The sequence below is a fragment of the Janthinobacterium sp. LPB2021202312-11-4 genome, assembly GCF_037049705.1.
GTDB lineage: Bacteria > Pseudomonadota > Gammaproteobacteria > Pseudomonadales > Pseudomonadaceae > Aquipseudomonas.
Genome location: NZ_JBAGKV010000008.1, coordinates 56,885 through 112,741, shown reverse-complemented (window position 1 = coordinate 112,741; position 55,857 = coordinate 56,885). Strand labels below are relative to the sequence as shown.

Annotated in this window: 54 protein-coding genes (2 of these 54 only partly in view); 29 read left to right on the top strand and 25 right to left on the bottom strand. The window is 60.9% G+C overall.

Translation table 11 applies throughout. The features are described 5' to 3' along the window. A protein-coding gene (eat, locus tag V5E99_RS11200; RefSeq protein WP_499802517.1) for an ethanolamine permease crosses the window boundary here: on the bottom strand, positions 1-972 show its 5' portion. 399 nt of this gene lie to the left of the window's left edge; only the first 972 of its 1,371 coding nucleotides appear in the window; the start codon lies at positions 970-972; its stop codon lies beyond the left edge, outside the window. Positions 973-1,181: 209 nt separating this feature from the next. Then, positions 1,182-2,702: an acetaldehyde dehydrogenase ExaC gene (gene exaC / locus V5E99_RS11195; protein WP_054052388.1), complete on the bottom strand. Its 1,521-nt coding sequence runs from the start codon at positions 2,700-2,702 to the stop codon at positions 1,182-1,184. 427 nt (positions 2,703-3,129) lie between these two features. On the opposite strand from exaC, the gene V5E99_RS11190 reads away from it, so the two are divergent. The 4 genes from V5E99_RS11190 (at position 3,130) to V5E99_RS11175 (ending at position 7,480) form a co-directional block, all read left to right on the top strand. Beyond that, positions 3,130-5,043, top strand: coding sequence for a sigma-54-dependent Fis family transcriptional regulator (locus tag V5E99_RS11190; protein ID WP_499802516.1), 1,914 nt, complete (start codon positions 3,130-3,132; stop codon positions 5,041-5,043). Between the two features lie 181 nt (positions 5,044-5,224). Next, positions 5,225-6,574 (top strand): UDP-N-acetylmuramate:L-alanyl-gamma-D-glutamyl-meso-diaminopimelate ligase, encoded by a 1,350-nt coding sequence (gene mpl, locus V5E99_RS11185; RefSeq protein WP_499802515.1) that lies wholly within the window; start codon positions 5,225-5,227, stop codon positions 6,572-6,574. Further along, positions 6,571-7,203, top strand: a complete 633-nt coding sequence (gene ubiX, locus V5E99_RS11180; protein ID WP_169372913.1) for a flavin prenyltransferase UbiX — start codon at positions 6,571-6,573, stop codon at positions 7,201-7,203. The genes mpl and ubiX overlap by 4 nt, the downstream gene beginning before the upstream one ends. Further along, positions 7,196-7,480, top strand: coding sequence for a YceK/YidQ family lipoprotein (locus tag V5E99_RS11175; RefSeq protein ID WP_499802514.1), 285 nt, complete (start codon positions 7,196-7,198; stop codon positions 7,478-7,480). The genes ubiX and V5E99_RS11175 overlap by 8 nt, the downstream gene beginning before the upstream one ends. Positions 7,481-7,589: 109 nt before the next feature. Here the strand turns inward: V5E99_RS11175 and V5E99_RS11170 are convergent, their stop codons facing one another. The 3 genes from V5E99_RS11170 to V5E99_RS11160 all read right to left on the bottom strand — a co-directional run bounded on the left by V5E99_RS11170 (position 7,590) and on the right by V5E99_RS11160 (position 10,535). Further along, the gene (locus V5E99_RS11170; protein ID WP_499802513.1) at positions 7,590-8,231 is read right to left on the bottom strand and encodes an oxidoreductase; all 642 of its coding nucleotides are present in this window, start codon (positions 8,229-8,231) and stop codon (positions 7,590-7,592) included. A 27-nt stretch (positions 8,232-8,258) separates the two neighbouring features. Beyond that, positions 8,259-9,977: a C13 family peptidase gene (locus V5E99_RS11165; RefSeq protein ID WP_499802512.1), complete on the bottom strand. Its 1,719-nt coding sequence runs from the start codon at positions 9,975-9,977 to the stop codon at positions 8,259-8,261. A gap of 102 nt (positions 9,978-10,079) precedes the next feature. After that, positions 10,080-10,535, bottom strand: a complete 456-nt coding sequence (locus tag V5E99_RS11160) for a MaoC family dehydratase (protein ID WP_499802511.1) — start codon at positions 10,533-10,535, stop codon at positions 10,080-10,082. A 195-nt stretch (positions 10,536-10,730) separates the two neighbouring features. Here V5E99_RS11160 and V5E99_RS11155 point away from each other — a divergent pair, with 195 nt between their 5' ends. The 3 genes from V5E99_RS11155 to V5E99_RS11145 are packed head-to-tail and all read left to right on the top strand — an operon-like array spanning position 10,731 to position 12,407. Then, positions 10,731-11,093, top strand: a complete 363-nt coding sequence (locus tag V5E99_RS11155) for a CidA/LrgA family protein (protein ID WP_499802510.1) — start codon at positions 10,731-10,733, stop codon at positions 11,091-11,093. Further along, positions 11,090-11,806 (top strand): LrgB family protein, encoded by a 717-nt coding sequence (locus tag V5E99_RS11150; protein ID WP_499802509.1) that lies wholly within the window; start codon positions 11,090-11,092, stop codon positions 11,804-11,806. The genes V5E99_RS11155 and V5E99_RS11150 overlap by 4 nt, the downstream gene beginning before the upstream one ends. Positions 11,807-11,816: 10 nt before the next feature. Next, entirely contained in the window at positions 11,817-12,407 is a 591-nt protein-coding gene (locus V5E99_RS11145) for an LON peptidase substrate-binding domain-containing protein (RefSeq protein WP_499802508.1), read from the top strand. Between the two features lie 76 nt (positions 12,408-12,483). Here V5E99_RS11145 and V5E99_RS11140 read toward each other — a convergent pair whose 3' ends face one another. Together V5E99_RS11140 and V5E99_RS11135 are read right to left on the bottom strand one after the other, a co-directional pair. Next, entirely contained in the window at positions 12,484-13,800 is a 1,317-nt protein-coding gene (locus V5E99_RS11140; protein WP_499802507.1) for a bifunctional DedA family/phosphatase PAP2 family protein, read from the bottom strand. 139 nt (positions 13,801-13,939) lie between these two features. Beyond that, a complete protein-coding gene (locus V5E99_RS11135; protein WP_499802506.1) occupies positions 13,940-14,635 on the bottom strand; it encodes a DNA-3-methyladenine glycosylase in 696 nt (231 codons plus the stop codon). Between the two features lie 176 nt (positions 14,636-14,811). Between V5E99_RS11135 and V5E99_RS11130 the strand changes: the two genes are divergently transcribed. The 13 genes from V5E99_RS11130 to V5E99_RS11070 all read left to right on the top strand — a co-directional run bounded on the left by V5E99_RS11130 (position 14,812) and on the right by V5E99_RS11070 (position 27,400). Continuing rightward, on the top strand, positions 14,812-16,083 hold the full coding sequence (locus V5E99_RS11130) for a glutamate-5-semialdehyde dehydrogenase (protein ID WP_499802505.1): 1,272 nt from the start codon (positions 14,812-14,814) through the stop codon (positions 16,081-16,083). Position 16,084: 1 nt separating this feature from the next. Next, on the top strand, positions 16,085-16,774 hold the full coding sequence (gene nadD, locus V5E99_RS11125) for a nicotinate-nucleotide adenylyltransferase (RefSeq protein WP_499802504.1): 690 nt from the start codon (positions 16,085-16,087) through the stop codon (positions 16,772-16,774). 73 nt (positions 16,775-16,847) lie between these two features. After that, complete coding sequence (gene rsfS / locus V5E99_RS11120; protein ID WP_131063098.1) at positions 16,848-17,342, top strand: ribosome silencing factor; 495 nt, start codon at positions 16,848-16,850, stop codon at positions 17,340-17,342. Between the two features lie 9 nt (positions 17,343-17,351). Next, entirely contained in the window at positions 17,352-17,819 is a 468-nt protein-coding gene (rlmH, locus tag V5E99_RS11115; protein WP_003185785.1) for a 23S rRNA (pseudouridine(1915)-N(3))-methyltransferase RlmH, read from the top strand. A 10-nt stretch (positions 17,820-17,829) separates the two neighbouring features. After that, positions 17,830-19,725: a penicillin-binding protein 2 gene (mrdA, locus tag V5E99_RS11110; RefSeq protein ID WP_499802503.1), complete on the top strand. Its 1,896-nt coding sequence runs from the start codon at positions 17,830-17,832 to the stop codon at positions 19,723-19,725. Continuing rightward, positions 19,715-20,860: a rod shape-determining protein RodA gene (gene rodA, locus V5E99_RS11105; protein WP_499802502.1), complete on the top strand. Its 1,146-nt coding sequence runs from the start codon at positions 19,715-19,717 to the stop codon at positions 20,858-20,860. The genes mrdA and rodA overlap by 11 nt, the downstream gene beginning before the upstream one ends. 17 nt (positions 20,861-20,877) lie before the next feature. Further along, positions 20,878-21,888 (top strand): lytic murein transglycosylase B, encoded by a 1,011-nt coding sequence (gene mltB / locus V5E99_RS11100; RefSeq protein WP_499802501.1) that lies wholly within the window; start codon positions 20,878-20,880, stop codon positions 21,886-21,888. A 14-nt stretch (positions 21,889-21,902) separates the two neighbouring features. Further along, positions 21,903-22,901: a septal ring lytic transglycosylase RlpA family protein gene (locus V5E99_RS11095; RefSeq protein ID WP_499802500.1), complete on the top strand. Its 999-nt coding sequence runs from the start codon at positions 21,903-21,905 to the stop codon at positions 22,899-22,901. 183 nt (positions 22,902-23,084) lie between these two features. Next, positions 23,085-24,242: a D-alanyl-D-alanine carboxypeptidase family protein gene (locus V5E99_RS11090; RefSeq protein ID WP_499802499.1), complete on the top strand. Its 1,158-nt coding sequence runs from the start codon at positions 23,085-23,087 to the stop codon at positions 24,240-24,242. An 86-nt stretch (positions 24,243-24,328) separates the two neighbouring features. Beyond that, positions 24,329-24,604, top strand: coding sequence for a DUF493 domain-containing protein (locus tag V5E99_RS11085; RefSeq protein ID WP_054052426.1), 276 nt, complete (start codon positions 24,329-24,331; stop codon positions 24,602-24,604). After that, positions 24,604-25,251: a lipoyl(octanoyl) transferase LipB gene (gene lipB, locus V5E99_RS11080; RefSeq protein WP_499802498.1), complete on the top strand. Its 648-nt coding sequence runs from the start codon at positions 24,604-24,606 to the stop codon at positions 25,249-25,251. The genes V5E99_RS11085 and lipB overlap by 1 nt, the downstream gene beginning before the upstream one ends. Before the next feature lies 1 nt (position 25,252). Next, positions 25,253-26,278: a lipoyl synthase gene (gene lipA, locus V5E99_RS11075; protein WP_123509883.1), complete on the top strand. Its 1,026-nt coding sequence runs from the start codon at positions 25,253-25,255 to the stop codon at positions 26,276-26,278. Between the two features lie 174 nt (positions 26,279-26,452). Beyond that, positions 26,453-27,400 (top strand): S66 peptidase family protein, encoded by a 948-nt coding sequence (locus V5E99_RS11070; protein WP_499802497.1) that lies wholly within the window; start codon positions 26,453-26,455, stop codon positions 27,398-27,400. A 93-nt stretch (positions 27,401-27,493) separates the two neighbouring features. Here V5E99_RS11070 and V5E99_RS11065 read toward each other — a convergent pair whose 3' ends face one another. The 5 genes from V5E99_RS11065 to leuS form a co-directional block, all read right to left on the bottom strand. Continuing rightward, entirely contained in the window at positions 27,494-28,816 is a 1,323-nt protein-coding gene (locus tag V5E99_RS11065; protein ID WP_499802496.1) for a lytic murein transglycosylase, read from the bottom strand. Positions 28,817-28,877: 61 nt separating this feature from the next. Further along, on the bottom strand, positions 28,878-29,042 hold the full coding sequence (gene arfA, locus V5E99_RS11060; protein ID WP_283189191.1) for an alternative ribosome rescue factor ArfA: 165 nt from the start codon (positions 29,040-29,042) through the stop codon (positions 28,878-28,880). Between the two features lie 196 nt (positions 29,043-29,238). Next, the gene (gene holA / locus V5E99_RS11055) at positions 29,239-30,276 is read right to left on the bottom strand and encodes a DNA polymerase III subunit delta (RefSeq protein ID WP_499802495.1); all 1,038 of its coding nucleotides are present in this window, start codon (positions 30,274-30,276) and stop codon (positions 29,239-29,241) included. A 39-nt stretch (positions 30,277-30,315) separates the two neighbouring features. Continuing rightward, on the bottom strand, positions 30,316-30,921 hold the full coding sequence (locus tag V5E99_RS11050) for an LPS-assembly lipoprotein LptE (RefSeq protein WP_499802494.1): 606 nt from the start codon (positions 30,919-30,921) through the stop codon (positions 30,316-30,318). An 88-nt stretch (positions 30,922-31,009) separates the two neighbouring features. Beyond that, the gene (gene leuS, locus V5E99_RS11045; RefSeq protein WP_499802493.1) at positions 31,010-33,616 is read right to left on the bottom strand and encodes a leucine--tRNA ligase; all 2,607 of its coding nucleotides are present in this window, start codon (positions 33,614-33,616) and stop codon (positions 31,010-31,012) included. A gap of 281 nt (positions 33,617-33,897) precedes the next feature. Here leuS and V5E99_RS11040 point away from each other — a divergent pair, with 281 nt between their 5' ends. Both V5E99_RS11040 and V5E99_RS11035 read left to right on the top strand, forming a co-directional pair. Beyond that, positions 33,898-34,218, top strand: coding sequence for a hypothetical protein (locus tag V5E99_RS11040; RefSeq protein WP_499802492.1), 321 nt, complete (start codon positions 33,898-33,900; stop codon positions 34,216-34,218). Positions 34,219-34,324: 106 nt separating this feature from the next. Beyond that, positions 34,325-35,086 (top strand): YdcF family protein, encoded by a 762-nt coding sequence (locus V5E99_RS11035; RefSeq protein WP_499802491.1) that lies wholly within the window; start codon positions 34,325-34,327, stop codon positions 35,084-35,086. A gap of 109 nt (positions 35,087-35,195) precedes the next feature. Here V5E99_RS11035 and lnt read toward each other — a convergent pair whose 3' ends face one another. The 5 genes from lnt to miaB form a co-directional block, all read right to left on the bottom strand. After that, on the bottom strand, positions 35,196-36,719 hold the full coding sequence (gene lnt / locus V5E99_RS11030) for an apolipoprotein N-acyltransferase (protein ID WP_499802490.1): 1,524 nt from the start codon (positions 36,717-36,719) through the stop codon (positions 35,196-35,198). Between the two features lie 15 nt (positions 36,720-36,734). Further along, complete coding sequence (locus V5E99_RS11025) at positions 36,735-37,574, bottom strand: CorC family transporter (protein WP_027924283.1); 840 nt, start codon at positions 37,572-37,574, stop codon at positions 36,735-36,737. A gap of 5 nt (positions 37,575-37,579) precedes the next feature. Next, positions 37,580-38,074 (bottom strand): rRNA maturation RNase YbeY, encoded by a 495-nt coding sequence (ybeY, locus tag V5E99_RS11020; RefSeq protein WP_201198143.1) that lies wholly within the window; start codon positions 38,072-38,074, stop codon positions 37,580-37,582. Next, the gene (locus V5E99_RS11015; RefSeq protein WP_499802489.1) at positions 38,067-39,071 is read right to left on the bottom strand and encodes a PhoH family protein; all 1,005 of its coding nucleotides are present in this window, start codon (positions 39,069-39,071) and stop codon (positions 38,067-38,069) included. Before V5E99_RS11015 ends, ybeY begins: the two co-directional genes overlap by 8 nt. 205 nt (positions 39,072-39,276) lie before the next feature. Next, a complete protein-coding gene (miaB, locus tag V5E99_RS11010; RefSeq protein ID WP_499802488.1) occupies positions 39,277-40,605 on the bottom strand; it encodes a tRNA (N6-isopentenyl adenosine(37)-C2)-methylthiotransferase MiaB in 1,329 nt (442 codons plus the stop codon). 135 nt (positions 40,606-40,740) lie between these two features. Between miaB and V5E99_RS11005 the strand changes: the two genes are divergently transcribed. After that, positions 40,741-41,070, top strand: a complete 330-nt coding sequence (locus V5E99_RS11005) for a DUF1820 family protein (protein ID WP_007894425.1) — start codon at positions 40,741-40,743, stop codon at positions 41,068-41,070. A gap of 121 nt (positions 41,071-41,191) precedes the next feature. On the opposite strand, the gene V5E99_RS11000 is transcribed toward V5E99_RS11005, so the two are convergent. From V5E99_RS11000 to V5E99_RS10985, 4 genes are all read right to left on the bottom strand, one after another. After that, on the bottom strand, positions 41,192-41,746 hold the full coding sequence (locus V5E99_RS11000; protein WP_499802487.1) for a tetratricopeptide repeat protein: 555 nt from the start codon (positions 41,744-41,746) through the stop codon (positions 41,192-41,194). A gap of 224 nt (positions 41,747-41,970) precedes the next feature. After that, a complete protein-coding gene (gene hemL, locus V5E99_RS10995; protein WP_499802486.1) occupies positions 41,971-43,254 on the bottom strand; it encodes a glutamate-1-semialdehyde 2,1-aminomutase in 1,284 nt (427 codons plus the stop codon). A 17-nt stretch (positions 43,255-43,271) separates the two neighbouring features. Then, positions 43,272-43,895, bottom strand: a complete 624-nt coding sequence (thiE, locus tag V5E99_RS10990) for a thiamine phosphate synthase (protein WP_499802485.1) — start codon at positions 43,893-43,895, stop codon at positions 43,272-43,274. A 32-nt stretch (positions 43,896-43,927) separates the two neighbouring features. Then, positions 43,928-44,725 (bottom strand): hydroxymethylpyrimidine/phosphomethylpyrimidine kinase, encoded by a 798-nt coding sequence (locus tag V5E99_RS10985; protein ID WP_415771602.1) that lies wholly within the window; start codon positions 44,723-44,725, stop codon positions 43,928-43,930. Between the two features lie 350 nt (positions 44,726-45,075). On the opposite strand from V5E99_RS10985, the gene V5E99_RS10980 reads away from it, so the two are divergent. The 4 genes from V5E99_RS10980 to V5E99_RS10965 all read left to right on the top strand — a co-directional run bounded on the left by V5E99_RS10980 (position 45,076) and on the right by V5E99_RS10965 (position 51,549). Then, the gene (locus V5E99_RS10980) at positions 45,076-47,460 is read left to right on the top strand and encodes a 7TM diverse intracellular signaling domain-containing protein (protein WP_499802484.1); all 2,385 of its coding nucleotides are present in this window, start codon (positions 45,076-45,078) and stop codon (positions 47,458-47,460) included. Between the two features lie 72 nt (positions 47,461-47,532). After that, the gene (locus tag V5E99_RS10975; RefSeq protein WP_499802483.1) at positions 47,533-49,179 is read left to right on the top strand and encodes an acyl-CoA dehydrogenase family protein; all 1,647 of its coding nucleotides are present in this window, start codon (positions 47,533-47,535) and stop codon (positions 49,177-49,179) included. 198 nt (positions 49,180-49,377) lie between these two features. Beyond that, a complete protein-coding gene (gene amn / locus V5E99_RS10970; protein ID WP_499802482.1) occupies positions 49,378-50,841 on the top strand; it encodes an AMP nucleosidase in 1,464 nt (487 codons plus the stop codon). A 66-nt stretch (positions 50,842-50,907) separates the two neighbouring features. Continuing rightward, positions 50,908-51,549 carry a pseudouridine synthase gene (locus tag V5E99_RS10965; RefSeq protein WP_499802481.1) on the top strand — a complete coding sequence of 214 codons (642 nt, stop codon included), beginning with the start codon at positions 50,908-50,910 and terminating at the stop codon, positions 51,547-51,549. Here V5E99_RS10965 and V5E99_RS10960 read toward each other — a convergent pair. Both V5E99_RS10960 and V5E99_RS10955 read right to left on the bottom strand, forming a co-directional pair. Next, complete coding sequence (locus V5E99_RS10960) at positions 51,544-51,750, bottom strand: DUF2788 domain-containing protein (protein WP_499802480.1); 207 nt, start codon at positions 51,748-51,750, stop codon at positions 51,544-51,546. The genes V5E99_RS10965 and V5E99_RS10960 overlap by 6 nt on opposite strands. 228 nt (positions 51,751-51,978) lie before the next feature. Further along, the gene (locus V5E99_RS10955) at positions 51,979-52,458 is read right to left on the bottom strand and encodes an Lrp/AsnC family transcriptional regulator (RefSeq protein ID WP_042934386.1); all 480 of its coding nucleotides are present in this window, start codon (positions 52,456-52,458) and stop codon (positions 51,979-51,981) included. Positions 52,459-52,906: 448 nt separating this feature from the next. Here V5E99_RS10955 and V5E99_RS10950 point away from each other — a divergent pair, with 448 nt between their 5' ends. Beyond that, entirely contained in the window at positions 52,907-53,998 is a 1,092-nt protein-coding gene (locus V5E99_RS10950; protein ID WP_499802479.1) for a DUF6515 family protein, read from the top strand. Here the strand turns inward: V5E99_RS10950 and V5E99_RS10945 are convergent. Both V5E99_RS10945 and pmcY read right to left on the bottom strand, forming a co-directional pair. Continuing rightward, positions 53,995-54,888 carry a cation diffusion facilitator family transporter gene (locus tag V5E99_RS10945; protein ID WP_499802478.1) on the bottom strand — a complete coding sequence of 298 codons (894 nt, stop codon included), beginning with the start codon at positions 54,886-54,888 and terminating at the stop codon, positions 53,995-53,997. The two genes, V5E99_RS10950 and V5E99_RS10945, sit on opposite strands and share 4 nt — an antisense overlap. Before the next feature lie 29 nt (positions 54,889-54,917). Further along, the gene (pmcY, locus tag V5E99_RS10940) at positions 54,918-55,337 is read right to left on the bottom strand and encodes a periplasmic Zn2+ metallochaperone PmcY (protein ID WP_499802477.1); all 420 of its coding nucleotides are present in this window, start codon (positions 55,335-55,337) and stop codon (positions 54,918-54,920) included. 253 nt (positions 55,338-55,590) lie between these two features. Between pmcY and V5E99_RS10935 the strand changes: the two genes are divergently transcribed. Then, positions 55,591-55,857, top strand: the start of a protein-coding gene (locus V5E99_RS10935) for a hypothetical protein (protein ID WP_499802476.1). The gene runs 735 nt beyond the window's last position; only the first 267 of its 1,002 coding nucleotides appear in the window; it begins with the start codon at positions 55,591-55,593; the stop codon falls past the right edge of the window.

The window sequence follows — 55,857 nt, the reverse complement described above, 5'->3', positions numbered from 1 at the left end:
GAAACGCGAGAGTTTGGCCAGGCCTTTAGGCAGGTATCCGGCCCGAGCGAGGGCGAAGAACTGCCGCGAGTAGCCGAGGATGATCCCGTGGAAACTCGCCACCAGACCGAACAGACCGATCCAGACCAGCATGTGCATCCAGCTCGAATTGTTGCCGACCACCGCTTTCATCGCCTGAGGCAGCGGGTCGTTGATGTTCGACAGTTGACGCCAGTCGCCAACACCGCCGGCCATCACCATCACGCCAATAGCCAGGAACACCAGGGTCAGAATGCCGCTGACGTAGGCCTTGGGAATCGTGCGTTTCGGGTCCTTGGCTTCTTCGGCGGCCATGGCTGCACCTTCAATCGCCAGGAAAAACCAGATTGCAAACGGGATCGCCGCAAAAATGCCGGGGATCGAGGCCAGGCTGAACTCGTTGGAGCCCGACCAGCCGTTGAGCACGAAGTTACTGAAGCTGAAGCCCGGCGCCACCACGCCCATGAACACCAGCAATTCGGCGACCGCGAGCACGGTGACCACCAGTTCAAAGGTCGCGGCGATGCTGACGCCGAGGATGTTCAGGGTCATGAACACGAAGTAGGCGCCGACCGCCGCAATCTTCGGGTCAAGGTCCGGGTATTGCACGTTGAGATAGGCGCCGATGGCCATGGCAATCGCCGGGGGCGCAAAGACGAATTCGATCAGGGTGGCGATGCCGGCGATCAATCCACCTTTCTCGCCAAACGCCCGCCGGCTGTAGGCAAACGGCCCGCCAGCGTGGGGAATTGCCGTGGTTAATTCAGTGAAGCTGAAGATGAAGCAGGTGTACATCGTCGCCACCATCAGCGCGGTGACGAGAAAACCCAAGGTGCCGGCGGTGCCCCAGCCGTAACTCCAGCCGAAGTACTCGCCGGAAATCACCAGGCCGACGGCGATGCCCCATAAATGCAGGGTGCCGAGTGTGGGTTTGAGCTGTGTCGTAGAAGTCATAAGTCCTCTCTGTTTTTTATTGTTTGATCTGTTGGACTTTCGGGTGTTGCGGTTACAGCGGGCACGCAAAGCCCGTGCCAGAGCGGCAGGGCAATGATTTTCAGTGTTTTTGAGGGCGCCTTCGCTGGCAGGCCATGCTCCTACAGGTATTGCACGATCTGTAGGAGCAAGGCTTGCCCGCGATGGCCGTTACGCGATATCGCGCAGGATCAGAAGAAGCCCAACGGATTGATGTCGTAGCTCACCAGCAGGTTTTTGGTCTGCTGGTAGTGATCGAGCATCATTTTGTGGGTTTCACGACCAACGCCGGACTTCTTGTAGCCACCGAACGCGGCATGCGCCGGGTACAGGTGATAGCAGTTGGTCCACACACGACCGGCCTTGATGGCGCGGCCCATGCGATAGGCGCGGTTGATGTCGCGGGTCCAGAGGCCGGCACCGAGGCCGAACTCGGTGTCGTTGGCGATGGCCAGGGCTTCGGCTTCGTCCTTGAAGGTGGTGATGCTCACCACCGGGCCAAAGATTTCTTCCTGGAACACGCGCATTTTGTTGGTGCCCTTGAGCAGGGTCGGCTGGATGTAATACCCGGTCGCCAGGTTGCCCTCGAGTTTTTCCACCTTGCCGCCAGTCAGCAGTTCGGCGCCTTCGCCCTTGGCGATTTCCAGGTACGAAAGGATTTTGTCGAATTGCTGCTCGGACGCCTGGGCGCCGACCATGGTGTCGGTGTCCAGTGGGTCGCCACGTTTGATCGACAGGACTTTCTTCATCACCACTTTCATGAAGTCGTCGTAGATCGATTCCTGCACCAGCGCGCGGGACGGGCAGGTGCAGACTTCGCCCTGGTTGAAGAACGCCAGCACCAGGCCTTCGGCGGCTTTTTCGATGAAGGTTTCTTCGGCTTGCATGATGTCGGCGAAGAAGATGTTCGGCGACTTGCCACCCAGCTCCACGGTGGACGGAATAATGTTTTCGGCGGCGGCGTGCATGATGTGCGAGCCGACCGGGGTCGAACCGGTGAAGGCGATTTTGGCGATGCGTTTGCTGGTGGCCAGGGCTTCGCCGGCTTCTTTGCCGAAGCCTTGCACGACGTTGAGCACGCCGGGTGGCAGCAGGTCGCCGATCAGTTCCATCAGCACGGTGATGCCCAGCGGGGTTTGTTCGGCAGGCTTGAGCACCACGCAGTTACCGGCGGCCAGGGCCGGGGCGAGTTTCCACGCGGCCATCAGGATCGGGAAGTTCCACGGGATGATCTGGCCGACCACGCCTAGGGGTTCATGGATGTGGTACGCCACGGTGTTGCCGTCGATCTCGGCAGCGCTGCCTTCCTGGGCGCGGATGCAACCGGCGAAGTAGCGGAAGTGGTCCGCCGCCAGCGGGATGTCGGCGTTGAGGGTTTCGCGCACGGCTTTGCCGTTGTCCCAGGATTCGGTGATGGCCAGCAGTTCCAGGTTCTGCTCGATGCGGTCGGCGATTTTCAGCAGCACCAGCGAGCGCGCCTGGGCGGACGTGGCGCCCCAGGCATCGGCGGCGGCGTGGGCAGCGTCCAGGGCTTTGTCGATGTCTTCGGCGGTGGAGCGCGGGAATTCGGCAATCGGTTGGCCATTCACTGGCGAAGTATTGGTGAAGTACTGACCTTTAACAGGCGCGACGAACTCGCCGCCGATGTAGTTACCGTATTTGCTCTTGAACGAAACGATAGCGCCTTCAGTACCGGGGTGAGCGTAACGCATGGTGATTTCTCCTTGGCTTGTTGTACTTATAAGAGAGACGCGCATGAGCGCTTGCTATAAGCGTAGAGCAAAGGTTGGGCCACTGCCTTGCAGGTCAGGCAAATCAAGGCCTTGCGCGGTTTTTGTCGGACAAGCGGATGGCGCCTGTGACGGTTCCGGTACAGCTGGGGTGACAGTTTGTACCGCTTGTGGCACAGCCTGTGACCGGGCGGTCTTGCCAGCATTGCAATGACGGCTAGGCTGGAGGATGCTCCGTGTTCCACACCTTTGATGGCTGCTGCAAAACCCTGTGTAGGAGCTGCCGAGTGAAACGAGGCTGCGATCTTTTGACTTTGATTGTTAAAAACAAGATCAAAAGATCGCAGCCTCGTTTTACTCGACAGCTCCTACGCGGGTGGTGCAAGCGGCTCGGGGAGAATAATAAGAAATGCACGACAATCATTTGAGTCGCCATGCCCAGCAAGTCCTGACGGTTACCCAGGGCAAGTCGCACCTGCACGGCCCCGGCAGTGATCCGTCGATTGCCCGTTCCTGGCTGCGTTGTCTTGAGGACTATCACCTCGACCCGGCCCTGACCATGGCGCCCACGGTGCTGGAGCACGGCCGCGTCCTCGAAAGCCGCGAACGCTTGCAGCAAGTGCTGCAGATCGCCGGCAACGAAATGACCAGCCTGCATCAGCAGCTCTCCGGCGCCGGCCACGCGGTGCTGCTGACCGACGCCCGTGGGGTGATCCTCAATTGCGTCACCGCCCCCGCCGAACGGAAGATTTTCGAGCGCGCCGGGCTCTGGCTCGGCGCCGACTGGAGCGAAGCGTGCGAAGGCACCAACGGCATCGGCACCTGCCTGGTGGAGCGCCAATCCCTGACCATTCATCAGGACGAACACTTTCGTGGCCGCCACACCGGCCTGACCTGCTCCGCGAGCCCGGTGTTCGACCCCCATGGCGAACTGCTGGCGGTGCTCGACGTATCCTCGGCGCGGCATGAAGTCTCGCGCCAGAGCCAGTTCCACACCATGGCCCTGGTCAATCTCTCGGCGAAGATGATCGAGAGCTGCTATTTCCTGCGCTACTTCGATAATCAATGGCTGCTGCGTTTTCACTTGCAGGCCGAATCCGTCGGGCTGTTCAGCGAGGGGTTGCTGGCGTTTGACGGGGAAGGGCGGATCAGTGCGGTCAATCAGAGCGCGCTGAACCTGCTGGGGCACATTCGTGGCGGGCTGCTCGGGCAACCGGTGGAGGCGTTTTTCGATTGCTCGCTGGATGAGTTGCTCGGCCGCGCCAGCGTGAACGCCAGTGCCAGTTGGCCGTTGCGCACCCGTGACGGTCGCAGCCTGTTTGCCGTGTTGCGCGGTCAGCCGCGCAGCATTCCGGTGCCAGTGGCGCCAAGTCCGGCGATTGCCGAGCGTCCGCGTTTGTCCGGCATTTGCCTGGGCGATGCCGCGTTACAGGAAGACTTCCGCAAGGCCTTGCGGGTGTTCGAGCGAGACGTGCCGCTGCTGATCAACGGCGAAACCGGCTCCGGCAAGGAAGCCTTCGCCAAAGCCGTGCACCAGGCCAGTCAACGGGCCGAAAAGTCCTTCGTCGCGCTCAACTGCGCGGCCATCCCCGAAAGCTTGATCGAAAGCGAATTGTTCGGCTATCGCGGCGGCAGCTTCACTGGTGCGCGCAAGGAAGGCATGCGCGGCAAGTTGCAGCAGGCCGATGGCGGCACGTTGTTTCTCGATGAAATCGGCGACATGCCCCTGGCCTTGCAAACCCGACTATTAAGGGTGCTGGAAGATCGGCAAGTGGTGCCGATTGGCGGTGAACCGGAGTCGGTCAACGTCAGAATTATCAGTGCCACTCACCGGAACTTGCTGGATCGGGTGCAGGACGGCAGCTTCCGCGAGGATTTGTATTACCGGCTCAATGGCCTGGAAGTGGCGTTGCCGGCATTGCGTGATCGCAGCGATAAATCCCAGTTGCTGGATTTCTTGCTGGCCGAAGAGGCGGGCGAGGAAACGGTGTTGATTGATCAACCGGCGCGCCAGGCCTTGCTCGGTTTCGCCTGGCCGGGGAACGTGCGGCAGTTGCGCAATGTGCTGCGTACCTTGGCGGCGCTGTGTGATGGCGGGCGGATCGGGCTGGAGGACTTGCCGGCGATGATTCGTCAGGCCCGACCGGTGGCGGCGTTGGTGGTTGAGGCACCGTCCGAACATCCGCTGGATGATGCCGAGCGGCTGGCGCTGTTGAATGCGCTGGAACAGCAGCGCTGGCATATGACGCACACGGCTGAGCAACTGGGTGTCAGCCGCAATACCCTTTATAGAAAACTACGCAAACACGGTATCGAGCGGTAGGCATAACCCTCTGTAGGAGCGAGGCTTGCCCGCGAAGAACGATAACGCGGTGTATCAGACGTACCGCGTCACGGCCTTCGCGGGCAAGCCTCGCTCCTACAGGTTACGTAGCCAACCCGAAACAAAGGTGCGAATTTCCCCTCCCTACGCTAACCTGCGGCCATGTTTTACGAGGTCGACTATGCACATTCATATTCTGGGTATCTGCGGCACTTTCATGGGTTCGATGGCGGTTCTGGCCAAAGAACTGGGGCATCACGTGACCGGCTCCGATGCCAACGTCTATCCGCCGATGAGCACTCAGCTTGAGGCTCAGGGCATTCAGTTGACCCAAGGCTACGATCCCGCTCAACTCGATCCGGCACCGGATCTGGTGGTGATTGGCAACGCCATGTCCCGTGGTAACCCAGCCGTCGAGTACGTCCTGAACAAAGGCCTGCCTTACGTTTCCGGCCCGCAATGGCTGGCGGATCACGTGTTGCAAGGTCGCTGGGTGCTGGCCGTCGCCGGTACCCACGGCAAGACCACCACCAGCAGCATGCTCGCCTGGGTGCTGGAACACGCGGGCATGAGCCCGGGCTTCCTGATCGGCGGCGTGCCGCAGAATTTCTCGGTGTCCGCTCGCCTGGGCGACACGCCGTTCTTTGTGATCGAGGCCGACGAGTACGACAGCGCGTTCTTCGACAAACGCTCCAAGTTCGTTCACTACCGCCCGCGCACCGCGATCCTGAACAACCTTGAGTTCGATCACGCCGACATCTTCCCCGATCTGCCGGCCATCGAGCGGCAATTCCACCATTTGGTGCGAACCATTCCGAGCGAAGGTCTGGTGATCCATCCGACCACCGAGCCTGCCTTGCAGCGCGTGATCGAGATGGGCTGCTGGACCCCGGTGCAAACTACCGGTGCCGGCGGTCAATGGCAGGTCAAATTGCTGAGCGAGGACGGTTCGAAGTTCGAAGTGATGTTCGAAGGCGTCGCCCAAGGCGTGGTCGAGTGGGACATGACCGGCCAGCACAACGTCGCCAACGCTTTGGCCACGTTGGCGGCGGCGCGGCATGTTGGTGTGGTGCCATCGATGGGCATTGCTGCGTTGAGCGCGTTTAAAAGCGTGAAACGACGGATGGAAGTGGTGGCGCAGGTCAATGGCATCACCATTTACGACGACTTTGCCCATCACCCGACCGCTATCGCCACCACCCTCGACGGCTTGCGCAAGAAGATCGGTGATGCGCCGTTGATCGCGATCATCGAGCCACGCTCCAACTCCATGAAGCTCGGCGCGCACCGTGACGGTTTGCCGGAAAGCGTGGTCGATGCCGATCAAGTGATCTGGTACGCGCCGGCCAACCTCGGCTGGGATCTGGCCGGCACGGCGGCGTTGTGCACCGTGCCGTCGATCGTCAGCGATTCCCTGGAAGGCATCATTGAGCGCGTGAAGAGCCAGGCCCAGCCCGGTACTCACGTGGTGATCATGAGCAACGGCGGCTTCGGTGGCCTGCACGGTAAACTCGCCGAGGCGCTGAAATGAACAACGGCCCGGAACGCATCACCCTGGCGATGACCGGTGCGTCCGGCGCCCAGTACGGTTTGCGCCTGCTCGATTGCCTGGTGCGCGAGGACCGCGAGGTGCACTTCCTGATCTCCAAGGCTGCGCAACTGGTGATGGCCACCGAGACCGACGTGACGTTGCCGCCCAAGCCACAGACCATGCAGGCGTTCCTCACCGAATACACCGGCGCTGCCGCCGGGCAAATCAAGGTGTACGGCAAGGAAGACTGGATGTCGCCGGTGGCCTCGGGCTCCGGCGCGCCAGCGGCGATGGTGGTGGTGCCGTGTTCGACCGGGACCTTGTCGGCCATCGCCACCGGGGCCTGTAACAACCTGATCGAACGGGCCGCCGATGTCACTTTGAAGGAGCGTCGCCAGTTGATTCTGGTGCCCCGTGAGGCGCCGTATTCGAGCATTCATCTGGAGCACATGCTCAAGCTGTCGAACATGGGCGTGACGATTCTGCCGGCCTCGCCGGGCTTCTATCACCAGCCACAGACCATCGACGACCTGATTGACTTCGTCGTCGCGCGGATTCTCAATCTGTTGAACATTCCTCAGGACATGCTGCCGCGTTGGGGCGAGCACCATTTGAGCAGCGATGAATAAGCTGCTGATGGTCTTGCTGGCGTTGCAACTGACGGGCTGCGCCACCGCCCGAACCCTCGACGCCGCGCAACCGGGGGCGCCCATCGTGTATTCCGGGACGCGCCTGGATTTGTATGCGATCAATGGCGGGTGCTGCGCCAAGGATCATTTTGGAGCCGAGGCCCCGAGTTATCCCCAGATCGACCTGCCGGCCAGCGCGTTGCTCGACACGCTGTTGTTGCCGTTGTCGGTGTTGACGGTGATCGGGGTGAGTTTTCAGGCGACGGGTGGGTTGTAGCGTTCGGCTTTGGATCGGTGTTGTGCCCTTCGCGAGCAAGCCCGCTCCCACACAGATCCAATGTGGGAGCGGGCTTGCTCGCGAAAGCGTCCTCCAAGACACCGCAGAATTATTTACCTAACTTACGCAACTCATCCGACTCAACCACCCGCACGCCGTCCTGCTCTTCCAGCGCCAGGCGCCACATGGCGCGGGCCAGTTGGCAGGCTTCGATGCCACGGTATTTGCCTGGAATCAAGCGCGACAACGGCCCGGCGAATTGCTCGGCCAGGCGCGGTTCGACCCGGTCGCCCAGCAGCAGGGAGGGGCGGCAAATGGTCAGCTGCGGCCAATCCTGTTCGCGCAATGCGTGTTCCATCTCGCCTTTGACCCGATTGTAGAAAATCGAGGATCTGCGATCGGCCCCCAAGGCACTGATCACGATCAGGTGCCGTGCACCCATTTCCCGTGCGCGTTTGGCGAAGGCCACGACCATGTCCAGGTCCACCGCACGAAACGCCTCCTCGGAACCGGCCTGTTTGATGGTGGTGCCGAGGCAGCAGTAAGCGATATCGACGCGGCCGTTCAGTTGGGGCAGGAACACCGATGGGTCGCCTACCGGGTTTTCCAGATGGGGATGCTCGGCCAGTGCCCGGCGTGAAGGGGCCAGGACCCGCGTAATCGTTGGCTCGTTGAGCAGGCGATCAAGCAAATGTTCGCCGGTTAATCCGGTCGCTCCGGCAAGCAGTACATGCTGAGGCGTCAAGTACATAGTGTTTCCCCCTTGATACTAATCAGCTTAGTTGCTCTTGGCGTCCTTGCTGCTGACAGCAGCACTTTGTAATGCTTTTCGCGCTTGCTGTTTGCGCAGCAATTGCCAGTGGGCGAGCACGGTTTTCGGTGCCCAGATCTGTGGCTCGGAGGCTTCGAAGTTGTCCGCCAGTTCGCGCTCGGCCACGGTGGCCTTGGCCAGTTTGAAGGCTTGCTCCAGATCGTCGGTCTGGTTCAGTGCCTGGGCGAACAGCGCGTCGCCGAAGTAGGTGAAGTTGGCTTCTTCCGAGCAACCGAAGGACACCCGGTCGGCCCGCGAGGCGGTCATGATCAGGGTGCGTTCGTCTTTCAATGCCGGGATGAAACCGCCGGAATAGCAGGACGAAATCACAACGATCTTGTCGCGATTCTTCAGCGGCGCCAGGACCGCGGCCAGTTCGTCGGCCGGCAGGTCGGCCAGCTCCATGCGCGGCTGGTCGAGCACCAGTTCGTGTTCGCTGGTGCCGTGGCTGGTGAGGTAGATGAACAGCAAGTCTTCCGGGCCGCTGCGTTCGGCCAGGGTCTGGGCGGCGCGGCGCAGGTTTTCCCGAGTGGCCATTGGCCGGTCGGCGAGGTGGTCGCGATGGTTGACCAGGCGGATTTGGCCATAAGCACCGAAGCGGCTGGCGAGCATGTTGGCGACGTAGTCGGACTCGCGCAGGAACACGCTCTGCTTGCCGTCGCCACCGAGGGTCAGGGTGTACAACTCGACCGCCGGGGTCGAGGCGGGGACGGCGGCCAGCGCTTCGTCGAGCAAGCGGCCCTGGGCCAGCAAGCCGAGTTCAAGGGTGTCGGGCAGCAACTTGCCGTCGGCGTCGCGCACGCGCTGGCCGTTGATCCAGGTGCCGCTGAGGACGCTGCCATCGGTCAGCACCAGAGTGCCGCGCCCCGAATAGCTGTCACCGTCAAACCCACCGACGTAGAAACTGCCGTCGGCCAGGTTCAACCGACCCTGGCCGGTAAAGCGCCAGTCGCTGAATTGACCGACGTAGTGGCTGCCGTCGGTGCCGATCAGTTCGCCCTTGCCGCTGAGCGCGCCTTCCTTGAACTGGCCGATCCAGACGTCGCCGTCGGCGTTCTCGTAGCGGCCCTTGCCGTTGAGCTGGTTGTCCTTGAAGCTGCCGACGTAAATATCGCCGTCGGCGCTGTTGAAGGTGCCGTTGCCTTCCAGTTGGCCATCAACGAAATGCCCGCTGAACTGGTTGCCGCTGGAGTCGCCGCGCTGCCCTTCGCCGTTGGGTTTGCCGTGGGCGAACTGGCCTTGATAGGAGCTGCCGTCTTCGAGTTCTAGACGCCCGAGCCCGGAATACTGGTCGGCCTTGAACTCGCCACGGTACGTCATGCCGTTTTCTTTGAGGGTGCCTTCACCGTCACGCCGGCCGAGCTTGAAACCGCCGGTGTAGCTGCTGCCATTGGTGGTCAGCGTGCCCTGGCCGTCGAACAGACCTTGCTGGAACTGCCCGCGATAGACTTCGCCGTTGCTGCCGTGCCACTCACCCTGGCCATGCCACTGGCCTTTGTCGAACTGGCCGGCGTACCAACTGCCGTTGGGGTAGTCGATGCGACCCTGGCCTTGCAGCAGTCCGTTGACCAAATCCCCGCGATAGCGTCCGCCGTCCGGCAGGCGGGCGTCAGGGGACAACAGCGATTCGCCATCGCCGCAAGCGGTGAGCAACAGGGTCAAAGCGAGGGGTGCAAGTGAGCGCATAGCGGGTTCCGGGCAATTAGGCGACCGAGTATGCCGCAGCTACGCATCGTATATATAGAGAAGGTCGCGAAACAGCGTGCGCTGCTTCGCATCCGGGATGGTTTACACGAAACAGAGGGACAGCGGTTCAGCGATGTACGCCGGTTTATCCGAGCCTTCTATCTCCAGTGTCGCGGTGGCTTTGAGCAGCCATTGGCCGGGTTTTTTCTCGGTGACTTCGTTCATGTCGACCTTGAGCCGGACCCGTGAATTGACTTTCACCGGCTGGATGAAACGCACACTGTCCAGGCCGTAGTTGACCACCATCTTCACGCCTTCGGGCAGGATCAGGATGTCTTCCATCAGTTTGGGCATCAGCGACAGCGACAGGAAACCGTGGGCAATGGTGCTGCCAAATGGCGTTTGCGCGGCTTTGACCGGGTCGACGTGAATGAACTGAAAATCCCCGGTGGCTTCGGCGAACAGGTTGATGCGCTCCTGATCGATAGTGAGCCATTCGGAACGTCCAAGTTCCTTGCCGACATAATCTTTGAGCTCTGCAACGGGAACATAGGGCATTGAGACTCTCCTTGGGTTCATCGGTTTTATAGTTTTGAGGTGGGGGGATTTGACCTCCCGGATTACCACTTTAGATCAACATGGCAAATTGCTCCGGTCAACTGACCATGCTTTTGGCGAATGCCGGTGTATAGCGTCGGCGTGCTTATAATGCCGGGCCCCTTTTTTGTGGGGAGTGCGCACGGGAGATGCCGGATGTTGTTACGTGGCCTGACCTGGCTGGTGCTGTTCCAATTGCTGGGCACAGCCATCAACCACCTGTTGTTGCCGGTGCTGCCGGGGCCGATTATCGGTCTGCTGCTGTTGCTGGTTTACCTGATCATGCGTGGCGAGGTCGGCGAACCGCTGAGTCTGGCCGCCAGCAGTCTGTTGCGTTATCTGCCGCTGCTGCTGGTGCCGCCCGCTGTGGGCGTGATGGTCTACGCCAAGGACATCGCCGCCGACTTCTGGGCCATCGCCGGCGCGCTGGTGTTGTCGCTGGTGCTGTCCATGGCCTTCGTCGGTGTGCTGATGCAGCGCCTGATCAAGCGTCACGCCCATCGCGGGGAAGGCCAATGATCCTCGACTGGCACGGCGCGCTGGATGCGGTGATTCACCACCCGCTGTTCGGCATCGGCATTACCTTGGGCGCCTATCAACTGGTGCTCGCGGCGTTCGAGAAAACCCGCTGGATCTTCCTGCAACCGGTGCTGGTGTCGATGGTGCTGGTGATTGGTGTATTGGTGAGCTGCGGCCTGACCTACGCCGAGTACCGCAAGAGCACCGAGATCCTCAGCATCCTGCTGGGGCCTGCCACCGTTGCCCTGGCGGTGCCGCTGTACCTGAACCTGCGACGGATTCGGCAGTTGTTCTGGCCGATATTTACTACGCTGGTGATAGGCGGCGTGGTCGCCACGGGCATGGGCGTGTTGCTGGGCTGGTGGTTCGGGGCCGAGCACATGATCCTGATGACCATGGCGCCGAAATCCGTGACCTCGCCGATTGCGATGCTGGTGGCCGAGCAGATCGGTGGCGTCGCGGCGCTGGCGGCGGTGTTCGTGTTGATTACCGGCGTGATCGGCGCGATTTTTGGTCCGAGCCTGTTGACCAGGCTGGGTGTCCACAGCCCTGAGGCCCGAGGCATGGCTTTAGGGATGACCGCCCACGCGGTCGGCACCTCGGTGGCGTTGCAGGAAAGTGAAGAGTGCGGCGCCTTCGCGGCGCTGGCGATGAGTCTGATGGGCGTGGCCACGGCGGTGTTCCTGCCGTTGGCGGTGTCGATGGTGGTGTAAGGAAATGTCTATGAGCTTGCCGTTATTCCCGCTGAACACGGTGCTGTTTCCGGGGTGCATCCTCGATTTGCAGATTTTCGAGGCGCGCTACCTGGACATGATCAGCCGCTGCATGAAACAGGGCGGCGGCTTTGGCGTGGTGTGCATCCTTGACGGCGAAGAAGTCGGCATCGCCCCGGCGGGTTATGCGCTGGTGGGGTGTGAAGCCTTGATCACCGATTTCAAACAGCAGGACAACGGCCTGCTGGGGATTCGGGTGCAGGGCGGGCGCCGCTTCCACGTGTTGCGCGCCGAGGTCCAGCGCGATCACCTGACCGTCGCCGACGTCGAGTGGCTGGAAGACGAACCGGAACAACCGTTACAGGATGAAGACGCCGACCTGGTCGCGCTGCTCAAGGCCCTGGCCGAGCACCCGATGGTCGAGGCGCTGAACATGGGCACAGAAGCGACCGGGCAACAGTCCTTGGCCAATCAATTGGCGTATCTGCTGCCATTTGCCGAAGTGGACAAGATCGACCTGCTGCAACTCGATGATCCGCAGCAACGGCTGGATGCGATTCAGGCGTTGCTGGATGAGTTGCAGGGCGAATTGTTTGCGTGATCGCTAAAAGATCGCAGCCTGCGGATCGTACGCCGATCCTGTGTAGGAGCTGCCGAAGGCTGCGATCTTTTGATCTTCAATAAGCGTATCGCAACATCGTATGTGGCAAATGCCGCAACACGAAGAAGGTAAACAAGACCAGCAGCGCCGGCAGCACCAGCCACCAGACCTTGGGCGGCATCGGGTTGAGCGGCGTCTGCCGCTGGCTCAACCACAGACTCGCCGCACAAACGCACGCCGCCAGCATTGCGCCGGCCAGCACGTCAGTCGGCCAATGCGCGCCGAGATAAACCCGCGACATTGCAATCGCCAGCGCTGGCAAGCACCCCAACAGCAGCCAGGTCAGGCGCATGCGTGGCGGTTGCCCGCGTCCGGCGAGAACGGCGATGGCCAGGAACAGCGCGAAAGAGCCCGAGGCGTGACCACTGGGCATGCTGTAGCTGGTCAGCGGGTCGGTCAGCACTTCCGGGCGCAGGCGGGCGAAAAAGTGTTTGGTCACGGTGTTGCCCAGCGCTGTAAACAGCAACGCGCCGCCGGCGAAAATCGCCTGGCGCCATTGCCGGGTGAGCAGCAGCAAACCGGTCAGTAGGGCGCTGAACACCAGCATGTTGCGGAATTCGCCGATCAGCGTGAAGGTCACCGCCACCTCGTCGAGCATTGGGCTGCGGTGTTCTTGCACCAGGGTCATCACGCCTTGATCAAGAGCGGTCAGGTGCGGATAACCGATAAACAGCCCCAGCAGAATCAGCAAACCCAGGCCGGCGATATAGGCCGTGGCGTGGCGATGGCGACGCAAACTGCTGGTGACGCTCAAACCGATCATCGCCGCGATGCTGCCCGCGACAATCCCTGCTTGCGGCCAGAACCCTTCCGGCAACGGCAAACGAATCGCCGCCCCCGTGGCCCAGCCGGGCAGCAAGTACGCCACGCTCCAGCCAGCGGCGGCCAACAGGCTGACGGCGGCGAAACGCGGGAAAGGCATGTCGAACATCCCGGCCACCATCGGCAGCATCGGCCTTAACGGCCCGATAAAACGCCCGACCAACAGGCTGGCGATGCCATAGCGCTGGAAATAGGACTCGGCCCCGGCAATCCATTCAGGGTGATGGCGCAAGCCGGGCAGGCGCCGGATGTTCTGATGGAAATGCCGCCCCAGGAAGTACGACACCACATCGCCCAGCAAGCCACCGAGAAAACCCAGCAACAGGGTTTCACCCAGGGGCAGCGCGCCACTACCGGCCAGCACCGCCACGGCGAACAGCAAAACGGTGCCGGGCACGATCAACCCGGCAATCGCCAGGCATTCGACACAGGCCACGATAAACACGGCGGCGGCCAGCCATTGCGGATTGACCGTCAACCAGCCAGTGATGCTATCGAGCCATGGGCCCATACCTACAACTCCATTTATGAATTGAGCCCGGCGTAGGAGCTGCCGAAGGCTGCGATCTTTTGATCTTGATTTTCAGCGATACCGGAAAGATCAAGGTCAAAAGATCGCAGCCTTCGGCAGCTCCTACGGGGAGATGTGTTTACAGCAAAAAATAATCGCGATCTTCGACCTGTCCCCGTCGCAGCGGGTTCCGTGTGCAGTACGGCGCGTAAGCCGCATCAACGAAGCGGTACATCAGGTGTTCGTCACGCCCGTGGGGGATGCCCAGGCGTGTGGTTTGAATAATGTGTGCCGGCGCCGGGCCGACGTCTTCCACCAGCAGCACCTCGTGATCAAAACGCTTGGCGTCCCAGACGGGCACCTTCAAACCCAGTGCCTTGCACAGCAGCGTCTGGCCGGCGCAGAGTTTTTGCGAGGGCCGAGGACGACCTTGAGCGTCGGGGTTGTTCAGCAGCATTTGCGCCAGGCTCGCCGGCCCGCTTAATTCATCGACCCATGGGTAGGCGGATTTGATCAGTACCGCGTTGCCCGGCCCTTGGGCGCTGAAGTTCAGGGAATCGCCGCCCCGGGCGTAATACATATAGATGTGGCCGCCATCCAGAAACAAAGCCTTACGCTTTTCTGTGTAGCCGAGGGAGGCATGACTGCCTTTTTCTTCGCAGTAATAGGCTTCGGTTTCAATAATCCGGGCGCTGAGCCACAAATCGCCAACCCGGTGGCGGATGACTTTACCGAGTAAATCCCGGGCCAGCACTTGTGCGTCGCGGTCGAAAAAAGCGTCGGGCAGCGCCGCGGGCAGGGCTGAAAGGGCGGCGCGAACAGTCAGGTTGGACATGATGAACGGCGTTTATCAGGGCTGATTGAGCCGCGATGATAACAATTTGCAGCTTAATCACGGCTGAACGTCGGCTAATTGCCCTCCATTTCGACCATCCGCCCGTCACCGCTGTTAGTCCCAGGGCGCGACAGCTATAATCTGCCGCTTTCATCTTTGCCAAGACCCCATCAGACATGACTGAGTCCGTCCTCGACTACATGACCCGCCTGGGTCGCGCTGCCCGCGAAGCGTCGCGCATCATCGGCCGTGCCAGCACTGCGCAGAAAAACCGCGCCTTGCAGGCCGCTGCCAATGCGCTGGACGCTGCTCGTGGCGAGCTGACGGCAGCCAATGAACGGGATCTGGCCGCCGGTCGGGCCAATGGTCTTGAGCCCGCATTGCTGGAGCGCCTGGCACTGACCCCGGCGCGCATCGACGGCATGATCGTCGGTCTGCGTCAGGTCGCGGCCCTGCCGGACCCGGTCGGCGCGATTCGTGACATGAGCTTTCGCCCGTCCGGTATCCAGGTGGGCAAGATGCGCGTGCCGCTGGGCGTGATCGGGATCATCTACGAGTCCCGTCCGAACGTGACCATCGATGCCGCCAGCCTGTGCCTGAAGTCCGGTAACGCGACTATCCTGCGTGGCGGTTCCGAGGCGATTCATTCCAACCGTGCCATCGCCGCCTGCATCCAGCGCGGTCTGGCCGAGGCCGACCTGCCGGCCGCCGTGGTGCAAGTGGTCGAAACCACCGACCGTGCGGCTGTCGGCGCGCTGATCACCATGCCGGAATACGTCGACGTCATCGTGCCGCGCGGTGGCAAAGGCCTGATCGAGCGCGTCAGCCGCGACGCCCGCGTGCCGGTGATCAAGCACCTGGACGGCATCTGCCACGTCTACGTCAGTGCCCACGCCGACCTGCCGAAAGCCCAGCGCATCGCCTTCAACGCCAAAACCTACCGTTATGGCATCTGCGGCGCGATGGAAACCTTGCTGGTCGATCAAAGCGTTGCCAAAGATTTCCTGCCATCGATGGCTGCCCAGTTCCGCGAAAAAGGCGTCGAGCTGCGTGGCTGCGAACGCACCCGGGCGATCATCGAGGCCGTTGCGGCCACTGAAGATGACTGGAACACCGAATACCTGGCGCCGATTCTGTCGATCCGTGTGGTCGACGGGCTGGACCAGGCCATCGAGCACATTAATAAGCACGGCTCCCACCACACCGATTCGATCGTCAGCGAAAACCTCGCGGACACCCGGCGTTTTGTGGCTGAAGTCGACTCGTCGTCGGTGATGATCAACACGCCGACCTGCTTCGCCGATGGCTTTGAATACGGATTGGGTGCCGAGATTGGCATTTCTACTGATAAGCTGCACGCCCGCGGCCCGGTGGGCCTCGAAGGTCTGACCTGCGAGAAGTACATCGTGGTCGGTGATGGCCAGTTGCGCGGACAGGAGTCGGTCTGACTTGGGCGACCTCGACCCGTCAGCCCCGGACACTGCCGGCAAGGCTGAGCCTCGACGCATTGGCGTGCTGGGCGGAACGTTTGACCCGGTGCACATCGGCCATTTGCGCGGTGCACTGGAAGTCGCCGAATCCCTGGGCCTCGATGAGCTGCGCCTGACACCCAGTGCCAGGCCGCCCCATCGGGACACGCCGCAGGTGTCGGCGCAGGACCGCTTGGCGATGGTCGAGTGCGCGGTGGCCGGTGTGGCGCCGTTGGTGGTGGACGCCCGCGAATTGCAGCGGGACAAACCGTCCTACACTATCGATACCCTGGAATTGATGCGTGCCGAAATGGCCGCTGAAACCCAGGTTTTTCTACTTTTGGGCTGGGACGCATTTTGCGGCCTGCCCACTTGGCACCGCTGGGAAGAGTTGCTCCAGCATTGCCACATCCTGGTGCTGCAACGCCCGGATGCCGACAGCGAACCGCCGGATGCCTTGCGCAATCTGTTGGCGGCACGCTCGGTGAGCGACCCGCTGGCCCTTAAAGGGCCGAGCGGACAGATTGCATTCGTCTGGCAGACACCGCTCGCGGTATCCGCCACCCAGATCCGTCAACTGCTGGCCAGCGGTAAGTCGGTACGTTTCCTGGTGCCCGACGCGGTCCTGGCCTACATCGATGCGCACGGTCTCTACCGTGCGTCGAACTGAAAAAAGGGCACGTTTCAAGGCACGTAACGACGTGTATTGAAACGCCCGAACATACGAGCAAAACGAGTTTTATATGACGAACAAAGACGTAACTAAAGTAAAGCGCAAAGGCACGTTCAAGAGCGCCCCGCTGCCTGAGCCGGTTCTCACCACCGAGCCCCTCAAGGGTGACGAGCTGGTCAAGGTTGCCGTTGCTGCCCTGGAAGACGTGAAAGGCCAGGACATCCAGGTCATCGACGTTCGCGAAAAGCAGAGCATCACTGACTACATGATCATCGCCACCGGTACCTCCAACCGCCAGATCGGCGCGATGCTGGACAAGGTTCGCGAAGCTGTCAAAGCCCTGGGCGTCAAGCCACTGGGTGAAGAAGGCAAAGGCGACAGCGACTGGGTCCTGCTGGATATGGACGACGTGATCGTGCACATGATGACCGCTTCGGCTCGTCAGTTTTACGACCTCGAGCGTCTGTGGTCCGGTGCCGAGCAGAGCCGTGCGCTGAACGCGGCTCACCACAGCCCGGAAAACACCCACGAGCATTTCATCAAGCTCAACAAAGACCAGCAGTAAGGGACCGCTGTGCGACTGCGACTGATCGCCGTCGGTTCACGCATGCCCAAGTGGGTGGAAGAAGGCTGGCATGAATATGCCAAGCGTCTTCCGTCCGAGCTGGCGCTGGAACTGGTGGAAATACCGCTCAATACCCGTGGCAAGAACGCCGACGTGGCGCGCTTCATCCGTCAGGAAGGCGAAGCCATGCTGGCCAAGGTCGGGCCGAACGAGCGGATTGTCACCCTTGAAGTCCACGGCAAGCCCTGGAGCACCGAGCAACTGGCGGTCGAACTCGATCGCTGGCGGCTGGACTCGCGCACGGTGAATTTCATGGTCGGCGGCCCCGAAGGGCTGGCGCCGGAAGTCTGTGCCCGGGCCGATCAGCGTTGGTCGTTGTCGCCGTTGACGTTGCCGCACCCGTTGGTGCGGATTCTGATCGGCGAACAGTTGTACCGTGCCTGGACAGTTCTGTCCGGCCACCCTTACCACAAGTAGTTCTGCCCCCATGTCCCAGCCGATCCGCATCAAGGACCACGAAAAAGACGCCCGTCTGGTGCGTGGCCGCGTCGTGTTCGGGGCAATTGCGGTGGTGGCGCTGATCTGCGTGCTGATTGCCCGGTTGTATTTCCTTCAGGTGATTCAGTACGAGTACCACTCGACCCTGTCGGAAAACAACCGCGTCCACGTGCAGCCGATTCCGCCGACCCGCGGGCTGATCTTCGACCGTAATGGCGTGGTGGTGGCCGACAACCGGCCCAGCTTCAGCCTGAGCATGACCCGCGAGCGCTCCGGCGACTGGCAGCAAGTGCTCGACGTGATCGTCCAGGTGCTGGAACTGACACCCGAGGACCGGGGGATTTTCGAGAAGCGCATGAAGCAGGGGCGCCGGCCATTCGAGCCGGTGCCGATCCTGTTCGAGCTGACCGAAGAGCAAATCGCCCGGATCGCGGTGAACCAGTTCCGGCTGCCAGGCGTGGAAGTGGTCGCACAACTGGTGCGGCATTACCCGCAAGGCGCGCACTTCGCGCACTCCGTGGGTTACATGGGCCGGATCAACGAGAAAGAGCTCAAAACCCTGGACCCGGTGGGTTACAGCGGTACTCATCAAATTGGCAAGACCGGCATCGAGCGCTTCTACGAGCCCGAGCTGCACGGCCAGGTGGGTTACGAAGAAGTCGAGACCAACGCCCGGGGCCGCGTCTTGCGCGTGCTCAAGCGTACCGATCCGATTCCCGGCAAGGACATCGTCCTGAGCCTGGACATCAAATTGCAAGAAGCCGCCGAAGCGGCACTTGGCGGTCGTCGTGGTGCCGTGGTGGCGTTGGACCCGAACACCGGCGAAGTCCTGGCGATGGTCAGCCAGCCGAGTTTCGACCCGAACCTGTTCGTCACCGGCATCAGCTTCAAGGCCTATGCCGAGTTGCGTGACTCCATCGACCGGCCGCTGTTCAACCGCGTATTGCGCGGTCTGTACCCGCCGGGCTCGACGATTAAACCGGCGGTGGCGATTGCCGGTCTGGATTCGGGCGTGGTCACCGCTTCGACCCGGGTCTTCGATCCCGGCTACTACATGCTGCCCAACTACGATCACAAGTACCGCAACTGGAACCGTACCGGCGACGGCTACGTCGACCTGGACACGGCGATCATGCGTTCCAACGACACCTATTTCTATGACCTGGCCCACAAGCTGGGCATCGATCGGTTGTCCTCTTATCTCGGTAAATTCGGCATCGGCCAGAAAGTCTCGCTGGACATGTTCGAAGAATCCCCAGGCCTGATGCCATCTCGCGAATGGAAGCGGGCGACCCGGCGTCAGGCCTGGTTCCCGGGCGAAACCCTGATTCTGGGGATCGGCCAGGGCTACATGCAATCCACACCGCTGCAACTGGCGCAAGCCACGGCGCTGGTCGCCAACAAAGGTGTGTGGAACCGTCCGCACCTGGCAAAAACCGTCGAGGGTGAGCGGCCCAAGGATGAAAATCCGATGCCGGACATCGTCCTGCGCGACCCGTCCGACTGGACCAAGGTCAACCACGGCATGCAGCAGGTGATGCACGGTGCTCGCGGTACGGCGCGCAAAGCGGCCATCGGTTCGCAGTACCGGATCGCCGGTAAAAGCGGTACGGCCCAGGTGGTCGCGATCAAGCAGGGCGAGAAGTACGACCGCTCCAAGGTGCAGGAACGCCACCGCGACCACGCCTTGTTTGTCGGCTTCGCGCCGGCCGACAACCCGAAAATCGTGGTGTCGGTGATGGTCGAGAACGGCGAGTCCGGTTCCGGCGTCGCGGCGCCTGTGGTGCGGCAAGTGATGGATGCCTGGCTCCTGGACCAGGATGGCCGACTCAAACCGGAATACGCCGGCCCTATCAGCGCGGAGGCTACGGCCCGTGAAGAGTAATTTCGATCGCATCCTCTCCAGCGAGGACGTGATGCGTCGCCGGGCGACGCTGCTGCAACGCATGCACATCGACGGCCCGTTGTTGATCCTGTTGCTGACCCTCGCCGCCGGCAGCCTGTTCGTGCTGTATTCGGCCAGTGGCAAGAGTTGGGATCTGCTGGCCAAGCAAGCCACTTCCTTTGGCATCGGCCTGGTGTCGATGATCGTCATCGCCCAGTTCGAACCGCGTTTCATGGCTCGCTGGGTGCCGATCGGTTATGTGCTCGGCGTGCTGTTGCTGGTGGTGGTGGACGTCATGGGCCACAACGCCATGGGCGCCACGCGCTGGATCAACATTCCCGGGGTGATCCGCTTCCAGCCCTCGGAGTTCATGAAGATCCTGATGCCGGCGACCATCGCCTGGTACTTGTCCAAGCGCACGCTGCCGCCGCAGCTCAAGCATGTGGGCGTCAGTCTGTTTCTGATCGGGTTGCCATTCATCCTGATCGTGCGTCAGCCGGATCTCGGCACGTCGCTGCTGATCCTGGCGGGTGGCGCGTTCGTGCTGTTCATGGGTGGTTTGCGCTGGCGCTGGATTCTCAGCGTGCTGGTCGCTGTCATCCCGGTAGCGGTGGCGATGTGGTTCTTCATCATGCACGACTACCAGAAGCAGCGAATCCTGACGTTCCTCGACCCGGAAAGCGATCCGTTGGGCACTGGTTGGAACATCATTCAGTCCAAAGCCGCCATCGGTTCCGGCGGCGTATTCGGCAAGGGTTGGCTGCTGGGCACCCAGTCGCACCTGGACTTCCTGCCGGAAAGCCATACCGACTTCATTATTGCCGTGCTGGGCGAGGAATTCGGCCTGGTGGGCATTTGCGCGCTGTTGCTGATTTACCTGTTGTTGATCGGTCGCGGCCTGGTGATTACCGCCCAAGCCCAGACTTTGTTCGGCAAATTGCTGGCCGGCAGCCTGACCATGACGTTTTTTGTTTACGTTTTCGTCAACATCGGTATGGTCAGTGGCCTGTTGCCGGTTGTGGGGGTGCCGTTGCCGTTCATTAGCTACGGAGGAACTTCGCTGGTGACGCTGCTGTCAGCGTTTGGGGTTTTGATGTCGATCCATACCCATCGTAAGTGGATCGCACAGGTTTGAATAAGGTGAAGATTTCAATGCAAGCAATGCGTGGCTGGGCGACTCGATACGCGCCGTGGGTCGGCCTGGTAGGCATCCTTGGTACCGCGGAACAAGCGCGGGCCGGCGATTACGAAGGCTCACCCCAGGTGGCCGAATTCGTCGGTGAAATGACCCGCGACTACGGCTTTGCCGGTGAACAGCTGATGGGCGTGTTCCGCGAAGCCGAGCGCAAGCAGGCGATCCTCGATGCGATCTCCAAGCCTGCCGAACGGGTCAAGCAATGGAAAGAATATCGCCCGATGTTCCTCACCGACGCGCGCATTGCCCGTGGCGTGGACTTCTGGCGCCAGCACGAGGCCGTATTGGCCCGTGCCGAGCAGGAATACGGCGTGCCGGCCCAGGTGATTGTCTCGATCATCGGCGTTGAAACCTTTTTCGGCCGCAATACCGGTAATTACCGGGTGATCGACGCGTTGTCGACCCTGGGTTTCGACTATCCTCCCCGTGCCGAATTTTTCCGCAAGGAATTGCGTGAGTTCCTGTTGCTGGCCCGGGAAGAGCAGGTTGATCCGCTGACCCTCAAAGGCTCCTACGCTGGCGCGATGGGGCTGCCGCAGTTTATGCCGAGCAGTTTCCGCGCCTATGCGGTGGACTTTGACGGTGATGGCCACATTAATATCTGGACCAATCCGGACGATGCCATTGGCAGCGTCGCCAGTTATTTCAAGCGTCACGGCTGGGTCGCCGGCGAGCCGGTGGTCAGTCGCGCCGATGTGCGTGGCGATCAGGTGGACGACGGTTTGACCACCGGTCTCGAACCGACGAAAACCGTCGGGGAGTTGCGGGCGTTGGGGTGGTCGAGTCATGATGCGCTGCGCGATGATATGCCGGTCACCGCTTTCCGCCTGGAAGGTGACAATGGCCCTGAATACTGGATGGGCCTGAAGAACTTTTACGCGATCACGCGTTATAACCGCAGCGTGATGTACGCCATGGCCGTACATCAACTGTCTGAACAGCTGGTCCAAGCACGGGGCGTCAAGTAATGCGGGCATTGCCTATGAATAAACCCCTGAAGCTGATGGCATTCGCCGCGTTGGCGGTGGTGCTCGCCAGTTGTTCGACCAGCCGCGCGCCGACCCAGAAGACCTCTGGAACCGCCGTGCGCGCCATGCCGGGCCTGGACATCAACCGCGCGCACAAAGATGGCGCGCCGTGGTGGGACGTCGATGTTTCGCGCATCCCGGATGCCACGCCGACCCTGCACAGCGGCCCTTATAAAGCCAACCCGTACACCGTGCTTGGCAAGACCTACTTTCCGCTGCAAGACTCCAAGACCTACGTCGCCTCTGGCACGGCGTCGTGGTACGGCACCAAGTTCCATGGCCAGAACACCGCCAACGGCGAGGTCTATGACCTGTACGGCATGAGTGCCGCCCACAAGACCTTACCGCTGCCGAGTTACGTTCGGGTGACTAACCTGGACAACAACAAGAGTGTGGTCCTGCGCGTCAACGACCGTGGGCCGTTCTACTCGGACCGCATCATCGATTTGTCCTACGCCGCCGCCAAGAAGCTCGGCTATGCCGAAATCGGCACGGCGCGGGTCAAGGTCGAAGGCATCGATCCGCAGCAGTGGTGGGCGGCCAAAGGCCGTCCGGCGCCTTTGATGCTCAACGAGCCTCAAGTAGCGCAAAATGCCGCGCCGACCATTACCGCTTCGGCGGGAACGGTCGAGCAATGGACGCCACCGCCGCAGCAACACGCGTCGGACACTGTGCCGGTGCAGGTTGCCGCAAAAAAAAACGCTTCTGTACCAGCGTCTGGCCAGTATCTGCAGGTGGGCGCGTTCGCCAACCCGGACGCTGCAGAACTCCTGAGATCGAAGCTCAGCGGGATGGTGAGCGCTCCGGTGTTCATCAGCTCGATCGTGCGCAACCAACAGACACTGCATCGGGTGCGCCTGGGGCCGATCGGTTCGCAGGGTGAGATCCAGCAGGTGCAGAACAGCGTGCGAATGGCCAATCTCGGTTCGCCGAGCCTGGTCACCGCCGAGTAACACGCAGTACTTGATTGAGGGTTCGCTTGCGGTTTTGGGGGGCGGACCTGGTTGTTGGCTCGTTGAAGAACAAAAGCCCGGCAAGGGTTACAGAGTGAGCAACTGAACACGCGATGACCCTTTAGAAGGTCATCTGATTAGTTTTGCCCTTGGGCAGTTTCCATTAGCGATTTCGAGAGACGGATGAACATCACCACCTTTGCCAAACGCCTGTGCCTGTTAGTCCCGCTGCTCCTCTCGCCAGCCGCCTTCGCGGTCGAGATGATGCCTTCGCCACCACAACTGGCCGCCAAAGCCTATGTGCTCATGGATGCCAGCAGCGGCAACGTGCTGGTCGAGAACAACGGTGACCAGCGTCTGCCGCCGGCCAGCCTGACCAAGCTGATGACCGCGTACATCGCGACCCTGGAAATCCGTCGCGGCCAGATCGGCGAGAACGATCCGGTGACCGTCAGCGAAAACGCCTGGCGCACCGGCGGTTCGCGGATGTTCATCAAGGTCGGCTCGCAGGTGACTGTCAGCGACCTGCTGCACGGCATCATCATTCAGTCGGGTAACGACGCCAGTGTTGCGCTCTCCGAGCACATCGCCGGTAGCGAAGACGCGTTCGCCGACATGATGAACAAGACGGCCGGCGACCTGGGCATGACCAACAGCCACTTCATGAACCCGACCGGCCTGCCGAACCCTGAGCACTACTCGTCGGCTCACGACATGTCGTTGCTGGCTCGCGCAATCATCCACGAAGACCCGGCTCACTATGCGATCTACTCGCAGAAAGAGTTCTTCTGGAACGGCATCAAGCAGCCTAACCGCAACCTGCTGCTGTGGCGCGACAAGACCGTCGATGGTCTGAAAACCGGTCACACCGACGAAGCCGGCTACTGCATGGTGTCTTCGGCTGTACGTGATGGCATGCGTCTGATCGCCGTGGTGTTCGGCACCAACAGCGAAGTGGCTCGCGCCTCCGAAACGCAAAAACTGCTGACTTACGGTTTCCGTTTCTTCGAAACCCAGACCTTCTATCAGAAAGGCGCCGAGCTGGCTCAGGCCCCTGTCTGGAAAGGCACCACCAATCAAGTCAAGGCCGGCCTGGCTGAAGACCTGACCATGACCCTGCCAAAAGGCCAGCTGAAAAAGCTCGCCGCCAGCATGACCATGAACCCGCACCTGGTTGCACCTATCGCCAAGGGCGACGTGATCGGTAAAGTCGAAGTGAAACTGGACGACAAGGTGGTGCACAGCGCTGACCTGATCGCTCTGGACGCGGTCGAGGAGGGTGGTATCTTCCGCCGCATGTGGGATAGCATCCGTCTATTCTTCTACGGCATGTTCAACTGAATTAGTGTGGACCAGCATGGCCCCGTTCCCATCCGGAGCGGGGCCATGTTCGTTGCCACGGCTTACGCTTACGAGGCCGTTACGCCATGACAGACACCGAAGTAAAGGCGCCAAAGATCGAATTCCCGGCCAATGACTACCCGATTAAAGTGATCGGCGACACCATTGTGGATATCAAGCAGAAGATCATCGATATCGTTAAGAAACACGCGACGATCAACGATGAGAAAGTGGACGAGCGCCAGAGCAGCAACGGCAAGTACACCACCATCCAGTTGCACATCATCGCCACCGGTCAGGATCAGCTGTACGACATCAACAGCGAATTGCGGGCTACCGGTTTCGTGCACATGGTGCTGTGATGTCTGGCACGCTGGGCTTTCGTGAGCTCGGCCAGATGGCTTATGAGCCGGTCTGGCATGCCATGCAACGCTTCACCAATGAACGCGGCAGTGATGCCGCGGACGAGATCTGGCTGGTCGAGCACCCTCCGGTGTTCACCCAGGGCCAGGCCGGCAAGGCCGAACACCTGTTGCTGCCGGGGGATATTCCGGTGGTGCAGGTCGATCGCGGTGGGCAGGTGACCTACCACGGTCCCGGCCAATTGGTGGCTTATCTGTTGCTGGACGTTCGCAAGCTGGGTTTCGGCGTGCGTGACCTGGTCACCCGCATGGAACACTGCCTGATCGAGTTGCTGGCCAGCTATGGCGTCAGCGCCGCAGCCAAGCCGGATGCGCCGGGTGTCTACGTCGACGGGGCGAAAATCGCGTCCCTGGGGCTGCGAATCCGCCACGGTTGTTCCTTTCATGGCCTGGCCCTGAACGTGGACATGAACCTGGAACCGTTTCGACGGATTAATCCCTGCGGCTACGCCGGGCTGGCGATGACCCAGCTGAGCGATCACGCAGGATCGATTGAATTTGCCGAGGTAAGTGCCCGGCTGCGCGCGCAGCTCGTCAAACACCTCGACTATGCTGAGCAGACGACCCTTACGGGCGGAATCGACTGATATGACTACTGATGCAGTGCAAACCATGATCCCGACGCTGGATGTTACCGAGCGCCCGGCCCCGCGTGCCAAGGTTGAAGCCGGCGTCAAGCTGCGCGGCGCCGAGAAGGTTGCACGCATCCCGGTAAAGATCATTCCGACCACCGAACTGCCGAAGAAACCCGACTGGATTCGCGTGCGCATCCCGGTGTCCCCGGAAGTCGACCGTATCAAGGCGCTGTTGCGCAAACACAAGCTGCACAGCGTCTGCGAAGAAGCCTCCTGCCCGAACCTGGGCGAGTGCTTCTCCGGCGGCACCGCGACCTTCATGATCATGGGCGACATCTGCACCCGTCGCTGCCCGTTCTGCGACGTCGGTCACGGTCGTCCGAAGCCACTGGACACCAATGAGCCGGAAAGCCTGGCCATCGCCATCGCTGACCTGAAACTCAAGTACGTGGTGATCACTTCGGTGGATCGCGACGACTTGCGTGACGGCGGTGCCCAGCACTTTGCCGACTGCATCCGCGAGATCCGCAAGCTGTCGCCGAACGTGCAGCTCGAAACCCTGGTCCCGGATTACCGTGGCCGCATGGACGTGGCGCTGGAAATCACCGCCGCCGAGCCGCCGGATGTGTTCAACCACAACCTGGAAACCGTGCCGCGCCTGTACAAGGCTGCGCGTCCGGGTTCGGATTACCAGTGGTCGTTGACCCTGCTGCAACGCTTCAAGCAGATGATGCCGCACATTCCGACCAAGTCCGGCTTGATGCTGGGCCTGGGCGAAACCGACGAAGAAGTCATCGAAGTCATGAAGCGCATGCGCGAACACGACATCGACATGCTGACCCTCGGCCAGTACCTGCAACCGTCCCGCAGCCACTTGCCGGTCCAGCGTTTCGTCCACCCGGACGTGTTCGCCTGGTTCGCTGAAGAAGGCTACAAGATGGGCTTCAAAAACGTGGCTTCCGGCCCGTTGGTACGTTCCTCGTATCACGCCGACGAGCAAGCGAAGCTGGTTAAAGCCGAGCTTATTGCCTCGTTGTGATTGGCGGCTGAACCCTGAAAAGCGCCCGCACGGCTCCGGCCCTGCGGGCGTTTTTTTGCCTCGCCTGCAACCATGATGGTTTTTTCCTGCAATGCGCGGCGTGACTGACCCTCTTCTGTTTATGCCCGTTCCTGACTACTGTGTGCTGAAGTTTTCACCCAGGGAGATTCATGGATGACTGTTCGACCGACCCACACTCTTTTTCCACATGCTCCTGTGCCGGCCTTGCCGTCGCAAGGGATGATTGGCGTAATTGCGCCCGCTGGCCCGGCATCGCTGGATACCGACAAGGCTGTGCAATGGATGCGCGCCCGGGGTTATTCGCTGCGGGTGTTTCCCGGCGTCTACGAGCAGGACGGCTATCTGGCCGGCAGCGATGAGGTTCGGCTCAATGATCTGCACGCAGCCTTCGCTGACACGGAGGTGGACGCGATCATCTGCCTGCGCGGCGGCTACGGCACGCCGCGTTTGCTCGATCGCCTCGACTTCGACTTGATACGCCGCAACGCCAAGCCCTTTATCGGCTACAGCGACATCACGGCATTGCACTTGGCGATCAGCCGTTATGCCGGCTTCGTGACCTTTCATGGGCCGTTGCTCAACGCCGATCTGCTGGGTGACAAGCAGAAGCCCACCGAGTCGTCATTCTTCAACCTGCTGCGCGGCCAAGTGAAGGCCGGCAGTGTGCTGGCGCACCCGGTGGCCTACCCGTTGACCACGATTGAGCCTGGCATCGCGCACGGGCGCTTGCTGGGGGGCAACTTGTCGATGATTGCCGCCACCATGGGCACGCCTTATGAAATCGAGGCCGAGGGCGTCATTCTGTTTATCGAGGACATCAACGAGCCGCTGTATCGCATCGACCGACTGCTGACCCATCTGCGCCTGGCCGGTACGCTGGGCAAGCTTCGCGGTGTTCTGGTGGGGGATGTGGCGGGGGTGGACGCCGTTGCGCTGGCGCGGCTGCTCAAGCAGACCTTCGAACCGTTGCGGATTCCGGTGTTGGCCGGGTGGCGCAGTGGGCATTGCGATCCGAATTTAACGTTGCCCATGGGGGCGTTGGTCAAACTGGATGCGGGGAACAAGGTGTTGGTGTTGGAGCAGGATGTCGTCATCAAATAACTGGGTGATGCGAAAAAGATCGCAGCCTTCGGCAGCTCCTACGGGTGTACACAAAACCCTGTAGGAGCTGCCGAAGGCTGCGATCTTTTGCTTTTAGCGGCTACGCAACCCTTCCAGCAACTTGTGCGTCGGATACCCGTCCGCTGGCCAGCCAAACGACTGCTGGGCCGTGCGAATGGCTTTGCGGGTATTGGCACCGATGATGCCGTCGGCAGTGCCTGCGTCGTAGTTCTGCGCGCTCAGCAGGTTCTGCAACTCGATGCGCTCGCTGCGACTGAGCGGCAAATCATCTTTCGGCCAGGTGCCGCTGATCAGGCCACCGCCGTTGAAACGCTCCGACAACAAGCTCACGGCCAAGGCGTAGGACGATGAGTTGTTGTACTTGAGGATCGCGCGGAAGTTGTCGAGGACCAGGAAGGCCGGACCGCGATAACCCGCAGGCAGCAGCAGGGCGGCCGACAGGTGTTCGGCACCTGCTGGAACCTGGGCACCATTGGGCAGCGAAACGCCCAGTTGCTGCCATTCGGCGACGCTCTTGCGAATCGTGCCATCGGCCAGCACGTAGTTGAAACTTCCCGGCAACTGCACTTCGAAGCCCCACGGCTGGCCTTTCTGCCAGCCGGAGCTTTGCAGGTAGTGCGCGGTCGAGGCCAGGGCATCCGCCGGGCTGCCCCAGATGTCGCGGCGACCGTCGCCATCGAAATCCACGGCGTGCGTGTTGTAGGTGGTCGGGATGAACTGGGTCTGGCCCATGGCGCCGGCCCAGGAACCGAGCATTTTCTCCGGTGTGATGTCGCCCTGTTGCAGGATCTGCAGGGCGGCGATCAATTGCGCATGGGCAAAACCAGGGCGACGACCTTCATAGGCCAGGGTCGCCAGTGAGTTGATCACCGACTTGCTGCCCTGGAACTGGCCGAAGTTACTCTCCATGCCCCACACCGCCACCAGCGCTTGCCGGTCGACGCCGTAGCGCTGCTCGATGCTTTGCAGGATGTCGGCGTACTGGCTGACCAACGCCTGACCTTTGCGGACCCGCAGCGGCGACAGCGCACCGTCGAGGTATTCCCACACCGGGCGGGAGAATTCCGGCTGGCTGCGGTCGGCGCGGATCACGCTGTCGTCGAAGCTGACATTGGAGAACGCACGGTCGAACAGGTCGGCGCGAATACCGGCGGCCAGGGCGTCCTTGCGGAAACCGGCCTGCCATTCAGCGAAGGTCTGGGTTGGCTGCAGATCGAGGTTTTCACCGGTCGGCACCACGGGCGGTATGACCGCAGGCGCAGTTGCGACGGGGAGGGTTTGAAGCGGTTGGGCGTCGGCGGCGGTCGGTTTTTCCGCGCAGGCGACAAGCAATATGAGGCTGGAGGCAGCAATCAATTGGCGAAGGTGCCAACGACGGGAAAGACGAAGGGGCATGCACAGGTCCAGGAAATACGAATCAGGTGCAGACCTTAACATGGAGAAGGGGGGCTGCGCTTTAAGCGGCCAGAAAGTAAGAAGCCTCCCAGCTATTAGACTGGAAGGCTTCGCGGCGGTAGCTGCCTTTGCCCTTGCCTGCGGGTTCCTGACGGCTGCGGAACAGTGGCTGGGCGATGATGGATTTGGCCTTGTTGGGGCCACGTTTAGATGGCTTTTTGCTCATGATCGGTTCTCTCGGATGAGTGGGTTTTGCGGGGGAAATAATCTGCCGAAGTTTGGGTTCTGTCTATAGGGCCGATGGATGTGAATTGTGTAGGAAACAAGATCAAGAGATCGCAGCCTTCGGCAGCTCCTACAGGTATACGCGATCCCATGTAGGAGCTGCCGAAGGCTGCGATCTTTTGATCTTGCTTTGGCCCCTACTCGGCAGGCAATGACAATCTCTGCCCAGCCATCAACAACGACAACCGACTCAAACTCATCCACGGCGAACCCGCTGCCTGGCCTTTGATCTGCGCATCGATACGCTGGGCTTCCAGCAACAACTGCGCCCAGCGTTGCGCCGAGTAGCGTTGCAGGGCCTTGCTCATCAACGGTTTGCGCTTGTCCCAGACCGGCGGTCGGGCCGAGCTGAAGGCTTTGTCCAGCGGCACGCCCTGGCTGTATTGCAGCGCAAGGCTGGCCAGCAGACGCAACTCACGGGCCAGGGCCCAGAGAATCACCGGTGGTTCGACGCCTTCGCCGCGCAAGCCTTCCAGCATGCGCAGGGCGTGGGCGGCTTCGCCGTTGAGAATCGCATCGGTCAGGCCAAACACGTCAAAGCGCGCACTGTCGGCCACGGCGGCTTGCACGGTTTCGACGGTAATCTGGCCGCTTTCGGCCATCAGTTTGAGCTTTTCGATTTCCTGGGCGGCGGCCAGCAAGTTGCCCTCGACCCGCGCGGCGATCAGCTCGACGGCGTCCTGGGTGGCAGACAGCCCGGCCTGGGACAGCCGTTGACGAATCCAGCTCGGCAACTGGTTGGCATCCACCGGCCAGATCTGCACGAACTGAGTCTGCTGGCCTTCTACCAGCGCCTTGCCCCACTTGGTCTTCTGGGCTGCGCCATCGAGCTTGGGCAGGCTGATAAGCAAGATCGTGTCTTCGGCCGGGCGCGCACAGTATTCGATGAACGCGGCGGCGCCTTTGTCCCCGGGTTTGCCTGACGGCAGACGCAGTTCCAACAGACGTTTTTCAGCGAACAGCGACATGCTGGCGCCGGCCTGCAACAACGTGCCCCAGTCGAAACTGGCGTCGGCGGCAAACACTTGGCGTTCGTCGAAACCTTGCTGACGGGCAGCGGCGCGGATGGCGTCGGCGGCTTCCTGGCACAGCAGTGGGTCATCGCCACTGATGATATAGACCGGCGCGAGGGCACCTTGCAGGTGTTTAGCGAGTTGTGCGGGGGCGAGTTTCATAAGAAAGGGCGAACGGGGCGCCTGAGCGCCCCGTAAGTCTTATTGCTGCGGGATTTCGACGGGCGACTGGCGCGGGGTTTCCGCTTCAGCCTTTTGCGCGGCTTGCAGCGCGTCGGCTTCAGCCTTGGCACGGGCGGTCGCGGTCGCTTGCAGTTGATCCAGCTGGGCCGGAGTGATCTGTTGCAGACGCAAGATCATGCGCTGAACCAGTTCGCGACGGGTTTCGACGCGAGCCGTGGACGCTTCCTGATCGGAACCCACCAGGTTGTTGCCGTCGTGGATGAAGATTTTCTGCACTTCGAGCTTGTCGCTCATCAGAGACAGATCGTGCTCACCACGGATGTCGTAGTTCAGCACGGTGGTCACCTGGTACTCACCGGTACGACCGGCGCCGGCGTAGCTGAGGATGCGCTGGCTTTCCTGCTCATCGGTCAGGATCAGCTTGTACGGTGCGCCGGTGTAAACCTTGACGCCGCTGCTCGACAGCACCTGACGCAGTTGCGTCACGGTTTCGCCGTAGGCGTTACGGGCGCTCACGTCGAGTTCCTTGATCGCCAGTTCAGTGTTGCCAGTGCCGCGCAGCTGGAAACCGCAGGCGCTCAACAGGACCGCGAGGCCCATCACCAGCAGATTGCGTTTGATCATCTTGTTGCTCCCCTTGAAACCATGTGGGCCGACCGTGCGGCCCGAAAGGTTTTACGTGGCGCCAGGCTCACCTGGCGCCTGATCCAATTTAGCTGGCGACGATATTGACCAGTTTCCCGGGCACTACGATCACTTTACGAATAGTCAGGCCATCGACAAAGCGCAGCACGTTTTCGTTCGCCCGTGCGGCGGCTTCGACTTCTTCGCGGGTGGCGCTGGCCGGCATTTCAATCTGGCCGCGCAGTTTGCCATTCACCTGGATGACCAACTGAAGGCTGTCCTGCACCAGCGCGCTTTCATCCAGCACCGGCCAGCCTGCGTCGATCACCGGGTCGGCGTGACCCAGTTGATTCCACAGTTCATGGCTGATGTGCGGAGTAATCGGTGCCAGCAGCAGGGTGACGGCTTCCAGGCCTTCGTGAACCAGTGCGCGATCCTGTGCGGTGCCTTGCGGGGCTTTTTCCAGCACGTTCATCAGCGTCATCACCTGGGCGATGGCGGTGTTGAATTTGTGGTTCTGGCCGACGTCGTGGCTGGCCTGCTTGATCGCCTGGTGGATCGAGCGGCGAATGGCTTTCTGCCCGTCGTTCAGGTTCGCAATGTCCAGTTTGCCCGGCAGGCCCTGGGTCACATGGGCTTGGGCCAGACGCCAGACGCGCTTGAGGAAGCGGTGCGAGCCTTCCACGCCGGAGTCGGACCATTCCGCGCTCATGTCCGGTGGCGAGGCGAACATCATGAACAGGCGGCAGGTATCCGCGCCGAACTGGTCAATCATCGACTGCGGGTCGACGCCATTGTTCTTGGACTTGGCCATCTTCTCGGTGCCGCCGATTTCCACCGGCAGGCCGTCGGCGATCAGCTTGGCGCTGATGACCTTGGCCTTGCTGTCACGTACCAGTTCCACGTCCGCCGGGTTGAACCAGGTGTAGGCGCCGTTGGCTTCGCGGCGATAGTAAGTCTCGGCGATCACCATGCCTTGAGTCAGCAGGTTCTTGAACGGCTCGTTGGAGCTCACCAGGCCTTCGTCGCGCATCAGCTTGTGGAAGAAGCGTGCGTACAGCAGGTGAAGAATCGCGTGTTCGATACCGCCGATGTATTGATCAACCGGCAACCAATGGTCGGCTGCGGATTTTTCCACCAGGCCGCCTTCATAGTGCGGCGAGGCGTAGCGGGCGTAGTACCACGAGGACTCGACGAAGGTGTCCATGGTGTCGGTTTCACGCTTGGCAGGCTGGCCGCATTTCGGGCAAGCGCACTCGTAGAACTCGGGCATACGCGCCAGTGGCGAACCGGCGCCATCCGGCACCACGTCTTCCGGCAGTACGACCGGCAATTGATCTTCCGGGACCGGCACATCACCGCAGGTATCGCAGTGGATGATCGGGATCGGGCAGCCCCAGTAGCGCTGGCGGCTGATGCCCCAGTCGCGCAGGCGGAACTGGGTGCGCGAGGCACCGAGGTTTTTCTTGATCAGCGCGACTTCCATGGCGTCGAAGGCGCCCTCGAAATCGAGGCCGTCGAAATCGCCGGAATTGATCAGCGTGCCGTGCTCGCCGTAGGCGTCTTGCCATGGCGACGGGTTGGTGTCGCCGGCGCTGGTGCGCACCACGGATTTGATCGGCAGGCTGTACTTGGTGGCGAATTCGAAATCACGTTCGTCGTGAGCCGGTACCGCCATCACGGCGCCGTCGCCGTAATGCATCAGCACATAGTTGGCGACCCACACCGGGAGTTTCTCACCGGTCAGCGGGTGCTCGACGAACAGCGAGGTCGGCAGGCCTTTTTTCTCTTGAGTGGCGACGTCGGCTTCGGCGACGCTGCCGCCCTTGCATTCAGCGATGAACGCTTGCAGCTCAGGGTTGTTCTGCGCGGCCAGGGACGCCAATGGGTGCTCGGCGGCGACGGCAACGTAGGTCGCGCCCATCAGGGTGTCTGGACGGGTGGTGAAGACTTTCAGTACGCCGCTTTCGCCGATCGAATCGACGTTGTACGGAAACTGCACTTCCATGCCACGGGACTTGCCGATCCAGTTGCGCTGCATGGTCTTGACCTGTTCAGGCCAGCCCGGCAGATCGTCGAGGCTCGACAGCAGCTCATCGGCGTAAGCAGTGATCTTGAAGTAGTACATCGGGATTTCGCGCTTTTCGATCAGCGCGCCGGAACGCCAGCCGCGACCGTCGATCACCTGTTCGTTGGCCAGCACGGTCTGGTCGACCGGGTCCCAGTTCACTGTGCCGTTTTTGCGGTAGATCACGCCTTTTTCGAACAGGCGAGTGAACAGCCATTGTTCCCAGCGGTAGTAATCCGGCTTGCAGGTGGTCACTTCACGGGACCAGTCCACCGCCAGGCCCAGGCTGCGCAGCTGGGTTTTCATGTAGGCGATGTTTTCGTAGGTCCACTTGGCGGGCGCTACGTTGTTCTTCATCGCGGCGTTTTCCGCCGGCATGCCGAAGGCGTCCCAACCCATGGGTTGCAGGACGTTCTTGCCTTGCATGCGCTGATAGCGGGAGATCACGTCGCCGATGGTGTAGTTGCGCACGTGCCCCATGTGTAGCTTGCCGCTGGGGTAAGGGAACATCGACAGGCAGTAGAACGTCTCCTTGCCTGGCTGTTCACTGACTTCAAAGGACTTTTGCTCGTCCCAGAACGACTGGGCGGCGGCTTCGATTTCACGGGGCTGATATTGTTCGTGCATGGCTACTTTTGAACTGAATAGGGGTGGCCTAATCCTCTTCAATGCAACGCCGGACGGTGATCACGCCAAATCGGCGTTTCGGTGTCCAGGCGAGCTGGAAGTGGAGTTACAGGAAGCGCCGTAGCATACATGACCGCACTCTATCGAGGGAAACCCTGATTACAGGCGCAAGGTGCGTCAAAACCTGCCGCGAGGGCCGTTGGTCGCAGGGTTCAGCCGGTTTGTTGATGGAAGCTAAGCTCCTAATTGGGGAGTAGGTCTTATCTTCAATGAGGTGAGGGATGGTTGAGTCACAACGTAAACGTATAAAGCCGGAGCTGTATGAACGATTGATCGATCGTCTGGGAATGGCCCTGGACGCGGCGAAAACCGCTGGTCGGTTGCGTGACGAACGTCCGCTGGAGCTGGAATTGCGTGGCCTGAGCCCCGCAGAATTTGCACTGGTCAAGGCGTATCTGGATCGCAGCGAACGTGAAACACACGGATGCCTGTCTGAAGCAGTGAAGCAACTCGATGCACCACGTTCGGCCAAGATCATCTGGCTCAAGGACAAGGCACCTGGCAGGGACGCGGCAAAGGTCCGGTCTCTGCAATTCAAGTAAGGGCACTTGAAGCCATGACACATGGTTTTTTAAAGCGTAGTCCTTCCGCATTAGTTGTCGCATTGCGTCAACCCACTTAGGCTTCGGGCATCTCTGGAGATGCTCGATGCCTTTTCGTTATTTCGTGAAACAACTTCTGTTGCCGCCCGGCATTCTTTTGCTGCTGCTGGCGCTTGCCTGGTGGTTGCGCCGCACCCGGCCGCGACTGGCCGGGCTGTGCTTTGTCCTGGGCTTTGGCGGTTTCTGGCTGATGAGTTTGCCAGTGGTGGTGCAATGGAGCGCCAAGGCGTTGGAGCGGGAACCGGCGCTGGCGCTGGATGAATGGGCAACCCTGGGACAACGTGCGGATGCAATCGTGGTGCTGGGCTCCGGGCGCGAACGGGGCGATTCGGCTTGGGGCGCGGATCAGCCGACAGGCGTGGGTCTGGAGCGTCAGCGCTATGCGGCGCGGCTGGCCAAGGCCTCCGGCCTGCCTATCCTGACCAGTGGCGGATTGCATTACGGGACGCCGCCCACCGAAGCCAGGTTGATGGCCGATTCGTTGCTCGATGATTTTGGCGTGACCGTGCGCTGGCAGGAAGGTCGCAGCCGCACGACCTGGGAGAATGCGCAGTTCAGTGCCGAGGTGCTGCTGCCGGAAGGGGTCAAGCGCGTGGTCGTGGTGACGCAGGCCTGGCACATGCCACGGGCGGTCTGGAGTTTCAGGCAGGCCGGTTTTGAAGTCGTGCCGGCGCCCGTTGGGTTTCTGGGCGTGGACAACGCTCGGCCGTTGGGTGGCTGGATGCCGGAGTTCAAGTCGATCTGGCAGAGCGGGCAGTTGTTGAATGAGGCGGTGGGGCAGGTAGGGTATTCGGTGTTTTATCGTTGAGGGTTAAAAGATCGCAGCCTCGTTTCACTCGACAGCTCCTACAGAGCACGCAACCCCCTGTAGGAGCTGTCGAGTGAAACGAGGCTGCGATCTTTTGCAGGCGCCGCGATTAAACGGTTTTCGCCATCCGGCTGGCGATCAACGCCCAGCCAAACAACAACAGACACACAATGATCAACGGCCACGAGCGCCATTGCAGGTACGGCGTCAGGTTGTGCATCGGCACCACGTCGCCATACAGAATCCCGCGTTCGAACTGCGGAATCTGCGCGGTGATCTGCCCGAACGGGTTGATCAAACCGGTGACGCCGTTGTTGGTGGCGCGGATCATCCAGCGGCCGGCCTCCAGCGCGCGCATCTGCGCCATCTGCAAATGTTGCAGCGGGCCGATGGAAGTACCGAACCAGGTGTCGTTGCTGATGGTCAGCAGCAGGTCGCTCTGGGCCGACAGGCTGGCGGCGAACTCCGGGTAGACCACTTCGTAGCAAATGAACGGCGCGATCTGATAACCCTTGGCTTGCAACATGGCCTGATCGGCCGGGCCACGGGCGAAGTCCGACATTGGCAGGTCGAAGAAGGCGATCAGCCCGCGCAGCAAATCCTGCAACGGTACGTATTCGCCGAACGGCACCAGTTTCTGCTTGAGGTAGGTGCCGTCGCCTTCGCCAACCACGGTGATGCCATTGAAGTAGCGTTTCTCGTGACGGACTTCCTGGCGAATCGGCACGCCGGTAATCAGCGCGGTCTTACGCTCTGCGGCGAAGTTTCCCATCATGCTCAGGTAGCCCTCGGCGGACTCCTTGAGCACCGGCACCGCCGTTTCCGGCCAGATCAGCAGGTCGACCCGTTTGGAGCTGAAGCTCATATCACGGTACAGGGCCAACTGCGCGTTGAGCTGCGCCGGGTCCCATTTCATGCTTTGTGCGATGTTGCCCTGAATCGCCGCGACGCTCAGTGCCGGGCCGGCCGGGCTGGTCCAAGCGTGTTCCTTGAGCGCGATGCCGGCCACCCACGGCCCGGCCAACAGCACCACGCCAGCGGCGATAAAGCCTTTGCGACCGGTGCGAATCAGCCGTGGAGCGTTCCAGATCAGCGCCGCCGTCAGGGCCAGCACGAACGAGACCAGCCACATTCCGCCCACCGGCGCGAGCCCTGCCAACGGGCCGTTGAGCTGGCTGTAACCGGAATAGAGCCACGGGAAACCGGTGAGGAACCAGCCGCGAAACGCTTCCTGGCCGACCCACAACGCGGCAAACGCCAAGGCATCGGCCAATGGCGCCTCGTTCCGGCGCAACCAGCGGGCCCAGATCCAGGCCGGCAGGGCGAAGAACCAGGCAATCGCCGCAGTGAAGATCAGCATCAGGAAACCGGCCAGCAACACCGAAGCACCGCCGAAGTGGTGGATGCTGTAGTAGATCCAGCTGGTGCCGGCGCCAAACAGGCCGAAACCGAAACACCAGCCACGGCCCAAGGCTTGGCGCGGGCTCAGTTCACGCAACCCGGCATAGAAGCAACCGACCGCCAGCAAGGCCAGCGGCCAGATATCGTACGGCGCCAACGCCAGGGTGGTGATTGCACCGGCCACCACGGCCAGCAGGTTACCGGGCCAGCCGGGGCGGGTCAGACGATGCATTTCAATCCTTAGGAGTTACCGGGCAATTGGAGTCAGGCGCAGCAAATGAATCCGACGGCTGTCAGCATTCAAAATACGGAAACGATACGGGCCGATTTCAGTGATTTCGTTGCGTTTTGGCAAATGCCCGAACGCGCTCATCACCAGGCCGCCCACCGTGTCGAACTCATCATCGGAGAATTCGCTGTCGAAGAACTCGTTGAAGTTCTCGATCGGCGTCAGGGCCTTGATCAGGAAATCGCCGCTTGGCAGAGGCTTGATGTAGCTGTCTTCTTCGACGTCATGTTCGTCTTCGATGTCGCCGACGATTTGTTCCAGCACGTCTTCGATGGTCACCAGGCCGGCCACGCCGCCGTATTCGTCGATGACGATGGCCATGTGGTTATGGTTGGCGCGGAACTCGCGCAGCAGCACATTCAGGCGCTTGGACTCCGGCACGAAGGTGGCCGGGCGCAGCAGGTCCTTGATGTTGAAGCTGTCGCCGTTCTCCTTGAGGATCAACGGCAGCAAGTCCTTGGCCAGCAACACGCCCATCACGTCATCGTGGCTTTCGCCGATCACCGGGTAACGGGAGTGAGCCGAGTCGACCACGGCGGGCAGGAACTCGCGGGGTGTCTGGGTCGCCTTGATGCTGACCATTTGCGAGCGCGGGACCATGATGTCCCGCACTTGCAGGTCAGCCACCTGGATGGCGCCTTCGACGATGGCCAGCGCTTCGCTGTCCAACAGTTTGTTTTGGTGTGCGTCGCGCAGCAGCTCCAGCAGCTCCTGGCGGTTTTTCGGCTCGTGGGCAAAAGCCTGGGTGAGCTTACCCAGCCATGACTTCTGCCCGTTGCTCGATCGATCTTCGCTCATAGCGATTACTCTGAATCCTTTGTTGTAACGATAGGGGATGTTTCGGTTTCGTCGTCCGCGTAAGGGTCGGGATAACCCAACTCGGCAAGCAACGTTCGTTCCAGTGCTTCCATTTCCTCGGCTTCGTCGTCATCTATATGGTCGTAACCAAGCAGATGCAAGCAGCCGTGAATGACCAGATGCGCCCAGTGGGCCTTTAGTTCCTTGCCTTGTTCCGCAGCTTCGCGCTCGACTACCGCCACGCAGATCACCAGATCGCCCAGCAGGGGAATGTCGAGAAACTCGTCGGGAACATCGGCCGGGAACGATAAAACGTTGGTGGCGTAGTCTTTCTGGCGCCAAGTGAAGTTCAGCTCGCGGGCTTCTTCTTCATCGACCAAACGAATGGTCATTTCGGAATCGGCAGTGCGCTGGCGCAGGGCCAGTTCGCACCATTGGCGGAACTCGGCTTCGCTGGGAGCAGGCGCTTCGGTGGCCAGTTGCAGATCAAGCTCAAGCATCGTGGCGTTTATCCTTTGGCGCTTCTTCGGCGACGCGATTTTCGAAGCGCTCGTAGGCTTCGACGATGCGTTGCACCAGCGGATGGCGCACAACGTCCTTGGGCTTGAAGTGGGTGAAACTGATGCCCGGCACGTCTTTAAGCACTTCGATCACATGGTGCAGCCCGGACTTGGTGCCTTTTGGCAGGTCGACCTGGGTAATGTCACCGGTGATGACAGCGGTGGAGCCAAAGCCGATTCGGGTCAGGAACATTTTCATCTGCTCGACGGTGGTGTTCTGGCTTTCGTCGAGGATGATGAAGCTGTTATTGAGCGTGCGACCGCGCATGTAGGCCAGCGGCGCAACTTCGATCACCTGGCGCTCGATCAGCTTGGCCACGTGTTCGAAGCCGAGCATTTCGTAGAGCGCGTCGTACAGCGGGCGCAGGTACGGGTCGATCTTCTGCGACAGGTCGCCGGGCAGGAAACCGAGCTTTTCGCCCGCTTCAACCGCCGGACGCACCAGCAGGATGCGGCGAATCTGTTCCCGTTCCAGCGCGTCTACCGCGCAGGCAACGGCCAGATAGGTCTTGCCGGTACCGGCCGGGCCGATGCCGAAATTGATGTCGTTACCGAGGATTTCCTTCACGTAGCGCAACTGATTCAAGCCGCGAGGGCGAATCATGCCTTTCTTGGTGCGCAGGGCGACGGAGGGCTCGTTGGGGGAGACGTTGTCCATTTCCTCGACGGCGGATTCCTGCAGGAACAGGTGAACCGTATCCGGCGACAGCTCTGAACCTTTGGTTTCCCGGTACAGGCGGCGGATCAGGTTTTCCGCGGAGGTGGTGTGCTTGGGTTCGCCGATCAGTTCGAACTGGTTTCCGCGATTGCGGATCTCGATGGTCAGGCGCTGTTCGATCAAGCGCAAATGCTCGTCGAATTGCCCGCACAGATTGGCGAAGCGGCGGGCCTCAAAGGGCTCGAGAATAAAACGATGTGGTTCGATGGGTGCGTTCAAGGTCGTATTTAGCCGCCCTGGGGCAATTAAGATGAAATCAAGGATAACGCCAGTGGGCTGGGTGCGAAAGCTCTTAAATAACCAACGTCTGACACCGCCCTTGTAGGAGCGAGGCTTGCCCGCGAAGGCTGACTGACATTAAACAGATGAGTTGTCTGTCATGCCGCCTTCGCGAGCAAGCTTCGCTCCTACAGGTTTTGCGGTGTTATTGGATCAGCGAGCCACGCAACGAGTGCGGCTGTGCCGCGTCGATGTGCACGTCGGCGAACTGGCCGATCAGGGTTGGATTGTCGCAGCGGAAGTTGACGATACGGTTATTCTCGGTCCGGCCTTGCAGCTCGCCGGGGTCCTTTTTCGAATAATCGGTGACCAAAATGCGCTGGGTCGAGCCGACCATTTGTCGGCTGATCTCGAAACCCTGTTGGTTCAGGCGATGTTGCAGGGCGTTGAGGCGTTCTTTTTTCAGTTCTTCCGGCGTGTCGTCGGCCAGGTCGGCGGCCGGAGTGCCCGGGCGCTGGCTATAAACGAACGAGTAGGAGAAGTCGAAGCCGACGTCTTCGATCAGTTTCATGGTCTGTTCGAAGTCTTTCTCGGTCTCGCCCGGGAAGCCAACGATGAAGTCCGAACTGATGCAGATCCCCGGCACGGCGGCCCGCAGCTTGCGCAGTTTGGATTTGTATTCCAGGGCGGTGTGGTTGCGCTTCATCGCCGAGAGAATGCGGTCCGAACCCGATTGCACCGGCAAGTGCAGGTGTTTGACCAGTTCCGGCACGTCGGCATGAGCCTGGATCAGGCTGTCGGAGAACTCCAGCGGATGCGAGGTGGTGTAGCGAATCCGGTCGATGCCATCGACGGCGGCGACCACGCGGATCAGCTCGGCCAGATCCGCCAGGCGACCATCGTGGGTGGTGCCGCGATAACCGTTGACGTTCTGCCCCAGCAAGGTCACTTCACGCACGCCGTTCTCGGCCAGGTGAATGATCTCGGCGAGCACGTCATCGAACGGCCGGCTGACTTCCTCACCACGGGTGTAAGGCACCACGCAGAACGTGCAGTACTTGCTGCAACCTTCCATCACCGACACATAGGAGCTCGGGCCATCGATACGTGGCTCGGGCAGGTGGTCGAATTTTTCGATTTCCGGGAACGAGACGTCCACTTGCGGCAGCTTGGTGGCGCGGGCGGCGTCGATCATTTCCGGCAGGCGGTGCAGGGTCTGCGGGCCGAACACCACGTCCACGTACGGTGCGCGGTCACGGATGGCGGCGCCTTCCTGGCTGGCCACGCAACCGCCGACGGCGATCACCATGTCCGGGTTGGCCAGTTTCAATTCGCGCCAGCGGCCGAGCTGGGAATAGACCCGGTCCTGGGCGCGTTCGCGGATCGAGCAGGTGTTGAGCAGGATCACGTCGGCGTCTTCAGCGCGAGCGGTAACTTCCAGGGCCTGATGTTCACCCAGCAGATCGACCATGCGCGAGCTGTCGTACTCGTTCATCTGGCAACCGTGGGTTTCGATGTAAAGCTTCTTGGCCATGGATACAGTCATCACGTGATTCAAAGAACCGCGCATTATAGGGAACATGTCCCAAGGTTCCTACCGCTGTGCGTCCGGCGGCTATGCTATAGTTCGCGCCCTCATTTTTATCCCCCGATGTGTTGCCCGCCGACCATGACCAAACGTGAAGCCCCAATCTATAAGGTGATTTTCCTCAATCAGGGCCAGGTGTACGAAATGTATGCCAAGCAGATCTATCAAAGTGATCTGTGGGGCTTCCTGGAAGTGGAAGAGTTCGTCTTTGGCGAGCGCACGCAAGTGGTCGTCGATCCGAGCGAAGAGAAACTCAAGGCTCAGTTCGAAGGCGTGGTCCGCAGCTTTGTGCCGATGCATTCGATCGTGCGCATCGATGAAGTCGAGCGCCTGGGCACGCCGAAAATCAGCGAAGCCCGTGGCGCGGTCGGCAATGTGATGCCGTTTCCGATGCCGATGCCTGAGAAGTAAGACCGAGTCGCTCCCTTCGCGGGCAAGCCTCGCTCCTACAGGCATGCGTCGTTTTCACGGCGTGCATCAAACCTGTAGGAGCGAGGCTTGCCCGCAAAGCGTCAGCAGGAACGATGCAAATCTAAGGAAGAGGCGAAAACGGCGTACGCCCATCGGCGCTCTGCAATTCCATCAGATATTTACGGAAGATTTGCCCCAGCACCTGGGTCGCGACTTCCAGGTCTTCGCGCGGCATCTTCTCGGCGACTTCATCCGCCGTATCCAGCGCATCTTCTGCGCCGTTGACCGCAGCCATTTTCAACACGATATACGCCTGAACGTTATTGGCCGGTACGCCTTCGCCGTGGAAGAACATGGTGCCGAGTTTGAATTGCGCTTGGGCGTGGCCTTGCAGGGAGGCTTTTTCGAAGAAGGCCAGGGCCTTATTGAGATCGCGCGGCGTATTTTTGCCGTTGTAGTAGAACTCACCCAACTCGTATTGCGCTTGAGCATCCCCGTCATCAGACGCTTTCTGGCAGGCGGCAAGCGCTTGCGTCAGATCTTGCGGCTGAGTATTGAGGGTGCAGCGACCCATCGCTGGGATCAACAACGAGTTGCCGCCTGCTTGTGCGAGCGCGAGCAGGGGCTGAAGGAGCAACAGGCAGCCCAATGCAAGGGTGCGGCCGGTGCGGTTCATGGGAATCGACTTACCTCTGAAGGGCGCGCGGACCCATCGAGGGATCCAATAAGCGCGCATTATGAAATAAGCAGGGCCAACCTTACAAAGTCTTTACTCGTTTTTCTGCTGCGCGGGGAATATATCGCCCACTTTGCTGGAGATTATTGGCACAAGGGTAGGAAAAGACGCAGGAATGTAGGTAAAAGCTGACGCTGGCAATCGCCAACGTCAGCGGCACAGCGTTATTTCAGTGCGGCGAAGGCGCGCTCGGCGGCGTCCAGCGTCAGTTTCAATTCGGTTTCGCCGTGGGCGATCGAGGTGAAACCGGCTTCGAAAGCACTCGGCGCCAGGTACACGCCGCCTTCCAGCATCAGGTGGAAGAAGCGCTTGAACAGATTGGCGTCGCTGGACATCACGTCATCGAAGGTCACGATGTCGTCGGCGCCACTGAAGTACAGGCCGAACATCCCGCCCGCCTGAGTGGTCACGAACGGAATGCCGGCGGCATCGGCGCGCTGTTGCAGGCCGTCGAGCAGGCGGCTGGTGTAGTCGCTCAGCTCGGCGTGGAAGCCCGGACGGCTGATCAGGCGCAAAGTCGCCAGGCCAGCGGCCATGGCCAGCGGGTTACCGGACAAAGTACCTGCCTGGTACACCGGGCCGAGTGGCGCGATGTGCGACATGATTTCGCGTTTGCCGCCGAAGCAGCCTACTGGCATGCCGCCACCGATGATCTTGCCGAAGGTGCTCAGGTCCGGCGTCACGCCAAAGTGCGCCTGGGCGCCGCCGAGTGCGACGCGGAAACCGGTCATCACTTCGTCGAAAATCAGCACTACGCCGTGCTTGTCGCACAGGGTCCGCAGGCCTTCGAGGAAACCCGGCGCCGGTGGCACGCAGTTCATGTTGCCGGCCACCGGCTCGACGATGATGCACGCCACGGTCTGGCCGACTTCGGACAGCATGACTTCCACGGCGTCGATGTCGTTGAACGGCAGGGTCAGGGTGTGTTTGGCGAAGTCTGCCGGCACACCGGCCGAGCTTGGTACGCCTTGGGTCAGCAGGCCCGAGCCCGCTTTTACCAGCAGGCTGTCGGAGTGACCGTGGTAGCAGCCTTCGAACTTGATGATCGCGTCGCGGCCGGTGAAACCACGGGCCAGGCGAATCGCACTCATGGTCGCTTCGGTGCCGGAACTGACCATGCGCACCATTTCCATCGACGGCACGATCGAGCAGACCAGGTCGGCCATCTCGGTTTCCATCGCGGTCGGGGCGCCGTAGGACAAGCCGTGTTCCAACTGCTTACGCACCGCGTCCAGCACGTCCGGGTGGCTGTGGCCGAGGATCATCGGGCCCCAGGAACCGACGTAATCCACATAACGCTTGTCGTCTTCGTCGGTGACGTAGGCGCCTTCGGCGTGTTTGAAGAACAACGGCGTGCCGCCCACGCTCTTGAACGCGCGAACCGGGGAATTCACGCCACCGGGAATGTGTTTCTGGGCATTGGCAAACAGGGTTTCGGAACGAGACATGATCGGGCTCTCAAAAATCAGGATTTGAACAATTCGTTAAAGGCACGGGCGCGGCGGGTCACTTCAGCCGCGCTATCGGCGCCGAACAGGCCATGCACAACGGCCAGCAGATCGACCCCGTGGGCCACCAGCGGCGCGGCGTTGTCCAGGGTGATGCCGCCAATCGCACAGATTGGCAGGTGCAATTTGCTGCGGGCCTGGTCGAGCAAGTCGAGGCTGCAGGTCGGCGCGCCGGGTTTGGTGTTGGAGTTGAAGAAACGACCGAACGCGACATAACTGGCGCCTTCTTTGGCCGCTTGTTCGGCGAGTTCGAGTTGCGCGTGGCAGGTCGAACCGATGATGGCCTGGCGGCCGAGCAGGGCGCGGGCCGGGGTCAGCGGGCCGTCGGTCTGGCCCAGGTGCACGCCGACGTTCAGGCGCGCGGCCAGCTCGGCGTCATCGTTGATGATCAGTTGCGTCTTGTAGCGGTCGCACAAATCGCGCAGGGCTTGGGCCTCACGCAAACGGCGGGCCTCGTCGCTGCTCTTGTCGCGGTATTGCAGCAGGGTGACGCCGCCTTCCAGCGCCGCCTCCACGTACTCGAGAAATCTACCGGCCAGTAACTGGCTATCGGTGATGGCGTACAGGCCACGTAGTTTCATCGGACAAGCCTCTGCGCTTTACGCATCAAAAGTTACGAACAGAAATCCAGCGGCAGGCGGCGTGGCACGAACTGGCCTTTGCCTAGCTGCTCGGCATCACGCAGGGTGCGCCACGTGTAGTTAAGCGCGGTCTGCACGGCACTGGCGAGGTTTTCGCCCAAGGCCAGACGACCGGCGAGCGCGCTGGCCAGGGTGCAGCCGGAACCGTGATAACTGCCGGGCAAACGCTGGCAGGTAAAGGTTTCGCGGCGACCGTCGCGGCTGTACAGGCGATTGTGGATTTCGTGTTCATCGCCATGGCCGCCGGTGATCAGCAGGTGTTTGACGAAGGGCAGGAGTTTTTCAGCGCATTCGTCGGCGGTGCCTTCGGGCAGTTCGGCGAGGATGCGGGCTTCGGGAAGGTTAGGGGTGGCGATGATCGACAGGGGCAGCAGGCGTTCGCGCATGGCGTAGCCGACTTCGTCCTTGCCCAGGCGTCCGCCGCCGCCGGCGCGCAGCACCGGGTCGCAAACCACCGGCAAGTGCGGGTGCGCCGAGAGCAGTTCGACCACGGTGTCGACCATTTCCAGGGAACCGAGCATGCCCAGTTTCACGGCGGCGACTTCGGAGTCGTTGAGCACGGCATTGGCCTGGGCCAACACCCACTCACGGTCGAGCACGCGGAAGTCAGTGACATTGACCGTGTCTTGCACGGTCAGCGCAGTGACGGCCGGGGCCGCATGACAACCCTGAGCGAGCAGGGCTTCGATATCTGCCTGCAAGCCGGCGCCACCACTTGGGTCGTGGCCGGAGAGACAGAGGACAACGGGGCGAGAGCTGTAGATATTCATGGTGCGCGAGCTTACCACCAAAGCTGTTTTTTTCGATCGCAGGAAGATCAAAAGATCGCAGGCTTCGCCAGCGCCTACAGGAGCGGTGAGCAGGCCTCGATACTGCAGGCGCAGGCGAAGGCCGCGATCTTTTTTTTTAATCTGACCGGGCAAACAGCTCTATCTCAATGCATAGCGCTGAAACGCCCGTTCTAGAGCCTCTGTAGGAAAAATTTCAATGGTGTTCAATGGCCACCAGCGGCTATGCTAGAGTGGATCCAAACCAATAACAGGTAATACCGGTTTTACGTCTACTCAAAAGGAAAGGGGGGGCTTCCTGACACAACCGGACAGGCCACGCTGGGGCTTAAATGCGCTATTTGCTTATGTTGCTGTTGTGCTTGCCCCTCTTGGCGAGCGCCGTTGAATTTGACGAACACACCCAGAGCCTGCCCCTGGGTCGAGCCATGCAGGTATACGAAGACGCGGCCGGTCAGGCGACCATCGCCGATGTCCGTGCCCAAGCCGCAGCCGGAAATTTCAAAACCCACGATAAAGCCACGCTCAACGCCGGTTACTCGCGTTCGGTGTTCTGGCTGAAAATCGACCTGCAATACCGCCCGACCAACCCGGACGCACAACGCACCTGGCTGCTGGAACTGGCCTATCCGCCCCTCGATCACCTGGATCTGTATCTGCCGGATGCCGCTGGCCACTATCAGTTGATCCGCCGCACCGGTGACGCCTTGCCGTTTGCCAGTCGCGAGATCCGCCAGAACAACTACCTGTTCAATCTGGACTTCAAGCCCGACCAGACGCAAACCGTCTACCTGCGCCTGCAAAGCGAAGGCTCGATCCAGGCGCCGGTCACTTTGTGGTCAAGCACCGCTTACCTCGAAGAACAGCCGGTGCGCCTGTATATCCTGGGTCTGATCTACGGTGTATTGCTGGGGATGGTGGTCTACAACCTGTTCATCTTCCTGAGCGTGCGCGACACCAGCTACCTCTATTACATCTTCTATATCGCCTCGTTCGGCCTCTATCAGTTGTCGGTGAACGGCGCGGCCGTGGAGTATTTCTGGCCGAACAACCCTTGGTGGGCCAACGTCGCGACGCCATTCTTCATCGGCTGCGCCGGATTGTTCGGCAGCCAGTTCGCCCGCAGCTTCCTGCAAACCGCCCAGCACAGCCGTTGGCTCGACCGCTTGCTGTTGGGGTTGATTGTGTTTGGGGCACTGGTGGTCGGTTTGTCACTGATGACCAGTTACGCCCTGGCCCTGCGATTGGCGACGGCCCTGGCGCTGATCTTTACCGTGGTGATTTTTGCTGCCGGGATTTTCGCCTGGGTGCGCGGCTTGCGTGTAGCGCGTTATTTCATCATTGCCTGGTCGGCGTTTTTGCTCGGCGGCATCGTCAATACGCTGATGGTGCTGGGCTACCTGCCGAACGTGTTCCTGACCATGTACGCCAGCCAGATCGGTTCGGCTATCGAAGTGGCGCTGCTGTCCCTGGCGCTGGCCGACCGCATCAACGCCATGCGCGAGCAGCAGGCGCAAACCCTGGTCGATGCCGGCCAGAAGCTTGAAGTGCTCAACCAGCAACTGGCCCGCAGTAACAAGCTCAAGGACGAGTTCCTCGCGACCCTGACCCACGAATTGCGCACGCCGATGAACGGGGTGATCGGTTCGCTGGAGCTCATGCAAACCGTCGAGATGGACCCGGAGCTGGAGCAATACCAGCAAACCGCCGCCGGTTCGGCGCGGGACATGATGCGCATGGTCAACGGCATTCTCACCCTGACCGAACTGCAGGCCGGCAAGCTCAAGGCGTACCCGGACACGTTCAGCCTGCGCGGCATCGTTGAAAGCTTGCGCGCCCAGTTCGAGGGCAATGCGTCGGGCAAATCCCTGGACTTCAAGGTCGAGGTCACGCCGGGGTTGCCGGATCGGCTGCTCGGCGACAGCGCGAAAATGGCGCAATGCCTGGAGTGCCTGCTGGACAACGCCATCAAGTTCACTCGGGTCGGCGGTGTTGCGCTGCGGGTCACGGGCAAGACGCTGGAGAGTGGTCGGTTGGCCCTGACCTTTGCCGTGATCGACACCGGCATCGGCTTCACCGATCTGGGCGAGGCTACCCTGTATCAGCGCTTCTTCCAGCTCGACGGCTCCATGACCCGTGAATACGGCGGCCTCGGTGTCGGCCTGGCGATCTGTCGGCAACTGGTCGAATTGCTCGGCGGGCGCCTGACCCACCGCTCTGAACCGGGACGCGGCAGTCGTTTCCAGTTGGACGTCGAAGTCGAGTTGCCCGTGGTCGAGCGCACGCCAGTCCCCATGATGACCCGGGACTTCCCGCGTTTGCGCTTGCCGCAGGACTGCACGGTGCTGCTGGTGGATGACAACAGCATCAATCAATTGGTAATGCGCGGCATGTTGCTCAAGCTCGGGTTCCGGGTGCGCTCCGCCGACAGCGGCGCGACGGCCCTTGATCATTTGCAGCGTGAAACCTTCGATGTCGTCGTGCTCGATTGTCAGTTGCCGGCTCACGAAGGTGCATCACTGTGCTGCCAGATCCGCGCCTTGCCGGGTTGCGCCGAGTTGCCGGTGTTCATGGTCGCCCTGAACGTTGATCGCGAACATTGCCCGACCGGCGCGCTGATCGATTACCTGAGCAAACCGGTGAAATTCGAGGATTTGCAGGCGGCGCTCTACCGCCGGGTACTCTGTCCGAAACAAGGCGAAAGCGCCGACAGTTAGGCAGATATGACACTTTGTTCGGCCAGGAGCCAGTGCTTAACTGAACGCCTGGCTGACCAAAGGAGCCCCGTCATGAACCTGCATCAGTTCGCCGAAACCCACGAAGTCACCAACCAGCCACCGTCGCTGGACGGCACCAACCTCTATCGCATCGACCTGCCATTGCAGGAGTGGTCGCGGCGGTTTGGGGCTGGGTGGGCCGAGTCGCGGATCGACGCCTACGGTGCGTTGGCCGGCGGACCGCTGATGGCCGCCGGGTTCCTGGCCAATCAGAACAAACCCGTATTTGTCAGCCACGACCGTTATGGCCATCGCATCGATCTGGTTGAATTTCACCCGGCCTATCACGAACTGATGCGCACGGCGATCGAGCACGGCTTGACCTCATTGCCCTGGACCGATCCGCAATCCGGCGCCCACGTCGCTCGCGCCGCCATGAGTTACCTGCACAGTCAGGCCGAGGCCGGCAGCGGTTGCCCATTGACCATGACCTTCGCCAGCGTCCCGGCGATGCGCCTGCAACCGGACCTGGCCAAGCAATGGCTACCGAAAATCCTCGCCACTGAATACGACCCGCGCAATGTCGGCATGGCCCACAAGGCCGGCGTCACCCTCGGCATGGCCATGACCGAAAAACAGGGTGGCACCGACGTGCGGGCCAACACCACCAAAGCTTATCCGGTCGGTGCCAGCGGTCCGGGCCAGGCCTATGAACTGGTGGGGCACAAGTGGTTCTGTTCGGCACCGATGTGCGACGCCTTCCTGACCCTGGCCCAGACCGACAAGGGCCTGACCTGTTTCCTGTTGCCGCGCCATCGCCCGGACGACACGCGCAATCAGTTCTACATCCAGCGCCTGAAAAACAAACTCGGCAATTGCTCCAACGCTTCCAGCGAAGTTGAATTCCGTGGCGCGCTGGCGTGGATGGTCGGCGAAGAAGGCCGGGGTGTGCCGACGATCATCGAAATGGTCGCCATGACCCGTTTCGATTGCATGGTCGGTTCCAGCGCGCTGATGCGCCAGGCTTTGACCCAGGCCAGCCATCACTGCGCCCACCGCTCGGTCGGCGGCAAGTTACTCAGCGAACAACCGTTGATGCAAAACGTATTGGCCGACCTGGCCCTGGAAAGCGAAGCCGCCCTGGCGCTCAGCCTGCGCATGGGCAAGGCCCTGGATCATCTGGAGGACAGCCATGAAGCGAAGTTCGCCCGATTGGTGACGGCGGTGGGCAAGTACTGGATCTGCAAACGTGCGCCGGGAATGATCAACGAAGCCGCTGAATGCATGGGCGGTGCCGGGTATGTCGAGGAAAGCATCCTGCCGCGCTTGTACCGCGAGGCGCCGGTGAACTCTACGTGGGAAGGTTCCGGCAACGTGCAATGCCTCGACGTGCTGCGGGCCTTGTCGAAAGAGCCGGGTGTGCTGGACGTGCTGTTCAGCGAATTGGGCGATGGTCACGGCGACAAGCGTTTAGCCGCGCACATCAGCCAATTGCAGGCAGCGTTCAAGGACACCGGCGACATTCAATACCGTGCCCGTCAATTGACCGAAGACATCGCTCTGGGCTTGCAGGCCAAGTTGCTATTGGAAGCGGGGAATGCGGCGGTCAGTGATGCGTTCATCGCCAGCCGTCTCGGTTCGGCCGGGCGGGTATATGGCGCATTGCCCCGAGGGCTGGATGTGGAGGCGATCGTCGCGCGCTCGACGCCGCTCCTATAAACAACACCTACCCCTGTGGGCGCGGGTTTGCTCGCGAAAGCGGAGTGTCAGCCAACTTAAATGTTGAATGCGCATCCGCATTCGCTAGCAAGGGGGCTGCGGTGATCAAGGAAATTGTGTGTCAACACGCCACTGTTCCCGTGAAGCGATGATGCAGGCAAGATGAAGGTCTGCAAGTCAGAACACAGGAAGCTGATCGTGACCGAAGCGTTTATTGTCGTTCAAACCGCCGAACAAGCCGTCGACCGGCTCGCCGCCCTGCATGAGCGGGCTACTTCTGCGTTGAGCCAGGCGCTCAAGCGTTACCTCAAGGATCGTGTCGAACCGGACGCCGAACAGCGTGCGATGTTTCGTTATCCCGAGTTGCGTCTGACCTACCTCTGCCAGGGCGAAGTCCCACAAACCACCCGCGCCTACGCCAAGGTCCAGTTGCCGGGGACCTACAGTGTCACCGTCACCCACCCGGCGGCGTTCCGTAAATATCTGCTGGAACAACTGGTGCCGTTGATGCACGACTTCACCGTTACGGTGGAAGTTGGCGTCAGCCAGCAAAACATTCCGTATCCCTACGTGGTCGAGCAGGGCGATGAGCTGGCCGGTTCCGGCGTCACTGCCGCCGTGCTGGCGCGAGTGTTCCCGAGTACCGACCTGTCCGCCGCCACCGACGGCATCGCCGATGGCTTGTACGATTGGGAAAACACCGATCCGCTGCCGCTGGCGCTGTTCGATGCGGCGCGGGTAGATTTTTCCCTGCGCCGGTTGGTGCATTACACCGGCAGCGACTGGCGGCATGTGCAGCCGTGGATTCTGCTGACCAACTACCACCGCTATGTCGACCAGTTCATCGTCCATGGCCTGGAGCAGTTGCGCAGCGACCCGCGTTTTGTACGCATGGTCCTGCCGGGCAACGTGATCATCGAAAAGAGCATGGACCACGGCGAAGCCTCGGCAATTGCTGCCGGTGTGGTCTGGCACCGCTACCAGATGCCGGCCTATCACCTGATCGCCAGCGATGGCCACGGCGTGACGTTGGTGAACATCGGCGTCGGCCCGTCCAACGCCAAGAACATCACCGATCACCTGGCGGTGCTGCGTCCGCATTGCTGGCTGATGATTGGTCACTGCGGCGGCTTGCGTCAGTCCCAGACCATTGGCGACTACGTGTTGGCCCACGCTTATATGCGTCGCGACGGGATTCTCGACCGGGTCGTGCCGCCAAACATTCCGATCCCGGCCCTGGCCGAAGTGCAGATGGCGTTGCAACAAGCGGCAGCCAACATCACCGGCGAGAAGGGCGACGAACTGAAAAAACGCCTGCGCACCGGCACCGTGTTGACCTACGACGACCGTAACTGGGAGCTGCGCTGGGCCCAGGAGCGGCCGTTGATCAACCTGTCCCGCGCCGTGGCGGTGGACATGGAAAGCGGCACCATCGCCGCCCAGGGTTATCGCTTGCGGGTGCCGTATGGCACGTTGCTCTGTGTCTCGGACAAACCGTTGCACAGCGAAATCAAGTTGCCGGGTTCGGCCAATGCGTTCTATGAGCGAGCGGTCAGCCAGCACTTGAAGATCGGTATCGAGGCGGTGGATTTGTTGCGCACCGAACTCAACTCGTTGCACTCGCGCAAACTGCGCAGCTTCGACGAGCCGCCGTTCCGTTAATCGATGGTTATTTAGCGGTCAGGGCACTAGCATTGTCAGCCCTGACCGTTAGATGTTCTCGTTGCCATGTCTCGTCCTCCTCGTCCCGTTTCCCGCCGCCCTGGCGCGAAACCTGCGCCAACCCCTTCAGCCCCGCGCCGTGTCGCCAAAGCGCCACCGGCCGAGCCGAAACTGATTCTGTTCAATAAACCATTCGATGTGCTGACGCAATTCAGCGACGGCGAAGGGCGGGCGACGCTCAAGGACTACATCGAAATTCCGGGGATCTACCCGGCCGGGCGGCTGGACCGTGACAGCGAAGGCTTGTTGCTGCTGACCAACGATGGCCAGTTGCAAGCGCGAATCGCCGACCCGAAACACAAACTGGCCAAGACCTATTGGGTGCAAGTGGAAGGTGAGCCGAGCGCCGAGCAGTTGCAGTGCTTGCGCGATGGCGTCGAACTGAACGATGGCATGACCTTGCCCGCCGAAGCGCGGCAACTTGAAGAACCGGAGCTATGGCCACGCAACCCGCCGGTGCGCTTTCGCAAAAGCGTGCCCACAAGTTGGCTGGAGTTGGTGATTCGCGAAGGACGTAATCGTCAGGTGCGGCGCATGACCGCCGCAGTCGGCTTGCCGACGCTGCGGCTGGTGCGGATCAGAATCGGCGACTGGACGATCGAAGGGCTCGATCAGGGCCGGTGGAAGGAAGTGCCGGCGCGGTTATGAATGGTTTTCGATGTAAGCGATGACCACGCTTTTGATGATGAACGCGAAGATCCCCAGACCTAGCACGAAGAACAGAATGAAGGTGCCGAACTTGCCGGCCTTGGATTTCTTCGCCAGATCCCAGACGATGAAGCCCATGAAAATGATCAGGATGCTGACCAGGCCGGTCATCATCCACTCTTCGAATACGGCAGGGTCCATCGAACATCTCCAGCGCAGGCGGGGCTAAAAAGGGCCGGGCGAGTATACGCCTATGGGCAATGGCTGGGCATTGACCTGCGTCGGTGTGCCGCAGTCATTCGTCCGGCGGCCAGCCCCTGTAGGAGCTGCCGAGAGAAACGAGGCTGCGATCTTTTGATCTTGATTTTTAAGAGCAGGATCAAAAGATCGCAGCCTCGTTTCACTCGACAGCTCCTACGGAAGGAGTCATCAGTTTCGCAGGTGAGTCAACGGCAGTTCGGTGCTGTTGAGCACCTGGTTCAGCACAAAACTCGACCGCACGCTCGTCACGCCTTCAATCCGGGTCAGGTGCCCCAGCAGCAGTTTCTGATAGTGGTCCATGTCCGGCACCACCACTTTGAGCTGATAATCCGCATCCATCCCCGTCACCAAGCTGCATTCCAGCACCTGCGGCAAGGTGCGGATCGCCGCTTCGAAGTTTTCGAAACGCTCGGGCGTGTGGCGGTCCATGCCGATCAAGACGTAGGCCGTCAGGCTCAGGCCGAGCATCTTGCGGTCGAGCAGGGCAACCTGGCGGGAGATGTAGCCGTCGTCTTCCAGCTGTTTGACCCGGCGCGAGCACGGTGAAGGCGACAGGCCGATGCGTTCGGCCAGCTCCTGGTTGGAGATGCGCGCGTCGCGTTGCAATTCCGCCAAAATGCTCAGGTCGTATCGGTCGAGTTTGCTCATCAATCAGGCCTTTGTCATAACTATTGCGGCGGATTATCTATCCAGGGTTAAAAATTGCGCAAGTCATGTTTATTTGAGCAATCTTCGCAATCCTCTGCCTGCGCCCCAAGCCTATGCTTATCACCAGAATCACTGCTCGGACAAACAGTCCAAAGCGACTCGCCCAATCAGGCCTGTCGCGGCCGCCACCCCCACCGGGGATGTGCCGGCCTCCGAGCTGCACACTGTCCAGAAGACGGCGTGAGGTGAGCCAACGTCATAAGCGTTGAGCACGGACGAAGTTCTCAAAGGGAGGCCGACGGGTCTCCCTTTTTTATGGCGTGCGATTTTTCATCGTCTAAAGAAAGCGGCCCTCAATAAATAAGTTGCGCAACTGATAACCTGTTGCAGAACCGGCCTGTGCTTTTTCAGTCTTACGTACAGGCCCTAACCCGCAGTGAGGAAAAGCATGAAGTCGCGCATCTGGCGTTTGGCCGGTGTTGGTTTGCTGTGTGTAAGTGTCACTGCGCAATCGCTCGCCGATGAGCCGCAAAACCATGGTCCCGATAACGTACCGCACGGGCGGGATCATGAGCGCAACGAGCAGGGCCATGGCGGCAATAACCAGCCACGCCCGCAAAACGCGCCGCAACAGAATAATCAGCCGCGTCCGCAAAACAATCCGCAGCAGAATCAGCCGCGCCCGCAGAACAACGAAGTCATTCGTGGCGACAATAGCCGCCAGTTCGAGCACAACGGCCAGAATCAGAACGGCGGCCAATGGCAGAATCGTCAGCCGCACGATGCCGCCACCCAGGTTCGACCTGCACCGCCACCGCCGCAACTGCCCGCCAACAGCCTGCCGATCCAGGGCCGGCCCGACACCGTGCGCCAGACCCAGCAACCGCGCTACGGCAACTATCAGGACATCCCGCGCCGCAACGATAACAACCAGCACTGGCAGAACGGCAATCAGGGGCCGCGTCCCGATGATCATCGCTGGGAAGGTCGCCCGAGCGGGCACGGCAACGGTTGGGGTCCAGGCCCGCAGTATCGTCCCGGTCAGATGGTCGATCGTTTCCCGGATCGCAACTTCCGCGTGCCGTACCGTGGCCAGGATTACTTCTACTCCGGCGGCTACTGGTATCGCCCGCAAGGTCCGCGTTATGTCGTAGTGCAGCCACCGCGCGGGATTCGCGTGCATTACATGCCCGATTACGCCCGTGAAGTGTGGATCGGCGGTGCGTTGTTGTTCCTCGCGGCCGGTTCTTACTACGCCTACGAAGAAAGCACTCAGGATTATGTGGTGGTCGAGCCGCCCGTCGGCGCGCCGCAACCGCAACCTGCCAGCAACGGCTATGACGTGACGGCGTATCCCGCCAACGGTCAGTCCCAAGAGCAGATCGCTCAGGACGGTTACGATTGCTCGCAGTACGCCGTGCAGCAGAGTGGCTTCAACCCGCAAACCGCGACTTACCAACCCGACCCGTCGGTGGTGCAAGCCTACCGCCAGGCCGAGGGCAACTGCCTGAGCAGTCGCGGTTATCAGGTGAGCTTCTAAGCCTTCGCGGCCATGACCACTTCCTGCGGGTCGGCGTGCACCAGCACTTCGGCTCGCGGGTAAGCGGCGTGAATCGCATCGGCGGCTTGATCGCTGATGCCATGAGCCACTGACAGCGTCAGCTCCCCCGGCAACTCCAGGTGCAACTGCACAAACCAGTGATTGCCGGAAATCCGCGTGCGCAAATCATGCGCGCCCAACACCCCCGGTACGCTACAGGCCAGTTCCAGCATGTGCTGGCTCACGTCCGGTGGCAGTTCTTCATCCATCAGCACCGCAAAACTTTCCCGGGCGATTTGCACCGCGCTCCAAAGGATGTACGCGGCAATCCCCAAACCGAACCAGGCGTCGAGTTGATGCCAGCCGAACCCGGCCAATACCAGCGCCACCAGAATGCTGCCGTTGAGCATCATGTCGGAGCGGTAATGCAGCGAGTCGGCGCGCACCGCGTTGGAGCCGGTTTCGCGAATCACCCGGTGTTGCAGCATCAGCAACGCCAGGGTCAGGACAAGGGAAAAGAGGATCACCCCGATGCTGATCCACGGCGCGCCGACCGGTTCCGGGTGCTTCAACCGCTCGAAGGCCTGCAACGCAATCAACACCGCACTGCCGCCGATAAACAACGCCTGGGCCATGCCCGACAGCGATTCCGCCTTGCCGTGGCCGTAACGATGATCGTCATCGGCCGGGCGCAAGGCGTAATGCACCGCCAGCAGATTAAGCAGCGAGGTGATGCCGTCGAGTGCCGAGTCGGTGAGCCCGGCGAGCATGCTCACCGAGCCACTCAGCCACCAGGCGATGGCTTTGGCGATGATCAACGTGCACGCCACCGCCACGGAGGCGCGGGTCGCCAGCCGCAATAGACGGGCGTGTTCGGGGCTGGTGGTCATAGGTGCGGCTTTTCCTTTAAGGGCACGGATTACGCGGCAGGTTGCAGGCCGAACATGGCCAACTGCTGGGTGCTGCCCTTGTGCTGGATCAGGCGTGGGTCGTCCAGCGGGAAGCTGCGGCCCAGTTCGGTTTCAAGAATAGTCTGCAACTTGCGGTTATCGACCTGGCCGTCCGAGCCGATGGCTTCTTTGAGTTTTTCCGGTGCCACTTGCGCGGTCTTGCCCGGTTCGAAATAAATCGCCCCGGTGGTGAAGTCCACGGCGAAGGCGATCAGGCCAGGGATGATGTAGAACAGCAGGCCCACGGCATCGAGCACGGCGATGGCCGGGTCGATCTTGCCATCGATCTGGCCGCGACGATCGGGGTAGAAAATCGAACCGCAGGCCGTTACCTGGGTCAGCAGGGTGGCGACCAGTACACCGCCAATCAGGCGAAAAGGAACACGCATGGAAAATCTCCTGAGTCATCAATAAACGAAGTGTCGTCGATATGAATTAGGACCGCGACAAACGCTTGGCAGTTCGCCGTTATACTCGGCCCTCTGTTTGGGAGCCAGCATGATTTCTTTGCCGATAGACGAAGTTTTACCCGCCCTGCGTGAAGCCTTGGCGACACACACTGATCTTGATCAGGGTAACGCGTTAATTGCTCGGTAACATCTTCGCTGTTACTGTGCGAAAACCATGTTACTAGGCGCCGCAATGAAAACCAGCCGACAAGAAATTCAAAATTACTTCGAGTCGATTTTCGGGGCCAGGCCCGAGATCAAACGCTGGGCGAAGTCCAAGGGGTTACCTTTCTATCTGTTGGATGAATACGCCTTCGACACCGTGACGCTTTTTGGTTGCGAGATCCTTGTGCTGCTTGCTCACGAACCTTTTGAGAATGCGGCGAAGATCCGCAAGCACCTCGATATCCTGAAAAAAACCGTAGATCACCCAATTCTCTATGCGACCGGCGCGCTTAAA

What these genes read in the sequence shown, in the direction of transcription:
- V5E99_RS11035 (WP_499802491.1), top strand. Translation starts at nt 34,325, where the DNA reads ATGCCTTTTCGTTATTTCGTGAAACAACTTCTGTTGCCGCCCGGCATT.
- V5E99_RS11065 (WP_499802496.1), bottom strand. Translation starts at nt 28,816, where the DNA reads ATGCCCCTTCGTCTTTCCCGTCGTTGGCACCTTCGCCAATTGATTGCT.
- arfA (WP_283189191.1), bottom strand. Translation starts at nt 29,042, where the DNA reads ATGAGCAAAAAGCCATCTAAACGTGGCCCCAACAAGGCCAAATCCATC.
- V5E99_RS11085 (WP_054052426.1), top strand. Translation starts at nt 24,329, where the DNA reads ATGACAGACACCGAAGTAAAGGCGCCAAAGATCGAATTCCCGGCCAAT.
- V5E99_RS11190 (WP_499802516.1), top strand. Translation starts at nt 3,130, where the DNA reads ATGCACGACAATCATTTGAGTCGCCATGCCCAGCAAGTCCTGACGGTT.
- V5E99_RS10960 (WP_499802480.1), bottom strand. Translation starts at nt 51,750, where the DNA reads ATGGACCCTGCCGTATTCGAAGAGTGGATGATGACCGGCCTGGTCAGC.
- miaB (WP_499802488.1), bottom strand. Translation starts at nt 40,605, where the DNA reads ATGGCCAAGAAGCTTTACATCGAAACCCACGGTTGCCAGATGAACGAG.
- V5E99_RS11175 (WP_499802514.1), top strand. Translation starts at nt 7,196, where the DNA reads ATGAATAAGCTGCTGATGGTCTTGCTGGCGTTGCAACTGACGGGCTGC.
- hemL (WP_499802486.1), bottom strand. Translation starts at nt 43,254, where the DNA reads ATGTCTCGTTCCGAAACCCTGTTTGCCAATGCCCAGAAACACATTCCC.
- V5E99_RS10980 (WP_499802484.1), top strand. Translation starts at nt 45,076, where the DNA reads ATGCGCTATTTGCTTATGTTGCTGTTGTGCTTGCCCCTCTTGGCGAGC.
- V5E99_RS11160 (WP_499802511.1), bottom strand. Translation starts at nt 10,535, where the DNA reads ATGCCCTATGTTCCCGTTGCAGAGCTCAAAGATTATGTCGGCAAGGAA.
- V5E99_RS11000 (WP_499802487.1), bottom strand. Translation starts at nt 41,746, where the DNA reads ATGAACCGCACCGGCCGCACCCTTGCATTGGGCTGCCTGTTGCTCCTT.
- V5E99_RS11025 (WP_027924283.1), bottom strand. Translation starts at nt 37,574, where the DNA reads ATGAGCGAAGATCGATCGAGCAACGGGCAGAAGTCATGGCTGGGTAAG.
- lipB (WP_499802498.1), top strand. Translation starts at nt 24,604, where the DNA reads ATGTCTGGCACGCTGGGCTTTCGTGAGCTCGGCCAGATGGCTTATGAG.
- V5E99_RS11090 (WP_499802499.1), top strand. Translation starts at nt 23,085, where the DNA reads ATGAACATCACCACCTTTGCCAAACGCCTGTGCCTGTTAGTCCCGCTG.
- thiE (WP_499802485.1), bottom strand. Translation starts at nt 43,895, where the DNA reads ATGAAACTACGTGGCCTGTACGCCATCACCGATAGCCAGTTACTGGCC.
- lnt (WP_499802490.1), bottom strand. Translation starts at nt 36,719, where the DNA reads ATGCATCGTCTGACCCGCCCCGGCTGGCCCGGTAACCTGCTGGCCGTG.
- rsfS (WP_131063098.1), top strand. Translation starts at nt 16,848, where the DNA reads ATGACGAACAAAGACGTAACTAAAGTAAAGCGCAAAGGCACGTTCAAG.
- V5E99_RS11170 (WP_499802513.1), bottom strand. Translation starts at nt 8,231, where the DNA reads ATGTACTTGACGCCTCAGCATGTACTGCTTGCCGGAGCGACCGGATTA.
- V5E99_RS10950 (WP_499802479.1), top strand. Translation starts at nt 52,907, where the DNA reads ATGAAGTCGCGCATCTGGCGTTTGGCCGGTGTTGGTTTGCTGTGTGTA.
- pmcY (WP_499802477.1), bottom strand. Translation starts at nt 55,337, where the DNA reads ATGCGTGTTCCTTTTCGCCTGATTGGCGGTGTACTGGTCGCCACCCTG.
- V5E99_RS11165 (WP_499802512.1), bottom strand. Translation starts at nt 9,977, where the DNA reads ATGCGCTCACTTGCACCCCTCGCTTTGACCCTGTTGCTCACCGCTTGC.
- V5E99_RS11050 (WP_499802494.1), bottom strand. Translation starts at nt 30,921, where the DNA reads ATGATCAAACGCAATCTGCTGGTGATGGGCCTCGCGGTCCTGTTGAGC.
- ybeY (WP_201198143.1), bottom strand. Translation starts at nt 38,074, where the DNA reads ATGCTTGAGCTTGATCTGCAACTGGCCACCGAAGCGCCTGCTCCCAGC.
- V5E99_RS11140 (WP_499802507.1), bottom strand. Translation starts at nt 13,800, where the DNA reads ATGGGCCCATGGCTCGATAGCATCACTGGCTGGTTGACGGTCAATCCG.
- V5E99_RS11130 (WP_499802505.1), top strand. Translation starts at nt 14,812, where the DNA reads ATGACTGAGTCCGTCCTCGACTACATGACCCGCCTGGGTCGCGCTGCC.
- V5E99_RS11005 (WP_007894425.1), top strand. Translation starts at nt 40,741, where the DNA reads ATGACCAAACGTGAAGCCCCAATCTATAAGGTGATTTTCCTCAATCAG.
- V5E99_RS11135 (WP_499802506.1), bottom strand. Translation starts at nt 14,635, where the DNA reads ATGTCCAACCTGACTGTTCGCGCCGCCCTTTCAGCCCTGCCCGCGGCG.
- V5E99_RS11095 (WP_499802500.1), top strand. Translation starts at nt 21,903, where the DNA reads ATGAATAAACCCCTGAAGCTGATGGCATTCGCCGCGTTGGCGGTGGTG.
- mltB (WP_499802501.1), top strand. Translation starts at nt 20,878, where the DNA reads ATGCAAGCAATGCGTGGCTGGGCGACTCGATACGCGCCGTGGGTCGGC.
- V5E99_RS11145 (WP_499802508.1), top strand. Translation starts at nt 11,817, where the DNA reads ATGAGCTTGCCGTTATTCCCGCTGAACACGGTGCTGTTTCCGGGGTGC.
- lipA (WP_123509883.1), top strand. Translation starts at nt 25,253, where the DNA reads ATGACTACTGATGCAGTGCAAACCATGATCCCGACGCTGGATGTTACC.
- ubiX (WP_169372913.1), top strand. Translation starts at nt 6,571, where the DNA reads ATGAACAACGGCCCGGAACGCATCACCCTGGCGATGACCGGTGCGTCC.
- V5E99_RS10985 (WP_415771602.1), bottom strand. Translation starts at nt 44,725, where the DNA reads ATGAATATCTACAGCTCTCGCCCCGTTGTCCTCTGTCTCTCCGGCCAC.
- V5E99_RS10975 (WP_499802483.1), top strand. Translation starts at nt 47,533, where the DNA reads ATGAACCTGCATCAGTTCGCCGAAACCCACGAAGTCACCAACCAGCCA.
- V5E99_RS11040 (WP_499802492.1), top strand. Translation starts at nt 33,898, where the DNA reads ATGGTTGAGTCACAACGTAAACGTATAAAGCCGGAGCTGTATGAACGA.
- leuS (WP_499802493.1), bottom strand. Translation starts at nt 33,616, where the DNA reads ATGCACGAACAATATCAGCCCCGTGAAATCGAAGCCGCCGCCCAGTCG.
- V5E99_RS11150 (WP_499802509.1), top strand. Translation starts at nt 11,090, where the DNA reads ATGATCCTCGACTGGCACGGCGCGCTGGATGCGGTGATTCACCACCCG.
- V5E99_RS10965 (WP_499802481.1), top strand. Translation starts at nt 50,908, where the DNA reads ATGTCTCGTCCTCCTCGTCCCGTTTCCCGCCGCCCTGGCGCGAAACCT.
- V5E99_RS10955 (WP_042934386.1), bottom strand. Translation starts at nt 52,458, where the DNA reads ATGAGCAAACTCGACCGATACGACCTGAGCATTTTGGCGGAATTGCAA.
- mrdA (WP_499802503.1), top strand. Translation starts at nt 17,830, where the DNA reads ATGTCCCAGCCGATCCGCATCAAGGACCACGAAAAAGACGCCCGTCTG.
- exaC (WP_054052388.1), bottom strand. Translation starts at nt 2,702, where the DNA reads ATGCGTTACGCTCACCCCGGTACTGAAGGCGCTATCGTTTCGTTCAAG.
- mpl (WP_499802515.1), top strand. Translation starts at nt 5,225, where the DNA reads ATGCACATTCATATTCTGGGTATCTGCGGCACTTTCATGGGTTCGATG.
- V5E99_RS11155 (WP_499802510.1), top strand. Translation starts at nt 10,731, where the DNA reads ATGTTGTTACGTGGCCTGACCTGGCTGGTGCTGTTCCAATTGCTGGGC.
- V5E99_RS11070 (WP_499802497.1), top strand. Translation starts at nt 26,453, where the DNA reads ATGACTGTTCGACCGACCCACACTCTTTTTCCACATGCTCCTGTGCCG.
- V5E99_RS10945 (WP_499802478.1), bottom strand. Translation starts at nt 54,888, where the DNA reads ATGACCACCAGCCCCGAACACGCCCGTCTATTGCGGCTGGCGACCCGC.
- holA (WP_499802495.1), bottom strand. Translation starts at nt 30,276, where the DNA reads ATGAAACTCGCCCCCGCACAACTCGCTAAACACCTGCAAGGTGCCCTC.